This is a genomic window from Bacillus sp. ABR (genome assembly GCF_056172715.1).
Genome location: NZ_JAOYSL010000003.1, coordinates 460527 through 517008, shown reverse-complemented (window position 1 = coordinate 517008; position 56482 = coordinate 460527). Strand labels below are relative to the sequence as shown.

65 protein-coding genes (2 of these 65 only partly in view) are annotated in these 56482 nt (G+C 40.5%); 50 read left to right on the top strand and 15 right to left on the bottom strand.

Annotation, left to right across the window (positions count from 1 at the left end; all coding sequences use genetic code 11):
* The 13 genes from OIT90_RS12710 to OIT90_RS12650 form a co-directional block, all read left to right on the top strand.
* Positions 1-1014, top strand: the 3' portion of a protein-coding gene (locus OIT90_RS12710) for an EAL domain-containing protein (protein WP_024426863.1). The gene continues 207 nt to the left of window position 1, outside the view; the window shows 1014 of its 1221 coding nt (coding positions 208-1221); its start codon lies beyond the left edge, outside the window; it ends in the stop codon at positions 1012-1014.
* A gap of 423 nt (positions 1015-1437) precedes the next feature.
* On the top strand, positions 1438-2334 hold the full coding sequence (locus OIT90_RS12705; RefSeq protein WP_474892599.1) for a manganese catalase family protein: 897 nt from the start codon (positions 1438-1440) through the stop codon (positions 2332-2334).
* 184 nt (positions 2335-2518) lie between these two features.
* On the top strand, positions 2519-2761 hold the full coding sequence (locus OIT90_RS12700; RefSeq protein ID WP_003212254.1) for a YkuJ family protein: 243 nt from the start codon (positions 2519-2521) through the stop codon (positions 2759-2761).
* 146 nt (positions 2762-2907) lie between these two features.
* Positions 2908-3423: a ribonuclease H-like YkuK family protein gene (locus OIT90_RS12695; protein ID WP_039178147.1), complete on the top strand. Its 516-nt coding sequence runs from the start codon at positions 2908-2910 to the stop codon at positions 3421-3423.
* 149 nt (positions 3424-3572) lie between these two features.
* Entirely contained in the window at positions 3573-3764 is a 192-nt protein-coding gene (gene abbA / locus OIT90_RS12690) for an antirepressor AbbA (protein WP_003210802.1), read from the top strand.
* A 146-nt stretch (positions 3765-3910) separates the two neighbouring features.
* On the top strand, positions 3911-4354 hold the full coding sequence (cbpB, locus tag OIT90_RS12685; protein WP_039178150.1) for a cyclic-di-AMP-binding protein CbpB: 444 nt from the start codon (positions 3911-3913) through the stop codon (positions 4352-4354).
* 96 nt (positions 4355-4450) lie between these two features.
* A complete protein-coding gene (locus OIT90_RS12680) occupies positions 4451-5332 on the top strand; it encodes a LysR family transcriptional regulator (RefSeq protein ID WP_024424721.1) in 882 nt (293 codons plus the stop codon).
* A 123-nt stretch (positions 5333-5455) separates the two neighbouring features.
* Positions 5456-5932: a flavodoxin gene (locus tag OIT90_RS12675; protein ID WP_144490624.1), complete on the top strand. Its 477-nt coding sequence runs from the start codon at positions 5456-5458 to the stop codon at positions 5930-5932.
* The gene (locus OIT90_RS12670; protein WP_034281596.1) at positions 5922-6815 is read left to right on the top strand and encodes a WD40/YVTN/BNR-like repeat-containing protein; all 894 of its coding nucleotides are present in this window, start codon (positions 5922-5924) and stop codon (positions 6813-6815) included. Before OIT90_RS12675 ends, OIT90_RS12670 begins: the two co-directional genes overlap by 11 nt.
* A gap of 16 nt (positions 6816-6831) precedes the next feature.
* A complete protein-coding gene (locus OIT90_RS12665) occupies positions 6832-7290 on the top strand; it encodes a flavodoxin (RefSeq protein WP_039178158.1) in 459 nt (152 codons plus the stop codon).
* 109 nt (positions 7291-7399) lie between these two features.
* Positions 7400-8110, top strand: coding sequence for a 2,3,4,5-tetrahydropyridine-2,6-dicarboxylate N-acetyltransferase (gene dapD, locus OIT90_RS12660; protein WP_039178160.1), 711 nt, complete (start codon positions 7400-7402; stop codon positions 8108-8110).
* Between the two features lie 33 nt (positions 8111-8143).
* Positions 8144-9322, top strand: coding sequence for an N-acetyldiaminopimelate deacetylase (locus OIT90_RS12655; RefSeq protein ID WP_144490623.1), 1179 nt, complete (start codon positions 8144-8146; stop codon positions 9320-9322).
* A gap of 50 nt (positions 9323-9372) precedes the next feature.
* Entirely contained in the window at positions 9373-9615 is a 243-nt protein-coding gene (locus OIT90_RS12650) for a YkuS family protein (RefSeq protein WP_024424725.1), read from the top strand.
* Between the two features lie 22 nt (positions 9616-9637).
* Here OIT90_RS12650 and OIT90_RS12645 read toward each other — a convergent pair whose 3' ends face one another.
* A complete protein-coding gene (locus tag OIT90_RS12645; protein ID WP_024424726.1) occupies positions 9638-10447 on the bottom strand; it encodes a mechanosensitive ion channel family protein in 810 nt (269 codons plus the stop codon).
* Between the two features lie 271 nt (positions 10448-10718).
* Here OIT90_RS12645 and ahpA point away from each other — a divergent pair, with 271 nt between their 5' ends.
* From ahpA to rok, 3 genes are all read left to right on the top strand, one after another.
* Positions 10719-11261: a biofilm-specific peroxidase AhpA gene (gene ahpA, locus OIT90_RS12640; RefSeq protein WP_003211758.1), complete on the top strand. Its 543-nt coding sequence runs from the start codon at positions 10719-10721 to the stop codon at positions 11259-11261.
* 82 nt (positions 11262-11343) lie between these two features.
* Positions 11344-11802, top strand: coding sequence for a TlpA family protein disulfide reductase (locus tag OIT90_RS12635; protein WP_024424727.1), 459 nt, complete (start codon positions 11344-11346; stop codon positions 11800-11802).
* 470 nt (positions 11803-12272) lie between these two features.
* Complete coding sequence (gene rok / locus OIT90_RS12630) at positions 12273-12845, top strand: transcriptional regulator Rok (protein ID WP_024426871.1); 573 nt, start codon at positions 12273-12275, stop codon at positions 12843-12845.
* 47 nt (positions 12846-12892) lie between these two features.
* Here rok and OIT90_RS12625 read toward each other — a convergent pair whose 3' ends face one another.
* A complete protein-coding gene (locus OIT90_RS12625; protein ID WP_144490622.1) occupies positions 12893-13810 on the bottom strand; it encodes a coiled-coil domain-containing protein in 918 nt (305 codons plus the stop codon).
* Between the two features lie 84 nt (positions 13811-13894).
* On the opposite strand from OIT90_RS12625, the gene OIT90_RS12620 reads away from it, so the two are divergent.
* From OIT90_RS12620 to moaD, 6 genes are read left to right on the top strand one after another with little or no spacing between them, the layout of a single operon-like run.
* Entirely contained in the window at positions 13895-14476 is a 582-nt protein-coding gene (locus tag OIT90_RS12620) for a molybdenum cofactor guanylyltransferase (RefSeq protein ID WP_144491169.1), read from the top strand.
* A 31-nt stretch (positions 14477-14507) separates the two neighbouring features.
* Entirely contained in the window at positions 14508-15524 is a 1017-nt protein-coding gene (locus OIT90_RS12615) for a thiazole biosynthesis adenylyltransferase ThiF (RefSeq protein WP_144490620.1), read from the top strand.
* 9 nt (positions 15525-15533) lie between these two features.
* A complete protein-coding gene (locus OIT90_RS12610) occupies positions 15534-16811 on the top strand; it encodes a molybdopterin molybdotransferase MoeA (RefSeq protein WP_186315133.1) in 1278 nt (425 codons plus the stop codon).
* Complete coding sequence (mobB, locus tag OIT90_RS12605) at positions 16793-17317, top strand: molybdopterin-guanine dinucleotide biosynthesis protein B (RefSeq protein WP_144490618.1); 525 nt, start codon at positions 16793-16795, stop codon at positions 17315-17317. The genes OIT90_RS12610 and mobB overlap by 19 nt, the downstream gene beginning before the upstream one ends.
* Positions 17314-17805, top strand: a complete 492-nt coding sequence (locus OIT90_RS12600; protein WP_058837772.1) for a molybdenum cofactor biosynthesis protein MoaE — start codon at positions 17314-17316, stop codon at positions 17803-17805. Before mobB ends, OIT90_RS12600 begins: the two co-directional genes overlap by 4 nt.
* Positions 17798-18031: a molybdopterin converting factor subunit 1 gene (gene moaD / locus OIT90_RS12595; protein WP_039178180.1), complete on the top strand. Its 234-nt coding sequence runs from the start codon at positions 17798-17800 to the stop codon at positions 18029-18031. The genes OIT90_RS12600 and moaD overlap by 8 nt, the downstream gene beginning before the upstream one ends.
* 47 nt (positions 18032-18078) lie before the next feature.
* Here the strand turns inward: moaD and OIT90_RS12590 are convergent, their stop codons facing one another.
* Positions 18079-18456, bottom strand: a complete 378-nt coding sequence (locus OIT90_RS12590; RefSeq protein ID WP_034281609.1) for a Rok-like winged helix domain-containing protein — start codon at positions 18454-18456, stop codon at positions 18079-18081.
* Positions 18457-18973: 517 nt separating this feature from the next.
* On the opposite strand from OIT90_RS12590, the gene yknW reads away from it, so the two are divergent.
* The 8 genes from yknW to lepB all read left to right on the top strand — a co-directional run bounded on the left by yknW (position 18974) and on the right by lepB (position 27257).
* Complete coding sequence (gene yknW / locus OIT90_RS12585; RefSeq protein WP_064498393.1) at positions 18974-19600, top strand: YknW family membrane protein; 627 nt, start codon at positions 18974-18976, stop codon at positions 19598-19600.
* Between the two features lie 9 nt (positions 19601-19609).
* Positions 19610-20707 (top strand): efflux RND transporter periplasmic adaptor subunit, encoded by a 1098-nt coding sequence (locus tag OIT90_RS12580; protein ID WP_058837770.1) that lies wholly within the window; start codon positions 19610-19612, stop codon positions 20705-20707.
* The gene (locus tag OIT90_RS12575; protein ID WP_058837769.1) at positions 20704-21405 is read left to right on the top strand and encodes an ABC transporter ATP-binding protein; all 702 of its coding nucleotides are present in this window, start codon (positions 20704-20706) and stop codon (positions 21403-21405) included. The genes OIT90_RS12580 and OIT90_RS12575 overlap by 4 nt, the downstream gene beginning before the upstream one ends.
* Complete coding sequence (locus OIT90_RS12570) at positions 21392-22585, top strand: ABC transporter permease (RefSeq protein ID WP_058837768.1); 1194 nt, start codon at positions 21392-21394, stop codon at positions 22583-22585. The genes OIT90_RS12575 and OIT90_RS12570 overlap by 14 nt, the downstream gene beginning before the upstream one ends.
* 318 nt (positions 22586-22903) lie before the next feature.
* Positions 22904-23659, top strand: a complete 756-nt coding sequence (locus OIT90_RS12565) for a DeoR/GlpR family DNA-binding transcription regulator (RefSeq protein ID WP_039178192.1) — start codon at positions 22904-22906, stop codon at positions 23657-23659.
* Positions 23656-24567: a 1-phosphofructokinase gene (gene pfkB, locus OIT90_RS12560; RefSeq protein WP_059376998.1), complete on the top strand. Its 912-nt coding sequence runs from the start codon at positions 23656-23658 to the stop codon at positions 24565-24567. Before OIT90_RS12565 ends, pfkB begins: the two co-directional genes overlap by 4 nt.
* Positions 24568-24580: 13 nt before the next feature.
* Positions 24581-26473, top strand: coding sequence for a PTS fructose transporter subunit IIABC (locus tag OIT90_RS12555; protein WP_058837767.1), 1893 nt, complete (start codon positions 24581-24583; stop codon positions 26471-26473).
* 211 nt (positions 26474-26684) lie between these two features.
* A complete protein-coding gene (gene lepB, locus OIT90_RS12550) occupies positions 26685-27257 on the top strand; it encodes a signal peptidase I (protein WP_029706712.1) in 573 nt (190 codons plus the stop codon).
* 63 nt (positions 27258-27320) lie between these two features.
* Here lepB and OIT90_RS12545 read toward each other — a convergent pair whose 3' ends face one another.
* Positions 27321-27596 (bottom strand): hypothetical protein, encoded by a 276-nt coding sequence (locus OIT90_RS12545; protein WP_039178200.1) that lies wholly within the window; start codon positions 27594-27596, stop codon positions 27321-27323.
* A gap of 143 nt (positions 27597-27739) precedes the next feature.
* Here OIT90_RS12545 and OIT90_RS12540 point away from each other — a divergent pair, with 143 nt between their 5' ends.
* A complete protein-coding gene (locus OIT90_RS12540) occupies positions 27740-29359 on the top strand; it encodes an ABC-F family ATP-binding cassette domain-containing protein (protein WP_041084974.1) in 1620 nt (539 codons plus the stop codon).
* A gap of 34 nt (positions 29360-29393) precedes the next feature.
* Here the strand turns inward: OIT90_RS12540 and OIT90_RS12535 are convergent, their stop codons facing one another.
* The 3 genes from OIT90_RS12535 to mreBH form a co-directional block, all read right to left on the bottom strand.
* Complete coding sequence (locus OIT90_RS12535; RefSeq protein ID WP_058837765.1) at positions 29394-30626, bottom strand: aminopeptidase; 1233 nt, start codon at positions 30624-30626, stop codon at positions 29394-29396.
* Positions 30627-30733: 107 nt separating this feature from the next.
* Positions 30734-30865, bottom strand: coding sequence for a protein YkpC (locus tag OIT90_RS12530; RefSeq protein ID WP_003210922.1), 132 nt, complete (start codon positions 30863-30865; stop codon positions 30734-30736).
* A gap of 74 nt (positions 30866-30939) precedes the next feature.
* Positions 30940-31947 (bottom strand): rod-share determining protein MreBH, encoded by a 1008-nt coding sequence (gene mreBH, locus OIT90_RS12525; RefSeq protein WP_024424745.1) that lies wholly within the window; start codon positions 31945-31947, stop codon positions 30940-30942.
* Positions 31948-32223: 276 nt separating this feature from the next.
* On the opposite strand from mreBH, the gene OIT90_RS12520 reads away from it, so the two are divergent.
* The 5 genes from OIT90_RS12520 (at position 32224) to ade (ending at position 37499) form a co-directional block, all read left to right on the top strand.
* The gene (locus OIT90_RS12520; protein ID WP_017359400.1) at positions 32224-32502 is read left to right on the top strand and encodes an AbrB/MazE/SpoVT family DNA-binding domain-containing protein; all 279 of its coding nucleotides are present in this window, start codon (positions 32224-32226) and stop codon (positions 32500-32502) included.
* A 146-nt stretch (positions 32503-32648) separates the two neighbouring features.
* A complete protein-coding gene (locus OIT90_RS12515; protein WP_106025219.1) occupies positions 32649-33959 on the top strand; it encodes an ATP-binding protein in 1311 nt (436 codons plus the stop codon).
* Positions 33960-33963: 4 nt separating this feature from the next.
* Positions 33964-34800: a gamma-glutamylcyclotransferase family protein gene (locus tag OIT90_RS12510; protein ID WP_330545041.1), complete on the top strand. Its 837-nt coding sequence runs from the start codon at positions 33964-33966 to the stop codon at positions 34798-34800.
* Between the two features lie 37 nt (positions 34801-34837).
* Entirely contained in the window at positions 34838-35506 is a 669-nt protein-coding gene (locus OIT90_RS12505; protein ID WP_008345123.1) for a potassium channel family protein, read from the top strand.
* A gap of 262 nt (positions 35507-35768) precedes the next feature.
* Complete coding sequence (ade, locus tag OIT90_RS12500) at positions 35769-37499, top strand: adenine deaminase (RefSeq protein WP_474892598.1); 1731 nt, start codon at positions 35769-35771, stop codon at positions 37497-37499.
* A 92-nt stretch (positions 37500-37591) separates the two neighbouring features.
* On the opposite strand, the gene rnjA is transcribed toward ade, so the two are convergent.
* Together rnjA and OIT90_RS12490 are read right to left on the bottom strand one after the other, a co-directional pair.
* Positions 37592-39259 (bottom strand): ribonuclease J1, encoded by a 1668-nt coding sequence (gene rnjA, locus OIT90_RS12495; protein ID WP_012009818.1) that lies wholly within the window; start codon positions 39257-39259, stop codon positions 37592-37594.
* A 5-nt stretch (positions 39260-39264) separates the two neighbouring features.
* Complete coding sequence (locus tag OIT90_RS12490) at positions 39265-39474, bottom strand: DNA-dependent RNA polymerase subunit epsilon (protein WP_008345114.1); 210 nt, start codon at positions 39472-39474, stop codon at positions 39265-39267.
* Positions 39475-39872: 398 nt separating this feature from the next.
* Between OIT90_RS12490 and OIT90_RS12485 the strand changes: the two genes are divergently transcribed.
* The gene (locus OIT90_RS12485) at positions 39873-40652 is read left to right on the top strand and encodes a Cof-type HAD-IIB family hydrolase (RefSeq protein WP_059377010.1); all 780 of its coding nucleotides are present in this window, start codon (positions 39873-39875) and stop codon (positions 40650-40652) included.
* A 38-nt stretch (positions 40653-40690) separates the two neighbouring features.
* Here OIT90_RS12485 and def read toward each other — a convergent pair whose 3' ends face one another.
* Both def and OIT90_RS12475 read right to left on the bottom strand, forming a co-directional pair.
* Positions 40691-41248, bottom strand: a complete 558-nt coding sequence (gene def, locus OIT90_RS12480) for a peptide deformylase (protein WP_024424751.1) — start codon at positions 41246-41248, stop codon at positions 40691-40693.
* A gap of 111 nt (positions 41249-41359) precedes the next feature.
* A complete protein-coding gene (locus OIT90_RS12475) occupies positions 41360-41539 on the bottom strand; it encodes a YjcZ family sporulation protein (protein ID WP_026050085.1) in 180 nt (59 codons plus the stop codon).
* A gap of 233 nt (positions 41540-41772) precedes the next feature.
* Here OIT90_RS12475 and OIT90_RS12470 point away from each other — a divergent pair, with 233 nt between their 5' ends.
* From OIT90_RS12470 to lpdA, 5 genes are all read left to right on the top strand, one after another.
* A complete protein-coding gene (locus OIT90_RS12470; protein ID WP_059377015.1) occupies positions 41773-42441 on the top strand; it encodes a YkyA family protein in 669 nt (222 codons plus the stop codon).
* Positions 42442-42850: 409 nt separating this feature from the next.
* Positions 42851-43966 (top strand): pyruvate dehydrogenase (acetyl-transferring) E1 component subunit alpha, encoded by a 1116-nt coding sequence (gene pdhA, locus OIT90_RS12465; RefSeq protein ID WP_039178223.1) that lies wholly within the window; start codon positions 42851-42853, stop codon positions 43964-43966.
* Positions 43967-43969: 3 nt separating this feature from the next.
* Positions 43970-44947 carry a pyruvate dehydrogenase complex E1 component subunit beta gene (gene pdhB, locus OIT90_RS12460; RefSeq protein ID WP_039178226.1) on the top strand — a complete coding sequence of 326 codons (978 nt, stop codon included), beginning with the start codon at positions 43970-43972 and terminating at the stop codon, positions 44945-44947.
* Between the two features lie 107 nt (positions 44948-45054).
* Complete coding sequence (locus OIT90_RS12455; RefSeq protein ID WP_039178229.1) at positions 45055-46395, top strand: dihydrolipoamide acetyltransferase family protein; 1341 nt, start codon at positions 45055-45057, stop codon at positions 46393-46395.
* Between the two features lie 4 nt (positions 46396-46399).
* Positions 46400-47812 carry a dihydrolipoyl dehydrogenase gene (lpdA, locus tag OIT90_RS12450; RefSeq protein WP_039178233.1) on the top strand — a complete coding sequence of 471 codons (1413 nt, stop codon included), beginning with the start codon at positions 46400-46402 and terminating at the stop codon, positions 47810-47812.
* A gap of 124 nt (positions 47813-47936) precedes the next feature.
* Here the strand turns inward: lpdA and OIT90_RS12445 are convergent, their stop codons facing one another.
* On the bottom strand, positions 47937-48317 hold the full coding sequence (locus tag OIT90_RS12445) for a hypothetical protein (protein ID WP_224929246.1): 381 nt from the start codon (positions 48315-48317) through the stop codon (positions 47937-47939).
* Positions 48318-48633: 316 nt separating this feature from the next.
* Between OIT90_RS12445 and OIT90_RS12440 the strand changes: the two genes are divergently transcribed.
* A complete protein-coding gene (locus OIT90_RS12440; protein ID WP_003212464.1) occupies positions 48634-48753 on the top strand; it encodes a GapA-binding peptide SR1P in 120 nt (39 codons plus the stop codon).
* 44 nt (positions 48754-48797) lie between these two features.
* Here OIT90_RS12440 and OIT90_RS12435 read toward each other — a convergent pair whose 3' ends face one another.
* Positions 48798-50270, bottom strand: a complete 1473-nt coding sequence (locus OIT90_RS12435) for an aminotransferase class I/II-fold pyridoxal phosphate-dependent enzyme (RefSeq protein WP_440602228.1) — start codon at positions 50268-50270, stop codon at positions 48798-48800.
* Positions 50271-50460: 190 nt separating this feature from the next.
* Here OIT90_RS12435 and OIT90_RS12430 point away from each other — a divergent pair, with 190 nt between their 5' ends.
* The gene (locus OIT90_RS12430; protein WP_474892597.1) at positions 50461-50730 is read left to right on the top strand and encodes a UPF0223 family protein; all 270 of its coding nucleotides are present in this window, start codon (positions 50461-50463) and stop codon (positions 50728-50730) included.
* Positions 50731-50757: 27 nt separating this feature from the next.
* Here OIT90_RS12430 and OIT90_RS12425 read toward each other — a convergent pair whose 3' ends face one another.
* Positions 50758-51393: a DUF1054 domain-containing protein gene (locus tag OIT90_RS12425; RefSeq protein ID WP_024426894.1), complete on the bottom strand. Its 636-nt coding sequence runs from the start codon at positions 51391-51393 to the stop codon at positions 50758-50760.
* Between the two features lie 287 nt (positions 51394-51680).
* Here OIT90_RS12425 and OIT90_RS12420 point away from each other — a divergent pair, with 287 nt between their 5' ends.
* The 6 genes from OIT90_RS12420 (at position 51681) to OIT90_RS12395 (ending at position 55910) form a co-directional block, all read left to right on the top strand.
* Positions 51681-51869, top strand: a complete 189-nt coding sequence (locus tag OIT90_RS12420; protein WP_039178243.1) for a hypothetical protein — start codon at positions 51681-51683, stop codon at positions 51867-51869.
* A gap of 133 nt (positions 51870-52002) precedes the next feature.
* Entirely contained in the window at positions 52003-52809 is an 807-nt protein-coding gene (locus tag OIT90_RS12415; RefSeq protein ID WP_064498402.1) for an inositol monophosphatase family protein, read from the top strand.
* Positions 52810-52920: 111 nt separating this feature from the next.
* Complete coding sequence (locus tag OIT90_RS12410; protein WP_474892596.1) at positions 52921-54846, top strand: hypothetical protein; 1926 nt, start codon at positions 52921-52923, stop codon at positions 54844-54846.
* The gene (locus tag OIT90_RS12405; protein WP_058837754.1) at positions 54836-55099 is read left to right on the top strand and encodes a hypothetical protein; all 264 of its coding nucleotides are present in this window, start codon (positions 54836-54838) and stop codon (positions 55097-55099) included. The genes OIT90_RS12410 and OIT90_RS12405 overlap by 11 nt, the downstream gene beginning before the upstream one ends.
* Positions 55099-55617, top strand: coding sequence for a sigma-70 family RNA polymerase sigma factor (locus tag OIT90_RS12400; RefSeq protein ID WP_039183084.1), 519 nt, complete (start codon positions 55099-55101; stop codon positions 55615-55617). Before OIT90_RS12405 ends, OIT90_RS12400 begins: the two co-directional genes overlap by 1 nt.
* On the top strand, positions 55614-55910 hold the full coding sequence (locus OIT90_RS12395) for an anti-sigma factor family protein (protein WP_144490611.1): 297 nt from the start codon (positions 55614-55616) through the stop codon (positions 55908-55910). The genes OIT90_RS12400 and OIT90_RS12395 overlap by 4 nt, the downstream gene beginning before the upstream one ends.
* A gap of 41 nt (positions 55911-55951) precedes the next feature.
* Here OIT90_RS12395 and OIT90_RS12390 read toward each other — a convergent pair whose 3' ends face one another.
* Positions 55952-56482 carry the 3' portion of a hypothetical protein gene (locus OIT90_RS12390; RefSeq protein WP_059377024.1) on the bottom strand. The gene runs 105 nt beyond the window's last position, so the window shows 531 of its 636 coding nt (coding positions 106-636); its start codon lies off the right edge, out of view; its stop codon occupies positions 55952-55954.

Below are 56482 nucleotides of genomic sequence, written 5' to 3'. Positions count from 1 at the left end.
ACTCAAGCACTTGATCTCTTCACAACAGCAGATGACGATTTGCTCATTTTTATTAATCATGATGCCAATATCCTCATGCTGGATCACGGGGAAAGCTTTTTAGAACTCTTAAAGGAATATGAAGCAAGGGGCATTCAGCTTAACCGGTTTGTTATTGAGTTTGCAGAGCATACGTTTAGCGGCGACATTGAACAGCTATACCATACGTTAACGTATTATCGTACATATGGGATTAAAATCGCCGTCTCAAATATAGGAAAAGAAAGCAGTAATCTGGACCGGATTGCCTTGCTTTCACCTGATTTATTAAAAATAGATTTACAGGCATTAAAGGCATCGGCTCCATCTCCTTCCTATGAATATGTCTTGTACAGCATTTCATTGCTTGCAAGAAAAATAGGAGCTGCTTTAATTTATGAGGACATTGAAGCAAATTTCCAGCTTCAGTATGCTTGGAGAAATGGCGGGAGATATTTTCAAGGGTTCTATCTTCATGAGCCTGCAGGAGAATTAATCGATCGAAGCCACCGAAAAGATCAGCTTAGAGAAGAATTCCAGCAATTTATTGCCCATGAGAAAAAGAAGCTGCAAGCTGTCTACGAACATTCTGAAACATTTTATAAACGAATTCATCAAGCTGTTACGACTTTAAAGAAATCGTGCAGCACAAATGATGAGCTCATTCAAAAACTGGCACTTGAACTAACAGATTGCAGCTTTCGGATTTATATGTGTAATGAAGAAGGCTTTCAAATCACTGGAAATGTGTTCAAAAAAGAAGAAGAATGGTTGTTTCAGCCGGAGTATATAGAAAAAAACTGGAGCTGGCGTCCTTATTTCCTAGCAAATATTCTTCAAATGAGAATTAGCGGAAAAGGATTTTTCAGCGATATTTATAGTGATTTAGAAACAGGTGAGAGGATACGTACGTTTTCTTATCCTTTAGAGGGAGATATGTATTTGTTTATAGACCTTCCATATGCCTATTTATATGAGCAAGATGGATTAATTTGAAGACGCGGCGTGAAGACTAATCCTCGCATTCTTTGTCAGTCCTGCGTGGCAGTGCTCACGAATGTATAATTCGCTCCGGTACTCGTCCTTCCTAGACTTCAAAGGTTTTCTATCACACTGAAATGTAAACAAAAGGAATTTCAGCTTTTTGTCATCAATCTGAGCAGCCTCGTAGGCTGCTTTTTTTGATAGAAAAAAGAAAATAAAAAATGGTTGACAATGAAACTGATAATCATTATCATTTAGTTATAGAGAGAAGCTACTCTCTGTTCCCCAACCCCTCTATCAGATCAAGATCCAAAAAACTTGGCGCTACCCCCGCCAAGTTTTTTTTGTGCTTCAATCTTTCCCTTCATGCATAGGACAGCCCAAACCCTCCATACATCTTAAGTGATGATAGTTAGACAGTAGGAGGGAAACATCATGATCAAACGTGACACGCGGCTGCTCATTGATTTGCCAAGACCAGATCACCCAGATGCAAATGGTGCCGCTGCTGTGCAAGAATTACTCGGCGGAAAATTCGGTGAAATGTCCACATTAAATAATTACATGTTTCAATCCTTTAACTTTAGAGGGAAACGAAAACTCAAACCGTTTTATGACCTCGTATCCAGTATTACAGCTGAAGAATTCGGTCATGTTGAGCTTGTGACCACAGCCATCAATCTCATGATTACAGGAACTACCCATGGAGGAGATCCAGATACGACGCCGATGAAGGCAGCTGTCGATAAACGAAATACACAGCATTTTATTCAAACAGCCCAAACAGGCTATCCGTTTGATTCAATGGCAAAACCTTGGACAGGAGAGAATGTGTTCTCAAGCGGCAACCTGATTCTTGACCTCCTTCATAATTTCTTCCTTGAATGCGGAGCACGTACGCACAAAATGCGTGTATATGAAATGACGGACCACCCTACAGCAAGAGAGATGATCGGTTATTTACTTGTCAGGGGCGGCGTGCATATTGTGGCATATGCAAAGGCACTAGAAGTCGCTACAGGAGTAGATGTAGGGAAGATGCTGCCAATCCCAAATCTTGATAACAAATACTTTGATTCAGCGAGAAAATTTGAAGATCAGAATGTTCATACAAAGCTGTATACATTTAGTGATACGGACTACAAGGATATCAATAAAATTTGGAAAGGCAGCCACCCGATTGATGGAAAGCCGCTCACAGTCATTGAAGGCACCCCGCAAGGTGCACCTGTGCCAGATTATAGAGAATTACCGGAAGAGTTTGCTCCAGGCATATCAAAAGAGGATTTTGATGAAATTGCGAAACGACTGATAAGATCTGCTGGTTTATAAAAATCATGGTGCATGAGATTAGAAAAAAGACTCAAACTAAAAAAACAGATTCTTTTTCTTTTTTTGAATTCAAGAGGAAAAATATCATCTGAGAACACTTTATGGTATGATGCTTTGTAGGACTTGTGTATAATCAATACGGGTTCATCTTGAGTTGTTTTTTTGAAAGGAGTCTTTTTTTAGAATGTCACAATTAATGGGTATCATTACAAGGCTGCAAAGTCTTCAAGAGACAGCAGAAGCTGCAAACGAGCCGGCACAGCGTTATTTCGAAGTGAACGGTGAGAAAATCTGTAGTGTTAAGTATTTCGAAAAGAATCAAACGTTTGAATTGACTGTTTTTCAACAAGGGGATAAGCCAAACACTTTCCCATTTGACAACATTGATATGATTTCGATTGAGATTTTTGAGCTTCTACAATCCTAAGCTGAATCGTATGAAATGTTTTTTCTGAGGATTCCTTCGTTTATTGCGGCAGCATACATGGATCATCATAGATGATATGTACAAATGGAAGATGATCAATCAGCGCATTTTTCGGATAAGAGACCATTAAAAAGGAGTTCCTTTCTGTGAGTGATTCTTTTTTCTACAATCTTTCTGAAGATCGTTTAGCGTTTTCTGATGTCGTCATGAGAATGAAAGACTTTATTCGAAAAGACCCTAGATCCGCCTATGTGTTATCAATTGGTACGGATTCTCAGGTCAATCAAAATGTCACAACATTTATGACTGCAATTCATCTCCACCGGATTGGCAAAGGAGCTTGGGGCTGCCTCACACAACAAGTGATTGAAAGACCCGTGCAAAGTCTTAGAGAAAAAATTTCATTAGAGACAGCGTTTAGCCAAAAGGTATGTGCAGACATCCTTGAGGGGCCTTTAACAGAACTGATGGATTTGCTTCTTCCGTTTGCTGAGGAAGGGGCAGACCTTCGTTTTGAAGCCCATCTGGATATTGGCAAAAAAGGAAGTACGAAAGAGCTGATCCAGGAAATGACCGGAATGATCACAGCTATGGGAATTGAAGCAAAAATAAAACCCGACTCATATGCAGCATTTTGCTATGCCAATCGATACACAAAATAAATTCCGTCATTTTTCTCCAAACCTTGTCGAAACGTGCGGTTGACGATTCGATTCTAGTTCCTTATTCTAGCTGTATAGAGAGGAAGCAGACATTCAAAAGCCTGCTAATCAATATAAAAGCATATATGAAACAGGGGGCCTGATGTTGAATGAGCGTCATCGAAAATCGTTTTAATGAAGAAGAGAAAAAGCTATTATTAAACGTATTGCTGAATCAGGAATATGCTGTCGAATTACTAAGCAGTGAGATCAATGATATAGAATGTGGAACAAAAAATGTCGACGACAATACGTATAAGCAATTGATCACATTGTATGACAGAGTAAGGTTTGAGAATTAATATTGGTTTAACATTCTATTAGATACTCGGGGGCTGAGTATCTTTTTTATGCAGAAAAAATCTTTCGACAAAATTCGTTTTAGTTTATGCTTAATCGTAATGGGGAATGTATGATTGATGATTGAGAGAAAAGGGGTCGAAGAAACATGATAGAGATAGAGCCGACTCAATTGCTTGAGTCCACAGTAGCCGAGCATATGATTGATGCAGATAAAGTCGCACATGTTCAAATTGGCAATAACCTTGAGCATGCCCTATTGGTCCTAACCAAAACAGGATATACAGCCATTCCGGTATTAGACGCTTCTTATCATTTACACGGGTTAATTGGAACGAATATGATTATGGATAAAATCTTCGGTTTAGAACGAATCGAATTTGAGAAGCTCGACCAGTTGAAGGTCGAAGAGGTTATGCTGAAAGATATTCCGAGACTCAAAACGACAGATCCTGTAATAAAAGGCGTTCACGCTGTGACGAATAATGGATTTGTTTGTGTAGTAAATGAGGAGCAAGTCTTTGAAGGCATTTTTACTCGACGAGTTGTATTAAAGCGCTTAAATGAGGTCATTCATTCCGCGAAAAAATGAGCTGCAGCCCAGCTTATTTTTTTTGCCTTCATAAGTTAAAATTTATATAATGAGCATATGGAATAAGAAAAACTTATAGAGAGAAAGGGGACGCCCATGCAGCTTCAGGAGTTACATATGCTTGTTGTGCTAAGTGAAGAATTGAATATGAGGAAGGCTTCGGAACGGCTCTTTGTCTCTCAGCCTGCATTATCTCAAAGATTGCAGACGATCGAAAAGGAATGGGGAACGAAAATCTTTTTTCGTTCACAAAAGGGGCTGACCGTGACTTCAGCAGGTGAACAGATTATCCAATTTGCAAAAGAAGTAACGGTTGAACAGGATCGAGTGAGAGAACGAATTGATGAACTTGAGGGTGACATTCACGGTACACTCAAGCTTGCGGTGGCGTCGATTATTGGACAGCACTGGCTGCCAAAGGTGTTAAAACGGTATGTCGAAAAATATCCAAATGCCAAGGTGTCACTCGTTACCGGCTGGAGCAGTGAAATGCTCAAAAGCTTGTATGAAGACCATGTGCACATAGGAATCATTCGCGGAAACCCTGATTGGAAGGGGACAAAGGAATACTTGATGACAGATCATTTATACTTAGTCGATTCCGTGATCAAGGACGTAGATGAATTAATCAAGACTGAGCGGCCATTTATCCAATTTAAAAGCGACAGCACGTATTATCAGGAAATCCAGCACTGGTGGCATCAAAAATTTAAAGTATCTCCAAAGCAGACGATTTTAGTAGACCAAATTGAAACATGTAAACAAATGGCCTACCACGGCATCGGTTACGCCATTTTGCCTTCTGTTACTCTATATGACCACGAAAAAAGTGTTTATAAAACACCGCTTGTTGATGTGAACGGAGAGCAAATCGGCCGTGACACATGGCTGCTAGGCTATGAAGCGTCTTTTCAGTTAAAACAGGTACAAGCATTTGTTGGTGTGGTTAAAGAAATGCTTGAAAATGATGCCGTGTAAGTACCTTCTTGGAATAGGGAGGTACTTTTTTTTATGAAATCATTTGACAATGAAAATCATTATCATTTAAAGTGTACATATAATAATTGAAAATGATTATCATTTAGATGAGGTGACCGATAGATGAAAGCACTAATTGCATTTGCGAGTATGTCTGGAAATACGGAAGATATGGCAGCGATCTTAAAGCAAACACTTGAAGGAAAAGGCATAGATACAGAGATGATGGAATTTGATGATATGAACGCAGAGGACCTATCCTCATACGATTACGTATTCATTGGTTCTTATACTTGGGGTGATGGAGATTTGCCATATGAAGCAGAGGATTTTTATGAGGAGGTCTCTACTCTTGAACTTAGTCACATAAAAGCAGCTGTCTTTGGATCGGGTGATTACAGCTATCCAAAGTTTTGCGAGGCTGTCCATACATTCCATGACATGCTGAAATCAACGGGTGCATCTGTTTTTCCTGAAACATTAAAAATGGAGCTTGCACCGGATACAGATGAAGATGTGGCGTGCTGTCAGGAATTTGCTGTGAGCTTTTTAACGTGGGCCGCTTTGTCTGAGAAACGAGTTGAAAATCATGTTTCATAAAGGAGCAACAGCCGTTGCAGCATCTAAAAGTGGTGGATACTTTGTTGCTGTAAAACGTGAAGGTATTTTTCACTATAGTGTGGAGAGCGGATGGCAGCAACTGTTTAAACTCAAGCATAAAATTCATGCGATCAGCTATATTGGCCCTTATTTATTCGGTGTTGGTGAAAATGGCACAGTGATTAGATCAGGAGATGAAGGCAATACATGGGCGTTATCTTCATTTCCAACAAACGCAGTCGTCTGGTCTATTACAGGACGTAAAGATGGGTTTGTATGTGCGCATGGAAAACATAGTATCTATGTGTCAAATGATTTCGGAATTTCCTGGGAAATTATGAAGCCATTTGCTCATGTGAATCATCCGCCGGTCATTCGTTCTTTATGTGCTGCAGGTGACCACCTTTATATTGGAACACAGATTCATGAGGTTCACGGAGGAATATGGGTGTATGACTTGCAGAGTGAACAGATTTTTCTTTTAAACAGAGAGGAGCACCGAATGACAGCTTCTATGCTGCTCTGTCATGAACATCTTCTTGTTTGTGCATTAGGTTCAAAAAAAGGCAAAAAAGGATCTGTTCAAATTTTAGATTTACATACAAATATTCTGCATGATATTCAATCACAGGCCTTTGCTAGAGAAGAATCATTTTTGGATGTATCAGAGGATAACGGCATTGTGTATGTGACCACTTCACAAGACGAACACGGATTTTCTAAAGTGTATCAGCTTGATATTGAGCAAAAAGAGCTCAAATGGTTTGATACGATCAAAGGGCACGGTTTTCGTGTAGCCAATCAAAACGAAAACTTTTTCTGTGCGGGTTTATATGAAAGTAAGTTTGTCAGGCCGTATGAGGAGCCAGCGTTGATTCATTGATAAGGAGGAAGAAAAAGTGACAGAAAAGGTTTTATTGGTGTATGCCACGATGTCTGGAAATACAGAAGCGATGGCAGATTTAATTGAAAAAGGTATAACGGAAGCAGGAGCCAGCGTGGACCGGCATGAAGCGATGGATATTGATGCCGAGCTGCTTAATGATTACTCGCACATTATGTTAGGTGCGTATACATGGGGAGATGGCGATCTTCCGGATGATTTTATTGATTTATATGAAGAAATGGAAGAGCTTGATTTAACGGGAAAAGCATTTGCAGTATTCGGTTCTGGCGATACATCTTACGAACATTTTTGCGGAGCTGTTGACCTAATCGAAGAAAAAGTGAAGGAGCTTGGCGGTGACATTGTCCTCCCATCAGTTAAAATTGAGCTGAATCCAGAAGGAGAGGAAGAAGACGAATTAATTTCTTTTGGTAAACAATTTGTTCAGCTTCACCAGCAAGAAGCGGGATAATCGGTCCCGCTTGTTTTATTTTCCATTGAGGAGATGACTCTTTCACTTGTCATTAAAACACTCCTTTGGTACAGTAATGAAGTATAAATTAAGAGGAGGACATACATACATGAAACAAATGGACGCTAATGAAATTATTTCATTTATTCAAAATAGTACAAAATCAACACCTGTCAAAGTCTATATTAAAGGTGACTTAGAAGGTATTGAGTTTGGTGAACATGCAAAAACATTCATCACAGGAAACACTGGAGTTGTTTTCGGTGAGTGGAGTGAAATTCAAGAAGTGTTAGCATCAAACAAAGACAAAATTGAAGATGTTGTCGTGGAAAATGACCGCCGCAACTCTGCAATTCCGATGTTAGATTTGAAAAACATTAAAGCCCGTATTGAACCAGGGGCAATCATCCGTGACCAAGTTGAAATCGGTGATAATGCAGTCATTATGATGGGTGCTTCTATTAATATCGGTTCTGTGATCGGCGAAGGTACGATGATTGACATGAACGTGGTGCTTGGCGGCCGTGCGACAGTAGGTAAGAACTGTCATATCGGTGCTGGATCTGTTCTTGCAGGTGTTATTGAGCCGCCGTCTGCTAAACCAGTTGTGGTAGAAGATGACGTTGTCATCGGTGCGAACGCTGTTGTTCTAGAAGGCGTGACAATTGGTAAAGGTGCAGTAGTAGCTGCTGGTGCGATCGTTGTGAACGATGTAGAGCCTTACACAGTTGTAGCAGGTACACCTGCTAAGAAAATCAAAGACATCGATGAAAAAACAAAAGGTAAGACTGAAATCAAACAAGAACTGCGTCAGCTTTAATCATATAATTCGCAGCTGAAGACAAAGACGTGGATGAGATATCCACGTCTTATTCGTATAGAAGAAAGGAAGCGAGTTCACTTGTTAAATCGTGAGCAATTAATATCCATTCGAAGAGATTTACACCAAATCCCTGAGCTTGGTTTCCAAGAATTTAAAACACAAGCGTATCTTATTCAGCATTTGGACACCTATTCAAAAGATCGAGTTGAGATTGAAACGTGGCGAACTGGGCTTTTTGTAAAAGTGAAAGGGACAAATCCAACGCGCGTATTTGCTTATCGTGCAGATATGGACGGCCTGTCTATACCCGAGGAAACAGGGTATCCATTTGAATCTGTGCATGAAGGGAAGATGCATGCATGTGGACATGACCTTCATATGACCATTGCACTTGGTATCATCGATCATTTCGTTCATGAACCGATCAAAGAAGACGTATTATTTATCTTCCAGCCGGCAGAAGAAGGTCCAGGCGGTGCCGAACCAATGCTTGCAAGTGATGTTCTCAAAAAATGGACGCCAGACTTTATTACAGCGCTGCATATCGCACCTGAATATCCTGTTGGAACAATTGCTACAAAGCCGGGTTTGTTATTTGCCAATACGAGTGAGCTTGTGATTGAGCTTGAAGGAAAAGGCGGACACGCTGCATATCCTCATTTAGCAAATGATATGGTTGTTGCTGCAAGTGCTCTTGTAGGTCAGCTGCAATCGGTGATTTCGCGTAATGTTGATCCCCTTGATAGTGCGGTCATTACAGTGGGCACGATTACCGGCGGAACGGCTCAAAATATTATTGCGCAGCATGCAAAGCTTGACGGTACCATTCGCACACTTTCGCCAGAGTCTATGGACAAGGTAAGAAAGCGAATTGAAGCATTGGCAAAAGGAATTGAAATTGGCTACGAATGCAAAGCAACTGTTCGTTATCCTTCGTCTTATTACGAAGTGGACAATTCAAAGGATTTGACAGAGGAATTTATGTCATATGTAGCCGAAGAAGGGCTTGCGAATGTGATTGAATGCAGGGAAGCCATGACAGGAGAAGATTTTGGCTACATGCTGAAAAAATATCCCGGCTTCATGTTTTGGTTAGGGGTCGATTCAGAATACGGCCTGCATCATGCAAAGCTCCAGCCGGATGAAAACGCGATTGAAACAGCTGTGAATGTCATGACGGCTTATTTTAAAAAGCAAGCTGGTGAATGAATAATCGAGCTGCCTCCTGTACACCTTATGAACAGGAGGTGTTCTTGATTATGACAAGAATTGGTGTAGAACAATCTTTATCCGATGTAGAAGAACTATTGAAGCAAAAAGGGTATGATGTCGTACGTATTCAAAATGAACAGCAAATGGATCAGTGTGACTGTTATGTCGTCACAGGATTAGATTCAAATGTTCTTGGCATTTCAGACACAACAACAAAGGCATCTGTTATTACAGCATCAGGTATGACGGCTGATGAAATTTGCCAAGAAGTAGAACAGCGTGTTCAATAAAACAAGAAAAAGAACCGGTAGATTATGATCCCGGTTCTTTTTGCTCTTTTTCTATATCGAGTACTTCTTTCATTTTTTTGCGCAAGATTCGTTCTACCCGCCATTGCTCCATTGTTTCGGTTTTCGCTATGATGCGCAGCACAAGAGAGGAAGAACCGAACGCCTCCACGCCGACAACTTGAGGACCTTCGATAATTTGAGGAGTTTCCTCCCGCACCTCATCACAGGCAGCTTGAAGGGCTGTGATCATCTGATCCACATTTTCATCCGGAGACAGCTCAATATCAACGAGTGCCTGCATCGTCCCTCTTGAATGATTGCTCACATTCAGTATGCTGCGATTAGGAATAAAATGAAGGGTGCCGTCAAAGCTTCGAAGCTGTGTGGTTCTTAGTCCAATTTGTTCAACAATCCCATCAAAGCCGGCGACCGTTATATATTCTCCTACATCAAATTGTTTTTCCAATAGTATAAAGAATCCGGTCACAATATCACTCACTAACCCTTGAGCGCCAAAACCGATCGCAAGTCCTACAACGCCTGCACCTGCCAGCAAAGCAGTCGGGTTATAATGAAATAAGTCGAGGATCATCACAACTAGAATAAAAATCAATAAGTAGGCGAAAATATTTAACGTCAGACTTTGAAGCGTCTGTGCTCTTGATAAAGAGACTTCATGCTTTTCAGCGAATGTGGAATAGGCTCGCTTAATCATCTTGTTTCCTATGGCTCTGATGATAAAGTAAATGGCAAAAATGGCGACTAGTTTTAGCAAAATCATACTGCTATTGAGGATAATGGAAACCCAATCTACTTGTTGAAATGCTCTCATGATCTTCAAAACCTTTCTATGTATGCTCTAAAAGAGAAGCTAATCATTTGTTCCCTTATGCAAGTCATGTTAAACTTTTGATAGGTGAAGCAGGAATTGTGACAAATCGTTAATTAAATTTATTATTAATTAATATTGACTAAAAATCGCATAAGTATTATAATTGTAATTGTGAAGTTATTAACTAAATGAGAATTTTAAGTTTTGATTCTCATTTTATATACAGCTAAGAAGACTGTATAAAGATATTATTTTTTGGAGGGATTTACATATGGCAGAGCGTTTTGTAGGAAAACAAGCTCCACGTTTTGAAATGGAAGCAGTACTTGCTAACAAGGAATTTGGTAAAGTAAGTTTAGAGGAAAACATGAAGAATGACAAATGGACAGTTCTTTTCTTCTATCCAATGGATTTCACATTTGTTTGCCCAACTGAAATTACAGCAATGAGCGATCGTTATGACGAGTTCGAAGATTTAGATGCAGAAATCATCGGTGTATCTACTGATACAATCCACACGCATCTTGCTTGGATCAATACAGACCGTAAAGACAATGGTCTAGGTGAATTAAAATACCCGTTAGCTGCTGATACTAACCACACAGTGTCTAGAGAATACGGCGTTTTAATTGAAGAAGAAGGAATTGCTCTTCGCGGTTTATTCATCATTAACCCAGAAGGCGAACTTCAATACCAAACAGTATTCCACAACAATATCGGTCGTGATGTAGATGAGACATTACGTGTTCTTCAAGCATTACAAACTGGTGGACTTTGCCCAGCGAACTGGAAACCTGGTCAAAAAACACTTTAATTGATAACTGAAGAAACAGGAGGGTCTAACTGATGTTAGACCTTTTTGTTTCGACACATACAATGGATGGAGGCGCTTCATAATGAAATTACGTCAACCAATGCCAGAACTAACTGGTGCAAAAGAGTGGTTAAATGGAGAAGTAACAAAAGAAGATTTGATTGGTGACAAACCAACATTGATTCATTTCTGGTCAGTCAGCTGTCATCTTTGTAAAGAGGCAATGCCTCAAGTCAATCAATTCCGTGATGAGTACAAGGATCAACTAAACGTTGTAGCAGTTCATATGCCTCGTTCAGAAGATGACCTAGATCTAGAAAAAATCAAAGAAGTTGCGAAAGAGCATGAAATTACGCAGCCAATCTTTGTGGACAGTGATCATCACCTAACAGAAGCCTTTGAAAACGAATATGTACCTGCATATTATGTATTTGATAAAACAGGTGCTTTGCGTCACTTCCAAGCCGGCGGAAGCGGAATGAAAATGCTTGAAAAACGTGTCAATCGAGTGCTTTCTGAGTCTGAAAAGGCTGCAGAATAGGCTTTCCCCCATAAATGGGGGTTTTTTCATGGGCAAAAACAGGCGGCGTATTGCACTGGACGAGTTTATTATTCCTAAGAAAAGAGAAAATGAGGGAGTTTATTAAAAAATATCCCTGAAACAAAAAGGTATAACGACCTATTTACATTTTTGTTTTGAAATGAAATTGTAAAGATTTTAACTTTTTACTATTCAGAACGTTTTTGCACAAAAGAAATTTCAGTTAGGTAAATAACTATGTAAATCAAGTAGTATAAGCGTTTATTCAATTTTTTTACAATATTTTAAGGTTTGTCAAAAGCCTATAGTGGCAATGAAATGAGTGCCGATTTTTCCTCCTTGGCAAAATTTTAGTTGAAAATACCTATCTGTTAGCAAACTGTAAAATGATAAAAAAATAGTTGATAAAATTAGTTTTCTAATCTAATATTTACTATAGAATATTTTTTATATGATGAGGGGGAAATCCATTGTTTAATGAGAGGGAAGCGTTACGTTTACGATTGGAACAATTAAACGAGGCAGAAGTAAAGGTCATCCGTGAATATCAAATTGAGCGCGATGCGATTTATGCAAAATTAAGAGAATTAGACCGTCAAGGAACAGGTCTAGTGTCAGATACAAAAAAAGAAGTACGTACAGAAAGAAAGACAGATTCACTGCCTGTATTAGCTGAGCTTGCTGCGCAAGAAATGAGAAGCTACCAGCAGCCGGCACAACCACAATCATCATCTTTAGGAACAGGACAGCTAAACGGTGCACCTGTAGGTATTCCTGAAGGATCGACAAGACGCAGAAGAGGCACAGCTCGTCCTGGCTCAAAGGCAGCGAAGCTTCGTGAAGCTGCGATTAAAACGTTAAAACGTCATAATGCAGCGATTAAAAGCTCAGAGCTTCAAAAAGAGATCGAAAAAGAGAGCGGTCTTGAAATCCCAAATATGACAACGTTTATGCAAAGCTTAATTAAAATGTATCCTGAAGTGAAGAAGCCTTATCGCGGACAGTATATTTTAGAAGGCGACATTCAAACAGAAGACGAATAAATAAAAAAACTGCTGGGCGTCAAGCCAGCAGTTTTTTATTTCGAGAATTACTTCTTTTGATCAACTGTATAGACAATTTTGCGTTCCTTAGGCAGGTGATCACGCTGTTTTTTAAAGCCGTCGATTTTGACTGTCATGACTTCTCCATTACGCTGCACAGCATCGACTTGTTCCTGAAGTGTTTGAACTTGTTCGTTGAGTTTCTTCAAAATCGGTTCGATTTCTTCTGTCGTTTGCAGGATGCGGTCTCGTGAGAATGGCTGTGAATTTGTTTGTGCTGACTGGTCAATATCAGCAAAATGAGATGCGATCCATTCCTCGCTTTCTGCTAACTGTTTTTGATAGCTCGTGAGCGTTTCATGAAAAATCGCTTCTTTTGCTTTTTCAATTTGCAGTAATTTCTCCTGCGTTTCATAAAAACGCTCTTGAAGGTGTCTGACGCCTTCCTGTAATACATGGAGCTCTGCGTTTTTATCGCCCAAATTTTGCTGCAGCTTCTCAATCACTGCGGATAAAGTATTTCCTTTTTTCTCCTCTTTTGCAAGTCGTTTATCTTGATCCTCTATCCGTTCATTTAATTGTTGCGAGATTTCCTTATATTTGACAACTTTCAAATGCAGCCTGTGTTTTTCTTCGGTTTCTTTTCTTCTATGATAGGTTTCCTTTTGCAGCATTTCATGGAGAAGGACCATTTTATGTAACAATTCTGTTTTGCTGTAGGAGAGATCCTGTATTTTTGAGGCAGCATCATGTTGGTCATTGGTTATTTCATCCAGTTGTTGTTTTAATTGCGTGTAATCCTTTTTCATCTCATGATATTCTTGAGTTAGCTTCTTATTTTTAGAATACGTATATGAGGACTGTAAATCAGAGATCATTTGTTGATATTTGGCAGTTTCAGCTTTTAAGTATAAATTTTCTTGAGATAGATCATGGAATAGGGGAGAAGCATGGCGCCTGTTCATCGATAGACCCTCCTTATTCATGTTACCAATAAAGTATGCGAAAGGAGTGCGATTAGAACAACCATATCAAAGGAGGATGAGAGGATGCACGTAGTGAATGTGATTTTAGCTGGAGGAGCTTCCAGACGTTTTGGAGAGCCAAAGGCAAGTCATATGTTTCAAGGGAAACCATTATATGAACATGTGAAAGAGCAGCTTTTAGACAGGCAGACTGTCATCATCAGTCATCCATCGCTTCTTCCTTTTTTCAAAGCAAGAGGTGAACAAAGTGTTTGGTTAGATGATGAAGAGGTGCGCGGATGCGGACCGCTTGCCGGCATATATACAGCGATGCAAAAGCAAGAAGCAGAATGGTATTTAGTGACGGCGTGTGACATGCCTTTCATACGGAAGAAAACGGCGGAAGTATTATCGTCCTATTGCAGCGAGCACGCAGATGCCATCATCCCGCTTGTTCAGGGCAGATTACAGCCTTTATTTGCACTTTATCACCGCCGCTCTCTGCCGTTTATTCGCGCGTGTTTAAAAGAGAATCAATTAGCCATTAAAGATTTGCTTCAAAAGCTTCAGGTGCGCATCGTTTCAGAGGAAGAACTGAACGTGACATCAAATGAATTTCGTAATATCAATAAAAGAAGCGATTTACCTGAAAACGGTATGATATGATACATAAAAAAACGGTGAGGAGAGAACAGCATTGAATGACCGATATTCAAGACAAATCTTGTTCCCTCCGGTTGGGGAAAAAGGGCAGCATGCGCTGGCTGAAAGTCATGTGCTGATCGTTGGAGCCGGTGCACTTGGTACCGCTTCTGCGGAAGGGCTTGTCCGGTCTGGCATCGGTACGCTTACGATTGTCGATCGTGATTATGTGGAATTTTCAAATTTACAGCGGCAGCAGCTCTACACGGAACATGATGCAAAGGCACATGTACCAAAAGCAGCTGCGGCACAAAAACGTCTCGAGCAGATCAATCATGAAGTGACCATACACGCTCTGATTGAAGATGCAGGGGCGGAGCTGTTAAGGCCGTTATTCCAGAGAGCAGATATCGTCATTGATGCAACAGATAATTTTGAGACAAGAATGGTGATGAATGACTTATCACTAGAAACGAAGACGCCGTGGATATATGGCGCTTGTGTGAGCAGTCAGGGGATGTATATGACCATATTGCCGGATAAAACGCCATGTTTATCATGTGTGTTCACGGCAATGCCTGTTGGCGGCTTGACGTGTGATACAGCGGGGATTATTTCACCTGCTGTTCAAATGGTTTCTGCTTATCAGCAAACAGAGGCACTAAAATATTTAACAGGGCATGAAGATCAAATCGAGCGGAAATTTGTCACGTTTGATCTTTGGCAGTCCACATCATTTAAAATGGATTTATCTCTAACTAAAGAGAAGAACTGTCCAACTTGCGGCATCGCAAGAACCTATCCTTATTTACATGATCAGCGTAAAAAATCGACGGTCCTTTGCGGACGTGACACCGTTCAAATTGTTTCAAAGGATTTAGCAGAACTCTCATTTCAGCATATGAAAGAGCGGCTCTCATCTATTTGTGAGGTGGAAGTAAACGACTTCTTAATCCATGTACGCTACGAAAATTACCGGATGGTCTGTTTCAAAGGAGGACGTGCATTAATCCATGGAACAAATGATGAAAAAGAAGCCAATTCATTACTAGCAAGACTGCTAGGGATATAGGAGTGAAGTGTGATGGAAAGACGGCAGCCAATACCAGTAGAAGAGGCCATAAAGAAAGTTCACCAATACGAAAAACATGGAGAAATAGAATGGGTCCCTTTAAAGGATAGCCTTGGAAGGTTTATTGCAGAAGATATTTTGGCAGACCATGATGTTCCGGCATTTGATCGTTCTCCGTATGATGGATTTGCGCTTCGGGCAGAAGATACAAAAGAAGCGTCAAGTGCGCATCCAGTTGAATTCGAGGTCATTGATCATATTGGTGCAGGAATGGTCTCAGCAAAAACCATCGGTTCCTTTCAGGCCATCCGTATTATGACAGGGGCAAAAATTCCAAATGGAGCAAATGGCGTCATCATGATCGAGCTGACGAAGACTTTCGAAAAAGACGGCAAATCATTCATGTCACTGAAAAGACCGCTGAAAAAGGGAGACAATATTTCTCGTCAAGGAGAAGAGGTTCTCAAAGGAAACGTGATGGTCAAAAAAGGAACAGCTGTCACTTCTGGCGTCACGGCTCTTTTGGCGACATTTGGATATGCGGTAGTGCCAGTTGTCAAAAAACCGGTGATTGGCATTATCTCAACGGGCACAGAGCTTCTTCAAGTAAGTGATGCCATGGTAGACGGCAAGATTAGAAATAGTAATCTGAGTATGGTCTATGCGCAGATACTTGAGGCCGGAGCTGAGCCGCTAGATTTAGGCGGTGTCTCCGATGATTTTGACAAAAGTTATCATGCAGTAAAAGCAGCCATGAGCAAGGTAGACATTCTGATCACAACAGGCGGCGTGTCAGTGGGTGATTTTGACTTTCTGCCTGCCATTTATGAAAAGCTGGGAGCCAAGGTACTGTTTAATAAAGTAGCCATGAGACCTGGAAGTGTGACGACTGTGGCGGCAATGCCGAATGGTCAATTGCTGTTTGGGCTGTCTGGAAACCCTGCTGCCTGTTTTGTGGGCTTTGAATTATTTGTGAAACCGATCATTTATAAATGGTATATGAAAGAAAATCCGTTTCCCGCTTTTGCTGAGGCGAAACTCACACATGATTTTCCAAAAGCCAATCCGTTTACTCGTTTTGTCAGGGCGGCTCTTCAATTCACTGGGAGTCAGATCAGTGTGACTCCGACAGGTCTTGATAAATCAAGTGCAGTGACCTCTATTGCAGAGGCTGACTGTTTCATCATGCTGCCTGGGGGAACAAGAGGTTTTCAAGCAGGTGATCAAGTTGATGTTCTGCTGTTTCAGCACAAAGGCGGTGGGTCTCCATGCTGGATGACAAATTAAGCATATTACAGGTGGTCGGTTTTCAAAATAGTGGCAAGACCACATTAATCGAAAAGCTCTGTCAGCTGGCCGAACGTGAAGGACTGAAGCTAGGCTGCTTTAAACACCATGGACATGGGGGGACACCAGATCGCCTTGTCAAAGAAAAAGATACTGATCGATATATTCAGGCAGGTGCCTATGCCGCAGGTGTGGAAGGAGAAGGTGAATTTCACTTTTCGATGCAGGACTTCACGTTAGAACAGCTGCTCAACATGTGTCAGCATCTTCCGTTAGACGCTGTTCTCGTAGAGGGATACAAACAGGCGCCTTATCGCAAAATCGTTTGTGTAAAGAATGAAGAGGAGCTTATTGACCTTTCCACTCTTTCCAATATACAAGCAGCTATTTATTTTTCTCAAGAAGATCAATTAACCGAAAATTACCCGTTTCCTGTGTTTTCAGCTTTTGATAAGCGCGGGATGACATTTGCTTTTCACTTATTGAAGGGAGGCGGCACGTTTTGAGCGAACTTTTTAAAATAACAAAAACCCCGATTGAGGTAAACGAATTGATTCAGCATGTGACAAGACGAAAGGCAGGGGCGATTACGACGTTTATCGGGACGGTCAGAGAATGGACAAACGGCAAGAAAACATTGCGTTTAACCTACGAAGCATACATACCAATGGCGGAAAGCATGCTAAGGCAGATTGGACAAGAAATCAAGAATCGATGGCCTGACACTGAAGCAGCGATTGTGCACCGGATTGGAACACTTGAGATAACGGATATTGCTGTTGCGATCGCCGTTTCGTCTCCTCATAGGAAGGCTGCCTACGAAGCAAATGAATATGCCATTGAACGCATCAAGGAAATCGTTCCCATTTGGAAAAAAGAATATTGGGAAGACGGAGAGGCCTGGATAGGTGATCAGCTTGAAACGGTTTCATATCCAGAAGGTAAACCTAGCAATCTTCAACTTGCAGAGAAAGAAGGTGATCAGCATGATTAATGTATTATTGTTCGCCGGCCTTGCTGAGAAGGCCGGTAAACAACAAATCATCATTCAAAAAGATCAAACAACGGTTGATGAGATTAAAATAGAATTACAGGAGGTATATGGTGTTGATGCTGCACAAAACGTAATGGTTGCAGTCAACGAAATATATACGAGGGAAAATGCTGAAGTGCGTAGCGGGGACACTGTTGCACTCATTCCTCCTGTAAGTGGTGGATAATAGATATTAGAGGATTTGGTTATGGCCACCCGGCTGTAACCAATTTTTTATGTGTGAAAAGTTTGTAGAGGTACTTGGGTGTGATCTTCGTAAATAAAACATCCCCTTCTTGCTTTAGAAATGTGAGGATCGAGCTGCTGAATGAGATCATACAATTCGCTGATTCGTCTCACATTGAAATCTGTTTGGGCTTGAAGCTGTTCTTTTAATTCTTTTGTGCTCACAATGCTTCCCTTTTTCTCTTTGATAATATCTACACATCTTGCAGCGTAGTATATTTTGTCATTAGAAGGTCTGCTTTCTTTCATATCAAGTAATTTGAGCTCATGATAAATCGATTCTCTTTCCTTTCGAAAGTATTGCCATGCTTCTTGTTCCTTTTCATACAGTAAAATCAATTGCATTTTCAATTTTTCTCTTAACATTCACTTGACTCCATTTCCACTATCATTTAACCTACCTCTATTTTACATTATATGAAAAAATAACTTTTGATCAAGTAAAATCCCTTTATTTTTAATTTTTTAATATGAAAGTATTGATACTAAAGACTTATTTGTTCTGTAAAAGAAACCAATCATAGTCCTATAAAGCCGGGATTTGTCGAAATTACTAGGATTATTTTAACAAAAAATTGTTGTGTCTATCTAAGACCATGCGAATCCAAAAGAAAAGGATATTTATTCCGAAAGACATATTGTTTACTTAATAAAATGTTTTTAGGTCAGTAAAAGCATGATTCTTGGTATGAATATGGTCGGATCATGAGGTCATTTGAAGGATTTCTTTCGTGAAAATAGAATAATAGATAAAATTTTTTCTCAACGAAAATAAGAAAATCAAATGTTCGATCACTTATTGGCAATCTTTTGATAAAATAGAAAGAAAAAGAGCGTTATTGTGCGTTTGCATACTTGCTTGACAGAGAGAGGATGACATTTGATGAAAGAAAACATGGAAAAACCTACGATCATTGGAGTGAGTACAAGACCATCAGCGCACCTGAAAAGAGTATGGGAAAATCCAGTTGTTTGGTGGCCTTTATCTTGTGTGCTTATTTTAACAGTCGTTGTGACTTATTTGTCTGAGCTCGTAAATAAGGGAATGTGGGCAGATTTAAGTTTGCCGATACCTGTTGTTTATGTGGTGACACTCATTGGTCTCGTATTTGGGATTGTCATCAATGCGGCTATATATAAGCTCATCGTATTTTTAGCGAAAGGTGATGCATCATTTCGGCAGCTTTTTTCAGCGGTCCTGTTCATTACACCCGTTACGATCATTGGGACAATTATTTCTCATTTGGCAGTCATCCTTTTTCATGTTCCAAAAGACATCACGGTTACCTCGTTAAACGCGCTCATTCGAATTTCTGGTCCATGGCAGGCGGTGTTAGCCAATATCGATCTATTTGTGATCTGGAATCTTGTTTTAACTGGCTTTTTATTCATCCAAGTTGGGCGTATATCACCGAGAATTTCTTGGGTGATTATAGGCGTTTTTTATATCTTATCGTTAATTTTTCAATATGTAGGAACAGCAATTAACATATCAGTAAGCTGGGGGTAGAAGGTTTTTATGAGAAAGAAAATCATCATTGGATCTATTTTAATTATTGTGATTGGACTATTTATTGGATTTAATATTGCGAAAAACCAAGCAAAGCCTGCTTCTACAGCAGCGATTAAAACAGTCAAACTCACGCCAAAAGAAATCACCTCTACCGTGATGACACCGGGGACACTTTCATTCTTTGAAGAGCAGTTCATCTATGAAGAAGAGGAAAAGGGGAAATTGAAGGAAATTGCTGTGAAAGAAGGGGAAAAGGTAAAGGCTGGAACGCCGCTTCTTACATATGAAAATAAGGAACTGGAGCTTGAAGAGCAGCAGCAAGCACTAGCCGTTGAATCAAGTACATTAAACCTGGAACAATTGCAAAATCGGCTGAGTGAATTAGAGGAGAAAAAAGCAGGCGCTAATATCAAAAGCGAGCGAGATCAGCTTCAATTAGAACTGAAAGCGGCTGAATTAGAACAAAAGCAAGCAGAGATCAGCCAAGAAAAAGTAAAGGCTCAAATAGAAGATTTAACCGTACATAGTAAAATTGATGGAACAGTGATTTCCATTGAGCAAGAGGCAGGGGCAGGGGGGGCGGAAGAAAGGCAGCCGATCATCCATATTGGTCATGATAAAAAAATGATCGTGCGGGGTTTGATCTCAGAGTATGATGCCATAAAAATCAAAAAGAAACAAAAAGTGAAGGTAACGTCTGATGTCATTCGCGGGAAGAGCTGGCAAGGAGTCGTGAAAAAAGTAGGCACTGTTCCTGTCCAGACAGCAGTCGAAACAACTTCGAGCGACCAAACGGTTCAATATCCTGTTGAGGTAGAAATAAAGGGAAAGAAACCTGAGGCGAAGCCTGGTTTTAAAATGATCATGGAAATTCAAACAGATAAGCGCCAAGCGCAAACAATTCCTGAAACAGCGGTAAAAAAAGAGACTGATGGACAATACGTTTATGTTGTTGAAAAAAATGAATTGAAAAAAGTAAAAGTGGTCATAGGGGAAACGTCAGGTCATGATCTTGAAGTAACAAAAGGTGTCAAGGCAGAGGATCAAATCATTGCTCATCCAACAGATGACATGTATGACGGAATGGAAGTGAATGCTGAATGATTCAGCTTTCCAACGTGACAAAAAGCTATGAGGTCGCACACGAAACATTTGATGTATTAAGTGATATGAATCTTGTCATTGAAAAAGGCGAGTATATGTCCATTATGGGCCCGTCCGGCTCTGGAAAATCAACATTAATGAATATTATTGGCTGTTTAGACCGCCCAACGACAGGACAATATCATTTTCAAGGTACAGAGCTGTCAGCAGCAAAGGACCAGGAGCTTGCGGTCATTCGAAATCAATCCATTGGATTTGTTTTTCAGCAATTTCATCTGCTGCCAAGGTTAAATGCGAGGCGCAATGTGGAACTGCCGATGATTTACGCTGGGATCAGTCAAAAGGAAAGAAAAGAACGTGCGGAATTGGCACTGGAAAAGGTTGGTTTGGCAGATCGAATGAAACATATGCCAAGTGAGTTGTCAGGAGGACAAAAGCAAAGGGTGGCAATTGCACGTGCGATTGTCAATAAGCCTCAGCTGATTTTAGCAGATGAACCGACTGGTGCTCTCGACTCAAAAACAAGCATCTCAATTATGGAACAGTTTACACAGCTGAATGAGGAAGGGACAACGATTGTGCTTGTCACCCATGAAGAAGAAATAGCTGCGTATACAAATCGGACTGTCGTTGTGAGAGATGGACGGCTTGTTGAAGATAGATGGATACAAGGGGACGCTATGAATGAAACTCTTTGAAAATATCAAAATAGCGCTGAATTCGGTTTTAGCTCATAAATTACGTTCTATTTTAACGATGCTTGGGATTATTATTGGTGTTGGATCAGTCATTGCAGTCGTGGCGATCGGTCAAGGCGGTGAGCAAATGTTAAAAGGATCGATTTCAGGTCCAAACAATACCATTGATATGACATATACGCCTTCTGACGAAGAATTAAATGCAAATCCAAATGCCTTATTCGAAGCATCATTTACTGAGGAAGACATAAAAAGCATTAGGACAATCAACGGGGTGGAGCAGGTCGCCTCCTCGACTGCACAAGGAATGCAGCTGAGGTTTCAAGATACGACAGTTGATGCGACAGTTAACGGTATAAATGAAGGGTATACAAATGTACATTCATTACAAATCGCAGAAGGACAGGATTTAAGAGATATTGATTTTAGAAGCGGCAGAAGAGCTGCTCTTATCTCAGATGGCTTACAAAAAGAACTATTCAACGGACAAAAGGCATTAGGCGAACTGATTTGGATGAACGGACAGCCAGTTGAAGTCATCGGTGTGTTAGCAAAACAGAAAGGGATGTTTTCATTTGATATGAATGAAATCTATGTCCCATTTGCGATGCTCACCTCCACACTTGGTATGAGTGAATATGATAAGTTGTCTATTCAAGTCGCACATGCTGATCAAATGAAGGAAGTAGGAAAGAGCGCGGCTGCCATATTAAATGAAAATCATCATACAGAAGATGCTTACGAAATGATCAATATGGAAGAAATCGCAGAAGGGATTGGTCAAATAACATCCGTTATGACAACGATCATTGGCTCAATAGCCGGGATCTCTTTACTTGTTGGCGGAATCGGTGTGATGAATATTATGCTCGTTTCTGTGACAGAGAGGACAAGAGAAATCGGTATTCGAAAGGCGATGGGAGCAACAAGGGCTCAAATCCTCGTCCAGTTTTTAATTGAGTCTGTCGTTTTAACACTCATCGGCGGGTTGATGGGGATTGCACTTGGTTTAGGCGGAGCTTCGTTAGTATCACTATTTGCCGGCTGGCCGTCTCTTGTATCTTGGCAAGTAGTATGTGGAGGCGTACTGTTTAGTATGCTCATTGGTATTGTTTTTGGGTTAATTCCTGCGAATAAAGCAGCGAGACTAGACCCTATTGAATCGCTCAGGTATGAATAAATCGAAGAGGAAAGAAGCATACAAACAGTTTACATTCGCCTTCATTACCCATCAAAAGCTTTTATGCAAATCGCATAAAAGCTTTTTTTAGTTCCATTGAATGAAATAAAAAATGATAGAAATGCTAATATCATGACTTTCATCTTATTGTCACATATTTTTCAGTTTACAAATGGTACATATAAAGGTAAGATGACCATGGTGAAAGATTTTGATAGTTATTGAATGTATTTGATTGTTTTGTATTGATAATGTTGAAAAAAGCGATTACAATAAAGGTGCGCGCAAAATGAATACGTTTTCAAAAGGGGTGTTCGCATGTTAACACCGGAAAGACATCAACTCATAATCGACAGCTTGGAAGAAAATGATGTCATTAAAATACAGGACTTAACGATGATGACGGATGCGTCTGAATCTACAATTAGAAGAGATTTATCAGCCCTTGAAGAAAAAGGCTTTCTTAAAAGGGTTCATGGAGGAGCAGCCAAGATTTCGAGTATTCGCCTTGAACCAGATGTATTTGAGAAATCTGCCAAAAACCTTCAAGAAAAGTCATTGGTAGCAGAGGCGGCGGCATCTCTTTTAAAACAGGGCGACTGTATTTATTTAGATGCTGGTACAACCACACAGCAAATGATTGAATATATCGATCCAGATCAAGATATTGTCGTGGTGACAAACGGTGTGATGCACATTGAAGCCCTCATGAGAAAAGGTATTACCTTTTACTTGATAGGCGGATCAGTGAAACATCGAACAGGAGCCATGGTTGGAGCCGCAGCTTTGACAGCGATGGAGAATTATCGTTTTGACAAAAGCTTTGTTGGGACAAATGGCATTCATCCCGAGGCGGGTTTTACAACACCTGATCCAGAGGAAGCACTCATGAAAAAAAGAGCCATGAAACAGGCGAAAAAAACCTATATCTTATCAGATGCCTCAAAGTTTGGCGAAATATCGTTTTCAACCTTTGCTAGTTTACAGGAAGCCACCATTATCACAAACGACGCAAAAGAAGATTCATTCGATAATTACCATGAAAAAACGGTTATAAAGGTAGTGAAAACATGATTTATACAGTTACTTTAAACCCATCAGTTGATTACATCGTACACGTGGAGGATTTTGCAGTCGGCGGTTTAAATCGTTCAACCTATGATCAAAAATATCCAGGTGGTAAAGGAATCAATGTCTCAAGGCTATTAAAACGTCACGGTGTTGAATCGAAAGCACTTGGATTCATTGGTGGATTTACAGGCAAATATATTCAAAATTTTTTACAGAACGAACAATTACAAACAGCCTTTCACGAGGTGTCAGAAGATACAAGGATCAATGTAAAACTAAAAACAGGTGAAGAGACAGAAATCAACGGACTCGGCCCATCTATTACTGAAGCGCAATTTGAGTCGTTTCTATCTCAATTTTCTTCATTGACTGAAGGAGATGTCGTTGTTTTAGCTGGCAGCATTCCTTCATCATTACCTCATAACACATATGAGCGTATTGCTGAAGTTTGCCAGGAGCAAGGTGTAAGAGTTGTTCTTGATATTTCTGGCGAAGCGTTAAAAAAAGCAGCAGACATGAAACCGTTCTTAATGAAGCCAAATCATCATGAACTGGGTGAAATGTTTGAGACGAGTATTTCATCAGCAGCAGAAGCCATTCCTTATGGGAAAAAGCTGTTAGAACAAGGTGCTGAGCATGTCATCGTCTCCATGGCTGGTGATGGCGCCCTCTTATTCAGTAAAGAAGGAATCTATCAGTCCAATGTTCCAAAAGGAACGCTCGTTAATTCAGTTGGAGCAGGGGATTCAGTCGTTGCAGGGTTTTTAGCCGGCGTTTCAAAAGGCCTTTCAATTGAAGAGTCATTTAAGCTTGGTGTCACTTCAGGAAGCGCTACAGCCTTTTCTGAGGAGCTTGGCACAAAAGAGCTTGTCGACACACTATTACCACAAGTAAAAGTCACACGCATTTAAAGGAGGAGTCATCATGAAAATTACAGAACTACTCACGAAGCATACCATTAAGCTTCAATTAGACAGCCAGCAGAAAGAAGCAGTCATTGAAGAGCTTGTCACTGTTTTAGATACAGCAGGCAAGTTAAATGATAAAGAGGGCTATAAAGAAGCTGTGATTAATCGTGAAAAACAGAGCTCTACTGGTATTGGTGAAGGAATTGCCATCCCGCACGCTAAAACAGCAAGTGTAAAAGAGCCTGCCATTGCATTTGGCCGCTCCACTGCTGGTGTAGATTATGAATCACTGGACGCTCAGCCGAGTCATCTTGTCTTTATGATTGCCGCAACTGAAGGCGCAAACAACACGCACTTAGAGGCACTTTCTCGTTTATCTACACTTCTTATGCGTGAAGAAATTCGAAAGCAGCTTCTTGAAGCGGCGACTGAAGATGAAATCATTGAGATCATCAATACACATGATCAAGATGATGAAGAAGAAGAGGAAGTTCAAGAAGAGCCGGCTGCAGAAGGAAAACCTGCTAAAATTTTAGCGGTAACAGCTTGCCCGACCGGCATTGCACATACATTTATGGCAGCAGATGCTTTGAAAGAAAAAGCAAAAGAAATGGGCGTTGACATTAAAGTTGAAACAAACGGCTCTGGCGGTATTAAACATGCCCTTACAGCAAAAGAAATTGAAGAAGCACCAGCCATCATTGTGGCAGCGGACAAGCAAGTTGAAATGGAACGCTTTAAAGGCAAACATGTCATTGAAGTCCCTGTAACAGCTGGTATTCGCCGTCCGCAGGAATTAATTGAAAAAGCCATCAATCAAGATGCGCCGATTTATAAAGGTTCAGGCGGCAGTTCTTCTAAAGACGAAACTGAATCATCTGGCAAAGGAAGAAGCGGATTTTACAAGCACTTAATGAGTGGTGTAAGTAACATGCTTCCATTTGTTGTCGGAGGCGGTATATTAGTTGCGATTTCATTCTTCTGGGGAATTAATTCAGCAGATCCTAAGGACCCTTCATTTAATTCATTTGCAGCTGTCTTAAAAGGAATTGGCGGCGATAATGCGCTTGCCTTAATCGTTGCGGTATTAGCTGGATTTATTGCCATGAGTATTGCAGATCGTCCAGGTTTTGCGCCAGGTATGGTCGGTGGATTTATGGCGTCAGCAGCAGGTGCAGGGTTCTTAGGTGGACTGATTGCTGGTTTCCTAGCAGGTTACATTGTTGTACTGCTCAAAAAAGTATTCACATTCGTACCGCAGACACTCGACGGGATTAAACCGGTTCTGCTGTATCCATTGTTCGGTATTTTCTTTACAGGCATTATCATGCATTATATTGTCAACACACCAGTGAAAATGGTGATGGACGGATTAACACATTGGCTTGAATCATTAGGTACTGGAAACCTTGTTTTAATGGGTATTATTTTAGCTGGTATGATGGCAATTGATATGGGTGGCCCAATTAACAAAGCGGCTTACACATTTGGTCTTGCAATGATTGCTGCTGGCAACTATGCACCGCATGCTGCAATTATGGCAGGCGGAATGGTTCCACCACTAGGTATTGCACTTGCAACAACGATCTTTAGAAATAAGTTCTCAAAACGTGACCGTGAGGCAGGGATTACATGCTACTTCATGGGAGCAGCCTTCATCACTGAAGGGGCGATCCCATTTGCGGCGGCAGATCCTCTTCGTGTGATTCCTTCAGCTGTTATTGGTGCAGCAGTTGCTGGTGGATTAACGGAATTCTTTAGAGTGACGCTTCCTGCACCGCATGGCGGACTATTTGTTTTCTGGGTAACAAATCATCCAGTTCTTTACATCATCAGCATCTTAATCGGTGCCGTTGTGACAGCGATTTTACTGGGTATTTTGAAAAAACCGGTTCAACAAGAAGCGTAATGCAGAAGAGAAGCATCGTGAAAAACGGTGCTTCTTTTTGTTTAATCATCAGTGAATTAGGAAAAAATATCTAATTAGATGGTTGTCTTGTGAATTTTTAAATGACATATGATAAAGTAAAGTTATTCAATTCACGTTTCAAGTCTTTTAGCAGAAAGTCTTAGGAGGAAGCAGTATTTTGAACGAAGAAAACAAACAAAACGAAAATGACATTCAATCTGATGCGAAGCAAGCCAAAACAGAGAAGAAAAGTTCACTGTTTGAATGGATCAAAGCCATTTTAATTGCACTTGCGCTCGTCTTGCTCATCCGTACATTTATATTTGAACCGTATGTGGTGGAAGGAGAGTCAATGGAACCGACACTTCATGACGGGGAAAAGCTGTTTGTCAACAAAACCATTAACTATCTCGGTGGTGTGAAACGCGGTGACATCGTGATTATTAATGGAAAAGATGGACAGAAGATTCATTATGTCAAACGATTGATCGGCCTTCCAGGTGATACGATTGAAATGAAGGATGATACGCTTTACATTAATGGTAAAAAAGTAGATGAGCCTTATTTAAAAGAGAACAAGGCGCATGCGAAAGAGTATGAAGTGCATTTAACTGGAGATTTTGGTCCAGTGAAAGTACCGAAAAACGATTACTTTGTGATGGGGGACAATAGACTCAATTCCATGGACAGCAGAAATGGACTTGGCCTCATTGAAAAGGATCGGGTTGTCGGGACATCAGAATTTGTTTTCTTCCCGTTTGGCGACATTCGACAGACAAAATAAAAGCACCTTCTCAGAGGCAAGAGAAAGGTGCTTGAACGAGCGACCCTTACAGAAGGGTCGTTTTTAATTTGGCGTGAGCACTGTAACAATGATCACAATGGCTAGTACCGAAGCGAATACAGATCCGGTAATGGCTAATACGGATCGAAACAATCCGATTTTTTTGTTTTCTTTTCCCCGCTTTTGTAAAAAGCGTTTGGAAAAGATGTGGACCAGTGTGTAAATGAGGACAAGCCCAATATAAAGGCCAAAGTCCTTCGCATTAAAGCCTGTTGCAGATAAATAAATGCCCATAAAGAAAATCAATAAACAGTATTCCATCAGTGTGAGTAATCTCAAATCGCCCGAACTCCTTCAATCAATCATTCCCGTTTATTATACCATAATGGACAAAAAGCCTTCGTTCTTAGCGAGAGACGTTTCTATCAAACGTTATTCATGTTATACTTCATAATGATGAATGAGTGATGGAGGATTAATAAATGATTGCAGTAAATAATGTTAGTTTGCGCTTTGCTGATCGTAAACTATTTGAAGAAGTAAATATTAAATTCACTCCTGGCAACTGCTACGGATTAATTGGTGCCAATGGAGCTGGTAAATCAACGTTCCTAAAGATTCTTTCTGGAGAAATTGAGGCTCAAACGGGTGATGTTCATATGAGCCCTGGTGAGCGTTTAGCGATTTTAAAACAGAACCACTTTGAATACGAAGAGTTTGAAGTGCTAAAAGTCGTCATCATGGGTCACAAACGTCTATATGACGTGATGCAGGAGAAAGATGCGATCTATATGAAACCTGATTTCTCAGATGAAGACGGGATTCGTGCAGCCGAGCTTGAAGGTGAGTTTGCTGAATTAAACGGATGGGAAGCTGAAAGTGAAGCAGCGATCCTATTAAAGGGTCTTGGCATTCCAGAAAGCCTTCAATCGAAGAAAATGTCTGAGCTTGGCGGTTCTGAAAAGGTAAAAGTACTTTTAGCTCAAGCTTTATTCGGCAAGCCTGACGTTCTTCTTCTCGATGAGCCGACGAACCACTTGGACTTACAAGCAATCCAGTGGCTCGAAGAGTTCCTCATTAACTTTGAAAATACCGTCATCGTCGTTTCGCATGATCGTCATTTCTTAAACAAAGTATGTACACATATTGCGGACCTTGATTTCGGAAAAATCCAAGTATACGTCGGTAACTATGATTTTTGGTATGAGTCCAGTCAGTTAGCGCTGAAACTAAGCCAAGAAGCAAATAAGAAAAAAGAAGAACAAATTAAGCAGCTTCAAGAATTCGTTGCCCGGTTTAGTGCGAACGCTTCTAAATCGAAGCAAGCGACATCAAGAAAGAAATTGCTTGATAAAATCTCTTTAGATGACATTAAGCCGTCTTCACGTAAATATCCGTATGTTCATTTTGCGCCAGAGCGCGAAATCGGAAATGATGTCCTTCAAGTAGAAGGTCTATCAAAAACAATTGACGGTGTGAAAGTACTTGATAATGTCAGCTTTATTATGAACCGTGAAGATAAAATTGCGTTCTTAAGCCGTAATGAGCTTGCTGTGTCCACGTTATTTAAAATCCTTGCTGGTGAAATGGAGCCAGACAGCGGATCATTTAAATGGGGTGTCACAACGTCACAAGCCTTTTTCCCGAAAGACAATAGTGAATATTTTGAAGGAAACGATGTTGATCTCGTTGATTGGCTTCGTCAATATTCTCCGAATGATCAAAGTGAGAGCTTCCTGCGTGGTTTCTTAGGACGTATGCTTTTCTCTGGGGAAGAAGTGAAGAAAAAAGCAAGTGTCTTATCAGGAGGAGAAAAGGTTCGTTGTATGTTATCAAAAATGATGCTGTCTGGAGCGAATATTTTGCTGCTGGATGAGCCAACGAACCACTTAGACCTAGAATCCATTACAGCGCTGAATAACGGCCTCATGAGCTTTAAAGGAGCAATGCTCTTCTCATCTCATGACCATCAGTTTGTTGAAACAGTCGCAAACCGAATTATCGAAGTGACGCCAAATGGCATCGTCGATAAACAAACAACATATGATGAGTTCTTATCAGATCAAGACATCCAAAAAAGACTTGAAGAGCTTTACGCATAACAAAGAAAAGACATCCTATGGATGTCTTTTTTGATTAAATCGCCCAATTTCCATTTCGGAAGATCGGTTCGCGTTTCCCGTCTTTTGTAATCCCGTCAATATTCATTTCCTTTGAACCAATCATGAAATCAACGTGTGTAATACTGCTGTTCACACCCGCTGCATCCAATTCTTCTCGTTTCATTTCTTTTCCGCCTTCGATATTAAACGCATATCCGCTGCCGATCGCAAGGTGATTTGATGCATTTTCATCGTAAAGTGTATTGTAATAAAGAATATTGGAGTTAGAAATTGGTGAATCATCTGGTACGAGGGCAACCTCACCTAGATAATGAGAGCCTTCATCTGTTTCAACGAGAGATTTTAAAATATCTTCGCCTTCTTTTGCTTTCACATCCACAATCCGGCCATTTTCAAAGGTTAATGAAAATTCATCAATGATGTTTCCGGCATAGCTGAGCGGCTTAGTGCTTGAGACGGTCCCATTTACACCGTCTTTTTTCGGTACGGTAAAGACTTCTTCTGTCGGCATGTTGGCCATGAACGAGACGCCGCGTTCACTTACGCTGCCAGCACCTACCCAAATATGCTGCACTGGAAGCTCAATCGTTAGGTCTGTGCCCGGTGCTTCATAATGAAGCTTATGGTAGTGACGTTCATTGAGTATTTTGACCTTTTCATTTAATGACGCATCATGCTTTTTCCAAGCCTCAACAGGATCTGCTTGATCAGCGCGTGCGACTTTAAAGATTTGATCCCACAATAAAGTGACAGCTTCTTCATCTGTATGATCAGGGAAAATCTTTTTCGCCCATTCTTTTGATGCAGCACCTACGACCGTCCAAGCGACTTTGTCAGATTGAACGTATTGACGATATGTATGTAGTGCTGAACCAGCAGCTTTTTGCTGTGCAGCGATTTTTTTCGAATCAATGCCTCGCAGAAGGTCAGGGCTTTCTGACAGGATGGTAATAAAAGCACCGCCGCGTTTTGCGATGGTTTCCATCATCTGTGCTTCCCATTCTGGGAATTGCTCAAAGACATCCTGTGGCGCATGTTCAAATTTTAAACGGGTGAGAACACCATCACTCCAGCGGATATGTACGTTTTTCGCCCCGCGCTCATACGCGTGTTTCGCGACAAGACGAACAAGGTGTGCAGATTCAGTAAATGCGGATACAACCACTTCCTGCCCCTTTTGTACATTCACACCGACTTCAACGATGGTCTTGGCATATTGATCAAGTTGTTTTTCAAATGAACTCATAAAAAACCCTCCTTTAGTCATGTTCATCATATCAGATTTATGACCGAAAAGGAAAATGGGGAGCACGCTTAAAGCCAAAATAAAAAAGCCGCTTTCGTGCGGCTTTTTTAGCGGTTCAGTTGTTTCACAGGCTGTGCATTAGAAGGCGGCATATGTGAAAACGACAGGCTCATTCCTCCTAAAATAATACCCGTTAAAATGACTGTGACAACGACCCGTTTACCTAAATCAAGCAACATGTTCTTCCTCCTTCACGTTTATCCATTTCTCACGATATGATCGAAATGACGAAAAAAGAAGTAGAACATGAAGATTATTTTAATGTTTTTTGCAATTTGTCGATGACTTCTAATGAACGACCTGTTCCAATGGCAACAGACTCAAGTGGATTAGCTGCAATATGAACTGGAACAACAATCTCTTGAGAGAGCCATTCTTGAATTCCATTTAACAGAGCGCCTCCGCCAGTTAAAATGACGCCGCGGTCTACAATATCTCCGCTTAGCTCTGGAGGGCTGTCCTCTAATGTGGCACGAATCGCTTCTAAAATATGAAGAAGTGATTCTCGCATAGCGCCTTGAATTTCATGAGAGACAAGTGTGATGGTTTTTGGCAGACCTGTCACAAGGTCGCGCCCGCGCACTTCTAATGATTCAGGCTCATGCTCAATAAGACCATACCCAATTTCCATTTTCACCTGCTCGGCAGTCCGTTCGCCGATTAATAGGTTATATTTCTTTCTGACAAACGTAATGATATCTTCATCCAGCTGATCGCCGCCAATTCGGATCGAATGACAAGAGACAACACCGCCAAATGAAATAATCGCAACTTCTGTTGTTCCGCCGCCAATATCGACTACGACGTTCGCAACAGGCTCGTCTACCGGAAGATCAGCACCGATTGCAGCTGCAACAGGTTCTTCAATTAAATGCACATGTTTTGCTCCGCAGTTTTTCACAGCATCGCTGATGGCGCGGCGCTCAACAGCGGTTGAACCAGAAGGTGTACATACAACGACAGTTGGCTTTCTAAAGGTAAACCCGATATTTTTTCCTGCTTTTTTCATGATTTGTTTAAGTAAATCTGTTGTCATATCATAATCAGCGATAACACCGTCTTTCATCGGACGGATCGCAACAATTTTCCCAGGTGTTTTCCCGATCATTTCTTTTGCTTCTGATCCGACGGCAAGTACAGTCTTTGTTTCTGTATCGACTGCCACGACGGACGGTTCATTTAAAATAATTCCCTTATTTTTACTATAAACCAATATGTTAGCTGTTCCTAAATCAATTCCAATTTCGGCATTTTGAAACATGTTTTCACCCAATCTCTATTTTTGCTGTTTTAAACAATTTTACATTTAAAAGTTCAGAGGGTTGATGTCATTTGTGGGGGTTTGTGATCACCTTGAAATGAATCTGTAAAATTCAAGTATCATTTTGACAATCACAATAAATTTTCCCTTTGTTTTTTCTTTTATGAAAAAAATTTTTATAGAGGAGAAACCTTTTAAGAATCTCTTACGTCTACGATATATCAATTGGTGAAAAACAGATTGATCTTGAGCTAATGAAAGAAAGAGGGAACGAAATTGAAATCTATCGGAGTCGTAAGAAAAGTAGATGAACTAGGGCGTATTGTGATGCCAATCGAATTGAGAAGAGCACTTGATATCGCTATTAAAGACAGTATGGAATTTTTTATAGATGGAGATAAAATCGTCTTGAAAAAATATCAACCAGAGGGCGTTTGTCTCATGACTGGTGAGATTACATCAGAGAACCATGAATACGGAAATGGTCAAATTACATTAAGCGCTGAAGGCGCAGAACTGCTGTTAAAAGAGCTGCAAGAAGCTCTTCAGCAGTAATCGAAATAGCCTGATCTCTTCCTTTGTGCTGAGAACAGGCTATTTTTCTTTTAAAAAAAGTTCCTTAAAAATGCCCCATCTCCCTCAAAAAATAAGTGGAAAATGGTACAATTGACAAAGAATCTCAGGGCGGCAGGTGGAATCATTTGAACAAAACATATCAAGTGCGGATCGTGTTATCTGTTCTTGCATTTATCTTAATCATAAGCTGGGATTTCTTTTATTATCTAGGCGGCTATCAAATTAATTGGCCGCTCGATTTAGCCTTTACAGTCGTTGTGTTAGCAGGGATCTGGGTTGTCTCAGGGTATGTAGACCGCTTGAATTTATTTGTGTCAGATCTAAATAAGAGAGAAAAAGAAGCACACGAACTGACAGAGCGGCTGAATCGAATTACAGATAACTTGCAGGAAATCGTCTTTGAAACAGATGAAAAAGGGAAAATCATTTTCTTAAATCAAGCATGGAAACAAATGACCGGCTATGACATAGATGAATGTCTAGGTACGATGTACAATCAGTACTTTGATCAAGAAGAAAGAGTTATTCAGCATTTGTCATCTGTCATCAAAGAGCATAAAGATTCAGGACGGATCGAGCTCCAGCTTCTTCATAAAGAGGGGAAGAAAGTATGGGGAGACGTACATTATAAGCTCTACTTTGATGAAGAGCATCAGTTTACTGGAGGAATTGGAACAGTTGCAGATATTACAAAACAAAAGCTGGCAAAGCTTGAGCTTGAAAGGTCAAATCAACAATTGCAAATGCAGGCGCAAAAGCTGGCCGTTGCAGGACAAATCGCCGCTGGAATCGCCCATGAAGTCAGAAATCCGCTGACCTCAGTAAACGGCTTTTTGCAGCTGATGAAAACTCAATATCCTGAAAGAACCGATTATTTTGACATTATCTTTTCCGAAATTAAACGGATTGATTTTGTTTTAAGTGAACTGCTTGTGCTGGCAAAGCCGCAGTCGGTCCATTTTCAAGAAGTTCAGCTTCATGGACTGTTAGAGCAGGTCATTACATTGCTAAAAACCAATGCAGTCCTTTCGAATATTGATCTCAAACAGCCATTTAAAAAGCAGGATGCCGGCGCTATTTTAGCAGACGCTAATCAAATGAAGCAGCTGTTCATTAATTTAATCAAAAATGCCATTGAGGCAATGCCTGAAGGCGGCAGCATATACATATCAACAGAAAAAGTGATGAACGAATGGAAAATTACCATTCAAGATGAAGGAAAAGGGATGTCTGAAGAGGATATTCAGAAAATATATGATCCTTTCTTCTCCACGAAAACAGAAGGGACGGGACTTGGCCTCACCATCTGTGCAACGATTTTAAAAGATCATCACGGTAGGATGGATGTGGTCAGTGAGCTGGGAAAAGGTACAACTTTTCATATCTATTTACCTGTGTGTCAAAAAAGCAGACAGCAGCAAGGCGAGAGGACGTGATTTCATGAAGGCGAAAGCTTTATTTGTATATGGGACGCTTCTGCAGCATGAAGAACACCACGAGACATATATGAAAGAAAGCAGACTATTAGCTAAATCAGCTTGGATCAGCGGCAAAATCTATGATACAGGTCAAGGATACCCTGCGTGCGTTCCAGAAGAAAAAAGCACAGTATATGGAGAATTGTACGAGGTAACCGCAAGCACGCTGAATAAGATAGATTTACTTGAGGAAGGGTATGACAAGCAGGTGGTCGATGTCATGACAGACCGGGGGCTGGTGGCGGCTATTACATACACTTTACCAAAACAGAAGGCATCAGCGCTGAAGGAAATCGAGAGTGGCTGCTGGAAGGAATATAGACTATGGCAGCAGAGGCCGGCATCCTTCTATTATTTTGCCTATGGCTCTTGTATGGATGATGCAAGATTTAAACTGGCAGAAGTCGATCATTATTTTAAACAAATCATCGGCGGTGGTGCTCTGAACGGCTTTACAACTAGATTTACATTGGTGAGGCCTGATGGGTCAAGAGCCGATATGGTAGAAGACGGCGGAGAAACAGAGGGCGTTTTATATGAGGTTCCTTTTGATGCCATTCGATATTTGTACAAACGAGAAGGCGTATATGAGGGCACATATCGTCCAGCTTTTGTGGATGTTAAAATAGGTGACCAAATATATGAGGACTGTTTAACCTTTCTTGTTCTTCAAAAGAGCGAAGAAATTGCTCCACCAGGTCATTACCGCAGTGAAATTGAAAAAGGAGCAGACCTTTACTTAAGTGAAGCGTTCCGTAAAAAAATTCGCTCGCATATGGATTCATTAATCAAACCGTAGTAAAATGCATGGTAAGTGAGATAAAAGGAGTCTGAACATGAAAAAGGAATATGCAGTCATTGGTCTTGGACGCTTTGGCGGAAGTATTTGCAAAGCGCTGAGCGAAGAAGGACTTGAAGTCATGGCCATGGATATGAATGAAGATCGAGTGAACGAATACGCGAAAATTGCTTCACATGCGGTCATTGGCGATTCGACAGACGAATCGGTTTTAAAAAATCTCGGTATTCGTAATTTTGATCATGTCATCGTTGCGATAGGTGAAAACATTCAGGCCAGTATTTTAACGACGATTATGCTGAAAGAGCTTGGCGTCAAAATGGTCACAGTAAAGGCGCAAAACGACTATCACGAAAAGGTACTAAATAAAATTGGGGCTGATCGCATCGTTCATCCAGAGCGAGACATGGGCAGACGAATTGCACATAAAATCATCTCCAACAACGTATTAGATTATCTGGAGCTGTCAGATGAGTACAGCCTCATTGAAATTGTTGCCAACAGCAGGCTTGCAGGGCATTCTCTTTTAGATCTCGATATTAGAGCGAGATATGGCATTAATATTGTGGCGATAAAGCGTGGGAAAGAAGTGATTGTTTCACCACTCGCAGATGAAATGATTCAAAAAGAAGATATTCTCATTGTCATCGGGGCAGTAGCCGATATTGGACGCTTTGAAAAACGAGAAATGCAGAACGATTATTAAACACTCCGGAGCGGGGTGTTTTTTATATTGTTGTGTACACACAGGACGGACAGTGAGGAGAGAAGAAGACACTAAAAAAGGGCTGTTTTGTTCTGCATAAACAGCAAAAGTCAATCATCATATTTTTCGTGCAATTATCACTATTCAGAAATAAAAATCAGCCTTTTTATCTGGATGATTTTCTCTAAATGTCATTGACTGAGCAAACAGATTCGTTTACGATAAGAAACATTATATTGTTTACTTGGAGGAGGCAGTGTCGTTGGATAAGGAGCTTTTCAGACATCAAATTGAAGTAGCTGCAAAGAGAAAAAGAGCAGCCCTAGTGATTAAACATGCGAAGGTTATGGACGTGTTTAACCAGGAATGGATAGACGCTGATGTCGCTGTTGAAAATGGACAAATAGTAGGGATTGGAGAGTACGAGGGAGAACAGGAGCTGGATGCAGCAGGTCAAATGCTTGTACCCGGTTTTATTGATGGCCACGTTCATATCGAGTCCTCTATGGTGACCCCTGCTGAATTCTCCAAAGCTGTCGTCCCTCACGGCGTGACAACTGTCGTAACAGACCCGCATGAAATTGCCAATGTGTCAGGGATCTCAGGCATCCGTTTTATGCTGGAAGAAGCGAGAAAAGCTGCCTTAAATATTTATTTCATGCTGCCATCCTGCGTACCGGCAGTCAGTTTTGAACGATCAGGTGCTGTTTTAAAAGCGAAAGATTTAAAGCCTTTGTATCAAGAGAAAGAGGTTCTTGGTCTTGCTGAGGTGATGGATTACGTCGGTGTAGAGCAGGCAGAAGAAGATATGCTTCAAAAACTGCTTGATGCACAAAACGAACATAAACTGATTGATGGCCATCTAGCAGGCTTAACAGACCGATTAATAAACGTTTACCGCACAGCAAGTGTCCAAACAGATCATGAGGTAACAACAGCCAGCGAAGCCCTTGAACGTGTAAAACGAGGTATGTATGTCATGCTAAGAGAAGGCTCTGTTGCCAAAAACGTGAAAAACGTTTTACCAGCTGTGAATGAAAAGAATGCGAGACGTTTTTTCTTTTGTACCGATGATAAACATTTAGATGATTTAATGTCAGAGGGAAGTATTGACGAACAAGTACGTATGTCTATAAAAGAAGGGTTAGACCCATTTTTAGCGTATCAAATGGGAAGTTTAAACGCAGCAGAGTGTTTTGGCCTCAAAACAAAGGGAGCCATTGCGCCAGGCTTTGATGCTGATTTTATGCTCGTCTCTGATCTTCATCAAGTCGACATCACCAGCGTATTTATTGCAGGAGAATTGGTGGCGCAGCATGGAGAGTACAAGCCAAGTGTCGAAAAAATTGTACCGAGTCCAGCATTATTACAATCTGTTCATACTATAGACGTTCAAGAGCAAGATCTGGCACTACCTATCACAGCTCATCAAAAAATGAATGTGATCCGCATTATTCCGAATCAGCTAGAAACAAAATTAGAACAAGTCTCTCCTTCAGAAACGAACGGACAATTCACTAGTGATACAGAAAGAGATGTATTAAAAATGGTGCTTGTCGAACGCCATCAAGGCTTATCTGAAATGGGGATAGGGGTTGTCAGCGGCTTTGGATTAGAAAAGGGCGCAATTGCAACAACGGTTGCGCATGATTCCCACAATTTAATTGCGGTTGGCACAAATGATGCTGATATCTTAAAAGCCATTGATGTGTTAAAAGAAGCAGGCGGCGGTTTGACTGTTGTCAAAAATGGCGAGTCTCTTCATACGCTGCCATTACCGATATCTGGTTTACTTTCAGATCAGCCGGCACATCTTGTAAATGAAAGCCTTCATGCGCTCCATGAAGCGTTAAAAGAAACAGGCTTTAATTTAGACTTTAATCCATTTTTGACGCTGTCCTTCTTGGCACTCCCAGTCATTCCTGATGTGAAAATGACGACAAAGGGTTTGTTTGATGTCAGAAGCTTTCAGCACCTCCCAATTCAATCATAAAAAAGAGAAACCGCATATGTATATATGCGGTTTTTTCAATGAATGGTGAAAAAAAGAGACACAGCCAAGCGGCTTGTGTCTCTTTTTTGTGATTACACTTCCATAATAATCGGTAAGATCATTGGACGGCGTCTTGTTTTTTCATAAAGGAAAGGTGCAAGAGTGTCAGTAATTTCGTTCTTGATTTCAGACCACTGAGTTGTCTTACGTTCCATTACTTTTTCAAGATGCTTTGAAATTAAATCCTGTGCATCGTTGATAAGGTCTCCAGATTCTCTCATGTAGACAAAACCTCTTGAGATCAAATCAGGTCCAGCAGAGATTTTGAATTCTTTCATGTCCATGCTGACGACTACAATGACAAGACCCTCTTCAGAAAGAATGCGGCGGTCTCTTAAAACGATGTTTCCGATATCGCCAATACCGCTTCCATCGATATACACGTTGCCTGATGGAATTTTGCCAGCGACACTTGCTTCGTCACCTTTCAGTGCAAGAACTTCACCGTTATCCATGATAAAGCAGTTTTCCTCAGGGATGCCGCAGTCATTCGCAAGCTTGATATGCGTTTTTTGCATGCGGTATTCACCGTGAATCGGCATAAAGAATTTTGGTTTAATTAAACGGAGCATCAGTTTTTGTTCTTCTTGTCCGCCGTGACCAGATGTATGAATATTATTAAGCGAGCCATGAATGACCTCAGCGCCTGCACGATAAAGCTGGTTAATGGTGCGGCTTACGCTAATATTGTTACCTGGGATTGGTGAAGATGAGAAGACAACAGTGTCTCCAGGGTTAATCGAAATCTGGCGGTGAGTACCGTTCGCAATACGAGAAAGAGCTGCCATCGGTTCACCCTGGCTACCAGTACAAAGAATGGTTACTTTGTTTGCTGGAAGGCGGTTGATTTCATTATGTTCGATAAACGTGTTTTTTGGACATTTAATATAGCCAAGATCTTGTCCAATATCAATAGCAGACTCCATACTGCGTCCAAATACAGCGACTTTTCTGCCGTTGGCAACAGCAGACTCAATCACTTGCTGAAGTCTGTGAATGTTTGAAGCAAACGTGGCAAAGATGATACGTCCGTCGACTTTTCTAAAGATGTCATCAATGCTTTCACCTACACGTCTTTCAGACATCGTAAATTCTGGGATTTCACTGTTTGTACTATCAGATAAAAGACAAAGTACGCCTTCTTTTCCGATCTCAGCCATTTTGGTTAAATTGGCAGGCTCGCCAACAGGAGTAAAGTCAAACTTGAAATCACCTGTATGTACGATGTTCCCAGGAGGTGTCTTGACGACAATTCCATAAGAATCTGGAATACTGTGTGTCGTTCTAAAGAAAGACACAGCTGTTTTTCTAAATTTAATGGTATCTTCTTCTTCAAAAATGTGAAGTTTTGTTTGTCTCAAGAGACCATGCTCTTCCAATTTATTACGAAGTAGGCCGATTGCGAGTTTGCCGCCGTAAACTGGAATATTCACTTGCTTGAGAAGGTAAGGGATACCGCCGATGTGATCTTCATGTCCGTGAGTGATGAAAAGACCTTTGATTTTATCTTCGTTTTTAACTAAGTACGTATAGTCAGGGATGACGTAGTCAATTCCAAGAAGCTCATCTTCAGGAAACTTAATACCAGCATCAATTAAAATGATTTCATCTTGAAATTGAACGCCATACGTGTTTTTACCGATCTCGCCTAAACCGCCGAGCGCAAAAACTGCCGCCTGATCGTTTTTTACAAATTTCATTCCTCTCATAGCTCCAATACTTTAAAATTTTCACTTTCTCGTTCATAGTCTAAAAAAGCACCGTCTACAGGCTGAATGAATTCAATGTTGTAGTTATGTTTTTTCAACTTATCGCGTACGTCTCTTTCAGAAACCGCTTCAACGTATAGTGAATCTGTGTGTTCTCTTACAGGTACCTCAGTAGTACTTGCCTGAAAAAATACCTTATATATCATCCAAATCTCTCCTTAAATACCGTATGTTACACTCGCTTATTCTATTATATTAAAAAAACGCGCATAAGAAAAGTCTCTGAGAAAAAAGGACCTTCGGCAAATGTGCGAAAGATCCCTTTAAGCAATCGATTTTTTACGAAGCATGTCCTTCCATTGTCTTCGAATTTTCTTGCGCAGACGACGAAGCATCACAGGCCGCCTCCTTTCGGTTTAAAGTAAGCTTAAACAGCGTATTCCGCTCTCTCTATATACTTGTATTATATGATGTTTCCAATGAATGTTACATGGATATATGTGGGAAAATAGGCGTTTTCAAAAGGATTTGGTTTCGAAAGCGGAAATCTTTCTGTATGATGAAAGGGAGTGTATATACATAACAAAGGACAGGAGGGCGAGATATGAATAAAAAAGTCATCTTCTTTGATATCGACGGTACTTTATATGACCATGATAAAAATATACCTGAGTCAACGAAGCGAGCGGTTCATTTATTAAAAGAAAAAGGTCATCATCTCTTTATTGCATCTGGGCGTTCTCCTTTTCTGATTCAGCCCATTTTAGAAGAATTAGGGCTTGACTCATTCATTGCTTATAACGGTCAGTATGTCATGTATGAGGGAGATGTTATTTACGGTAATCCGCTGAAGCAGGAGCTGATGGAGCGGATTTATGAGACAGCGGATCGTCATGATCATCCGCTTGTTTTTATGGGAGAAGAAACGATGAAGGCGTCTGTGCCGAACCATCCGTTTATCCATGAAGGAATCGGTACTTTAAAAACAGAGCATCCTGAGCACGATTTGTCTTTCTTTAAAGAAAACGACATTTTTCAAATGCTGTTATTTTGTAAGGCAGAAGAGGAAGAGCAATATAAGGCATTCTACAATGAGATTGACCTTGTCAGATGGCATGAGCTGTCAACAGATGTTCTGCCAAAAGGCGGATCAAAAGCTGAAGGCATCAAACGAGTCATCGAAAGACTTCCTTACGATCAAAAGGATACCATTGCCTTTGGAGACGGACTGAACGATAGAGAAATGATTTCGTTTGCTGGAACAGGCGTTGCGATGGGAAATGCTGTGAGTGAACTGAAAGCATTGGCTGATTTTGTGACAAAGCCAGTAGATGAGGACGGCATATTCCATGCAGTGACCCATCTTGGCCTTATTGAAGAATAAAAAAGAAGACCCTTAGATGTGGGGTCTTCTTTTTTATGTTATGATCTGCCAATCGCAACAGAGTTTTCTGGCTCAGCGAATGGCTGATCCTTTTGAATATGATCATAAAACATAATGCCATTTAAATGGTCAATTTCATGCTGAAAGACAATAGCAGGGAATCCTTTTAAACGGATATCAATGTCCTCTCCTTCAAGCGTTGTGGCCTTCACCCTGATTTTTTGATATCGAGGAACAAATCCAGGGATGGCTTCATCAACTGATAAACAGCCTTCACCAGTAGCTAAATAAGCTCTTTTGACTGAATGACTGACAATACGCGGGTTGAACAGAGCATAGCTGTATTCTTCTCCGTCTTCATCCTCACAGTGAACTGCGATCATCCGTTTACTAATATTGATCTGCGGAGCAGCTAATCCAACGCCGGGTCTTAGTCCGTATTTTTCAGCAATGTCAGCATCCTGACTGTTTTTGACGAATTCGATCATGTCAGCTAATTGCTGTTTTTCCTCCTCTGTCGGCGGGAGCTCGACCGCTTCAGCTGTTTGTCTTAAGACGGGATGTCCGTCCCTTACGATATCATCCATGGTAATCACAAAACTTCACTCCTATTTCCTTTGTATGTAAAGTATATAAAATGATACACAACATATGCAATGAAATAAAGAAGACCGGTCCTTTGAGACCGGTCAGAGGCTTAAACAGCCTTAGCAGCAGCCACCGCCGCCTAAGAATGCTGCGCCAACGATGATTAATAGGATGAAAAGCACAACGATTAAAGCGAATGTACGTCCGCCGCCGTATCCGCATCCGTATCCACCGCCATAACTTGGGTAACAACAGCCGCCGCCGTATCCATACCCGTAACCGCCGTATCCACCATACATACTTCCATGACTATAATTAGACATACTTTTGACCTCCTTTGGAAATACACTCGGCCTTTCATAAGTGAAGGCGAAGCGTGTAATATAAACTATGTATGAATGCACTATTTGTATAGTCATGAGCCTATTGCTTGAAAAAAATCTTCTCCGTCTCATCAGATTTATCTCTTTCCTTGTCACAAACGCCTATAAAAATTATAGTGGTATGTGGAGATGTAAAGGGGGACCTTGTGATGAGACAGATGAAAAGAAGCATGAAAGCAGGTGCTGCTTTAGCGGGGATATGTACCCTTTTGCTGACAGGATGCGGAGGTCAAAATCCATTCAATGACATGCAGGATGCGATGACGAAAATGAGTGAAAAAGAAGCTTCCTTCGAAAAAGAGCAAGGTACACTGCAAAGCTATGAGAAAAAAGAGCAGAAGCTGTATACAAAAATGATTCAAACAACAAAGGACCATACAAAAACAGTGTCAAGCCTTTCTGATCAGGCATTAGCATCGGCAGCGAAACGAGAAGAACATTTAAAAACAGAAAAAGACAGCATGGATGAATCGAAAAAAGAATTGAATACGGTAAAGGAATCTGCCGCACGATTGCAAGATGCCGAGTTAAAAGAGAAAGCAGATCAAACAGTCAAATCGATCGAGAAACGATATGCATCATATGATCAGCTATACAAGGAGTATCAAAAGGCGCTGAAACAAGATCAGCATTTGTATCAATCTTTAAAGAAAAAGGATCTAGGATATGAAGAGCTGAAGTCTAAGCTGAAGACCGTCAATCGTTCATATAGCAAAGTCAGAAAAGAAAGTAAGAAGTTCAATCGATATACAGATCAATTGAATGATCATAAAAAGGCTTTGTATAAAGCAGCAGAACAAGAGTCAAAAAAGAGCTGAAAAACAGCTCTTTTTTTATTTTTCGACAAAAACAAACATTTTCTATTGTAGTACAGTAGTACACTCTATACTAGTACAGATTAGGTTGTTTGTTAAACAGATTGATACAGTTCACCATAAAAAGTAAAGCGAATACATTTATTTAAATAAAGCCGTTAAATCAATTGACGGACTATTTTTCTTGTTGTAAACTATTCCTTGTTAACAGAAGTTGTATTAGTTTTTTGTGAACTATCGTTAATACAGTTAGAAGGACTCAAAAAAGAGTGGTCAACCTATGTTTCGACAACGATCTTAGTGGCTATTATATACAGGAGTCATATGAGTATTTTGGGTTATCCTATATCTGTATGTATAAATGGATTCACGACAAATGGACTGTTAAAAGAAAGGAAGAGGTGACTTTAGAATGGCTGCAAAAACAAAAAAAGCAATTGTTGATAGCAAAAAGCAATTTGATGCCATCAAAAAGCAGTTTGAAACGTTTCAAATTTTAAACGAAAAAGGCGAAGTCGTAAACGAAGCGGCAATGCCGGATCTTTCAGATGACCAATTAAAAGAATTAATGCGCCGTATGGTGTTTACACGTGTATTAGATCAACGTTCAATTTCATTGAACCGTCAAGGACGTCTTGGCTTCTATGCGCCAACAGCTGGACAAGAGGCTTCTCAGCTTGCAACTCACTTTGCACTTGAGAAAGAAGATTTCATTCTTCCAGGATATCGTGATGTACCACAATTAATCTGGCATGGTCTTCCGCTAACAAAAGCATTCTTGTTCTCTCGCGGACACTTTGTTGGTAACCAAATGCCTGATGATGTGAATGCACTTTCACCGCAAATCATTATCGGTGCACAAATCATTCAAGCTGCTGGTGTAGCTCTTGGTTTGAAAAAGCGCGGTAAAAAAGCTGTTGCAATCACTTACACTGGTGACGGTGGAGCTTCACAAGGTGATTTCTACGAAGGTATTAACTTTGCAGGGGCTTACAAAGCGCCAGCGATTTTTGTTGTCCAAAACAACAGATATGCGATCTCTACACCTGTTGAAAAGCAGTCTGCTGCACAAACAATTGCACAAAAAGCAGCTGCAGCTGGTATCGTAGGCGTACAAGTTGACGGTATGGATGCATTAGCTGTTTATGCAGCAACTGCTGAAGCTCGTGAGCGCGCTGTAAATGGTGAAGGTCCAACATTAATCGAAACTCTTACATTCCGTTACGGCCCACATACAATGGCTGGTGACGATCCAACAAGATATCGTACAAAAGAAGATGAAAACGAGTGGGAGCAAAAAGATCCATTGGTACGCTACCGCAAATTCTTGGAAAACAAAGGCCTATGGTCTGAAGAAGAAGAGAATAAAGTGATCGAAGATGCAAAAGAACAAATCAAACAAGCGATCAAAGAAGCTGACGAACAGCCTAAGCAAAAAGTCACTGACTTGATTGAAAACATGTACGATGTGAAACCATTCAACTTAGTTGAACAGCTTGAAATTTACAAACAGAAGGAGTCGAAGTAAGCCATGGCGCAAATGACAATGATTCAAGCGATCACTGATGCGTTACGCACAGAACTGAAAAATGACGAAAACGTTCTCGTTTTCGGAGAAGACGTTGGTAAAAACGGCGGCGTATTCCGTGCGACTGAAGGATTGCAAAAAGAGTTTGGTGAGGATCGTGTATTCGATACTCCACTTGCTGAATCTGGTATTGGCGGTCTTGCAATTGGCCTTGGACTACAAGAATTCCGCCCAGTAATGGAAATTCAATTCTTCGGATTCGTTTACGAAGTATTAGATTCTGTTTCTGGACAAATGGCTCGTATGCGTTACCGTTCTGGCGGACGCTGGCATTCTCCAGTGACAATCCGTTCTCCATTCGGTGGAGGAGTTCACACACCTGAGCTTCACGCTGACAGCTTAGAAGGTCTTATCGCACAACAGCCTGGTATCAAGGTTGTCATTCCTTCAACACCTTATGATGCAAAAGGACTTTTAATTTCTGCAATTCGTGACAACGATCCTGTAGTGTTCCTTGAGCATATGAAACTTTATCGTTCTTTCCGTCAGGAAGTTCCTGAAGAAGAGTACACAATTGAAATCGGTAAAGCTGACGTGAAACGTGAAGGTACTGACCTTTCAATCATCACTTACGGTGCAATGGTTCACGAATCACTAAAAGCTGCTGAAGAGCTAGAAAAAGAAGGCGTTTCTGCTGAAGTTATCGACCTTCGCACAGTAAGCCCGCTTGATATTGAAACAATCATCGCTTCTGTTGAAAAAACAGGCCGTGCGATCGTTGTTCAAGAAGCACAAAAACAAGCTGGTATTGCTGCAAACGTAGTAGCTGAAATCAATGACAGAGCGATCCTTAGCCTGGAAGCACCAGTACTTCGTGTAGCTGCACCTGATACTGTATTTGCTTTCTCTCAAGCTGAGAGCGTATGGCTTCCAAACCATAAAGATGTACTTGAAACAGCGAAAAAAGTTCTTGAATTTTAATTAAATGACAGAGGGGAAAAGAATTTATTTCTCTTCCCCTTTATCAATTACATGACCGTGTAAACATACACAACAAGGGTTCAACAAAATCTAGGAGGCGAAAAACAGTGGCATTTGAATTTAAACTTCCGGACATCGGAGAAGGTATCCACGAAGGTGAGATCGTTAAGTGGTTTGTTAAACCAAACGACGAAATCAATGAAGATGACGTTTTAGCAGAGGTACAAAATGATAAAGCAGTTGTAGAAATTCCTTCACCTGTTAAAGGAAAAGTATTAGAATTAAAAGTTGAAGAGGGAACAGTTGCAACTGTAGGACAAACAATCATTACGTTTGATGCACCTGGTTACGAAAATCTTCAATTTAAAGGCAGCGAAGAAGAAGGCGAAGCAAAAACTGAAGCTCAAGTACAAGGTACTGCTGAAGCTGGTAACGAGCCAGAGAAGAAAGAAGTAGCACAAGAAGAAGCGGCAGCAGCAACTGGTGCAGGCGCACAAGAGCAAGTAGATGCTGATCCAAACAAACGCGTGATCGCTATGCCATCTGTACGTAAATATGCTCGTGAAAAAGGCGTTGAAATTTACAAAGTTGCAGGTTCTGGTAAAAACGGACGTGTGTTAAAAGAAGATATCGACAGCTTCGTTAATGGTGGTTCTGCAGCTCCAGCAGCAGCACCTCAAGCAGCTGAAAGTGCGAAAGAAGAAGCAGCTCCTAAAGCGGCAGCAGCTCCAGTTCTTGAAGGAGAATTCCCAGAAACTCGCGAGAAAATGAGCGGAATCCGCAAAGCAATCGCGAAAGCAATGGTGAACTCTAAGCATACAGCTCCTCACGTAACATTAATGGATGAAGTTGATGTAACAAACCTTGTTGCACATCGTAAACAATTCAAACAAGTTGCAGCTGATCAAGGAATCAAGTTAACTTACTTGCCTTACGTTGTAAAAGCTCTAACTTCTGCTTTGAAAAAGTACCCAGTACTTAACACTTCTATCGATGATAAAACGGATGAAGTTGTTCAAAAGCATTACTACAACATCGGAATTGCAGCTGATACTGAAAAAGGCTTGCTCGTTCCAGTTGTGAAAAATGCAGATCGCAAAGCAATTTTCGAAGTGTCTAACGAAATCAACGAGCTTGCAACAAAAGCACGTGATGGTAAATTGGCTCCAGCTGAAATGAAAGGTGCATCTTGCACAATCACAAACATCGGTTCTGCTGGTGGACAATGGTTTACTCCAGTCATCAACCACCCAGAAGTAGCGATCCTTGGTATTGGCCGTATCGCTGAGAAAGCGGTTGTTCGTGATGGCGAAATCGTTGCAGCTCCAGTCTTAGCTCTTTCCCTAAGCTTTGACCACCGTATGATTGACGGAGCTACTGCGCAAAATGCCCTTAACCACATCAAGCGTTTATTGAATGATCCACAATTAATTTTAATGGAGGCGTAATGTCATGGTAGTAGGAGATTTCCCAATCGAAACAGATACTCTTGTCATCGGTGCAGGTCCTGGTGGATATGTAGCTGCTATTCGTGCTGCACAGCTTGGACAAAAAGTAACAATCGTTGAAAAAGGAACACTTGGCGGTGTATGTCTAAACGTTGGTTGTATTCCTTCAAAAGCATTAATCAATGCTGGCCATCGTTTCGAAAATGCTAAGCATTCTGAAGACATGGGTATCAAAGCTGAAAACGTAACAGTTGATTTCACAAAAGTTCAAGAGTGGAAAGCTTCTGTTGTAAACAAATTAACAGGTGGAGTTCAAGGTCTTCTTAAAGGAAATAAAGTAGACATCGTTAAAGGTGAAGCTTATTTCGTAGACAGCAACTCTGTACGTGTAATGGATGAAAATTCAGCACAGACTTACACTTTCAAAAATGCAATTCTTGCTACTGGATCTCGTCCAATCGAATTGCCTACTTTTAAATACACAGACCGCGTGATCAACTCAACTGGTGCTTTAGCGCTTAAAGAAGTACCTAAAAAGTTAGTTGTTATCGGTGGTGGATACATCGGTACTGAGCTTGGTACTGCTTATGCAAACTTTGGAACAGAAGTTGTGATCCTTGAAGGTGGAGACGAAATCCTTCCAGGTTTCGAAAAGCAAATGAGCTCATTGGTTAAACGTAACCTGAAGAAAAAAGGAAACGTTGAAATCCATACAAACGCTCTTGCAAAAGGCGTTGAAGAAAAATCTGATGGTGTCACTGTTACATTCGAAGTAAAAGGTGAAGAAAAAACAGTTGATGCTGATTACGTACTTGTGACTGTTGGTCGTCGTCCAAACACTGATGAGCTTGGTCTTGAGCAAGTTGGTGTTGAATTGACTGACCGCGGAGTTGTCAAAACAGACAAACAATGCCGTACAAGCGTATCTAACATCTATGCAATTGGTGACATCGTTGATGGACCACCACTTGCACACAAAGCTTCTTACGAAGGTAAAATTGCAGCTGAAGCAATCGCTGGAGAGCCAGCTGAAATTGATTACCTTGGTATTCCTGCTGTTGTATTCTCTGAGCCAGAACTTGCAACTGTTGGATACACTGAAGCAGAAGCAAAAGCAGAAGGAATCGAAATCGTTGCAGCGAAATTCCCATTCGCAGCGAACGGACGTGCACTTTCTCTTGATGCAACTGATGGCTTCATGAAAATGATCACTCGTAAAGAGGATGGTCTAGTTATCGGTGCTCAAATCGCAGGTGTTGGCGCTTCTGATATGATTTCAGAGCTTAGCCTTGCAATCGAAGCTGGAGTGACTGCTGAAGACATCGCTATGACAATTCATGCTCACCCAACATTAGGTGAAATTACAATGGAAACGGCTGAAGTAGCAATTGGAAGCCCAATCCACATCGTAAAATAATGAACCTATGAAACCCTCTCCTTGATGGAGAGGGTTTTTTTGCGCCCTGAACACCATATGAAAAACCCCTCATGAGGTGAGGGGTTTTTTCATATGGTTATATATAAGTGCAAGGAAAATATCATTAGTTTGTATTGACGCGGTCTAAAGCATGGCATAAGGGCGATAAGATCTCCTGTTTACTGCGAACATTTCCTTCAACCTTCACGATGACTTTTTCATCATTGACAAGTAAAATAGCCGGCAGTTCATCAACTTCATTTTTCCAGCCTTTACGATCTTCTTTCACAATCATTTTTGACATTTCCTTAGGGTATTCATTCTTTAAATCGAGGACTGCATCATAATAAGGGCTTTCTTTATCAAGGTTTTCTGCATCAGTAAAAAAGAGAATTCTCGGTTTTTGAATATGACTGACTTGGTCGGTCTGAGTCGGTATGATATACGCAAATGAGCATGAACTAAGTACAAAGAGCATGGGGAATATAATGAGAAGTGTCCTCATAAAATTCAATCTATTCACCTCAAAATCATTTGGGGTTGTCCCAACATTTTTAGGAGCTTGTTCCCTGTTAGTCACTCTAGTGTATCATGTCCCTTTTGACAATTTTCGATTGTTACTCAATTGTTACAGAATTGATATGAAGCAAAATACAATTGAAACGTTCCCTCAATATGATGAGAAAAAAGCACATATTTATAAAAAATGATTAAATGTGTCATACAATTAACCGTTGACAACTTAAATGTGACATCATATTATAGAGATATGAAATAGATCAAACGCTTTCAAACTATGAATGAAGAAAAGGGGAATGTACGTGGGTACAATTATTTGTCAAGATTGCAATGAAACCATTGATCAATTTGAAAATGAAAAAGTGACAACGCTATACGGAACGTGCGGTCACTGTCATTGCTGTGATGAAGCCTCTGAATAAATAAAAAAAGCATGCAGCTCCATTTGGGGCTGCATGTTTCTTTTTTATAAAATTGGTTTTTGTTCCTTAATCACACGGATCATTTCAAGCGTTGAATCTTCAGGTCCTTGGACAGGGAGGCCAATTTCAATATTTTTAAAGATATACGATATATTTTCTTCTGTGATAATTTCACCTGGTATAAAAATTGGAATACCTGGCGGATACACCATCACAAACTCTGCGGTGATGCGGCCGACTGCTTCCTTAAAAGGAACGACTTCTGTTGTGGCATAAAAGGCGTCACGCGGCGTCATAGCAAGCGATGGGATATCAGGCAGCAGTACCTCTGTTACCGCTTGTTTGCCGCCATCACGAGTAGAGACTGCGGCAATTTCCTGCATCGCCGTCACGAGCGTATCAATTGTCTCATCTGAATCGCCAGGGGTTACGATACATAAAATATTATAAAGGTCAGAGAGTTCTACTTCAATTCGATAGCTTTCTCTCAGCCATTTTTCGACATCATGTCCGTTTAACCCAAGGTCTTTAATGGAGATAATTAATTTCGTTGGGTCATAATCGTAAGTAGAAGCTGATCCAAGTATTTCCTTGCCAATGCAGCTAATACCGTCAATTTGATTCAAGCGGTCTCTCGCTGATTCAGCCAAACGAATGGCTTCATCAGCTAGTGCCTTTCCTTCAGTGGCTAATCGTTTTCGAGCGACATCCAGTGACGCTAAGAGCAAATAAGAAGTGGATGTTGTCGTCAGCATACTCAAAATCGATTGCACGCGGTCTTTTGAAACAAGCCCTTCCTTCATATTTAAAATAGAGCTTTGCGTAAGAGAGCCGCCGAGTTTATGGACACTTGTTGCTGCCATGTCGGCACCTGCCTGCATCGCAGAGAGGGGAAGCTCATCATGAAAATGAATATGCACACCGTGTGCTTCATCGACAAGGACAGGCACATCAAATGAATGGGCAATGTCTACGATTGATTTTAAGTCTGCTGAAATACCAAAATACGTTGGATTAATGACAAGTAAACCTTTCGCATCTGGATGCTCAGTGAGCGCCTTTTTGGCTGATTCAGGTGTAATACCGTGAGAGATGCCAAGCTCTTTGTCTATTTCTGGGTGAATAAAAACAGGAATGGCGCCAGAAAATACAATCGCGGACATAATTGATTTATGAACGTTACGAGGAACGATAATTTTATCTCCAGGTCCGCATACCGTCATCACCATTGTCATGATGGCGCCGCTTGTTCCTTGAATAGAGAAAAACGTATGATCAGCACCGAAGGCTTCAGCAGCAAGCTCCTGTGCTTCTTTTATCATCCCTCGAGGTGAATGTAAATCATCGAGAGGTTCTATATTAATGAGGTCAATGCTTAATGCATTGTCGCCAATGAATGCTCTAAATTCAGGATCCATTCCGGCTCCTTTTTTATGGCCTGGAATGTGAAATTGGACTGGATTGGTTGCTGCGTGTTTTTTTAGTCCAGTGTATAAGGGTGTATCATGTTGTGACAATTGCTTTCCCACCTTCATCGAAATACCTGCTATTATTGTGCCAATTACAGCAGATTTCATTGCATAAAACAAAAGAATTATATTATGAACTGATCGGAATGTAAAGCATAAAATCAATCGGTTTCTGATCAAACAGATGCTATAATAAAAGTTCAAATCAGAAATGAGTATTAAAGTGAGGGACAAGTAAATGGAATATCAATATCCAATGGATGTCGACTGGACGACAGAGGAAAAGATTGCGGTCATTTCATTTTTTCAGGCTGTTGAAAAAGCCTACGAAAAAGGAATTGCGAAGCAGGAGTTATTAGACGCTTATAAACGATTTAAAGAGGTTGTGCCATCAAAAGCAGAGGAAAAAACGCATTGTGCGGCGTTTGAAAAGGGAAGCGGGTATTCCCCTTATCATGCAGTAAAAACCGCAAGAGAGGCAGAAGTGACTGCTATTATACGCATGTAAAAAACGAGCCTAAAAGGGCTCGTTTTTTCATACAGATTCTTTCTGTGTAAAACGGTATAGATACGTCAATGTGCGGAAGGCATTTTCGATTTTCGAGAGGAATTCTTCATTATTCATTTGCACGACTTCTTCTCTCGGTAGCTGAATGCCGCAAAGAAGCTCGGCTTTCTTGACTGTTTGAACACGTTCAAACAGCGTTTTCAGCTGTTCGGAATCTAGTTCGCTGTGACGCATGACATCTGGTTTCATATGATCTTTAGACCAAACAAAATCTTGCGGTATTTTCTGCTGGATGGTGTCTAGCTCCTTTTCAAATAGCTGGCCGTACTCACCTTTTACTGGAGATTCATAAATGAGTGCAAACCAGACAAAGACATGTGTTTTCCAAAGCCCGATTTGAAAATGAGGGAGTTTTTTGTATCCGCGCTTACTGTTTGCAAAAGCAACCCACGTATCATTTGGCGGGTTAACAGATCTTCTAGCATGCTTTGCAACGTGTACAAACATTTCGTCTCCTGTAATAGAAGAAAGAAGTGGTGCAAAATGTTCGCCAAGTGCCTCAAGCTTTGGACGGACTCTTTCTTTTAATACAGTCATTCGTTCATCTAAACCATCAACTGTGAATGTTTCAAAATCTTCATCTCTAAAACGCATTTCACTCATGTTATGCCTCCTGTATCTTTTCGCTGATCATATTTTATCATAGCTTGGGTCAAGCTCAAAAAAAGATGCACCGTTAGATCAAAGTTTATGAAGGTCGTGGCGCAGCGTTTAAAATCATCAATTTTGTGGTACATAATAAATAGGTAAAGACACAATTTTCAGAATGTCGTTGCGGTTATGCGATCGCTTCATACGATATAAGCAAGAACCATTTCTCTTATCGATTGAATTTTTTATCAATGAAAACTGACAAGGAATGAATCATTCTCTGGAAGGGGCGTTGACCAATGAAGCAAATCGTGAAGCAGGGGTATAGGCAGGAGAAGAAGAATCGCATCGCTGTGTGGAGATTAGAGGTTGATTATGAGCTTTCTACGCTTCATGAAGCCATCGAGCATAAAGATGACATCCAAATCGAACGCAGCAAACGAAAGCTTGAGCGCCTAAGAAAAGAATGGGAGCAGCTTCAAGGGTAAAACAGCGTGAGGTAAAAACGAACCAATTCATCGGTTCGTTTTTGTATGAAGCTGCTTTTTTCTTGCTTTTACGTACATAATATCAGTATGCTATTACAAATAGGTCCTACATAGAAAAGAGGTTTACAATCTGATGACAAACTGGGTGGAAATTGACCGTCTTGCAAAGCTCTGGGTAAAAGAAGCAGGGAGCCGTATTAAAGCGTCCATGCAGGAAGGTCTATCAATTGAAACAAAATCAAATCCAAATGATCTTGTCACGAATATCGATAAAGAAACAGAGCGTTTTTTTATTGGAAAAATACAGTCGACATTTTCAGACCATCACATTTTAGGAGAAGAGGGACAAGGGGAAGAGGTGACCTCACTCGATGGGATTGTGTGGATTATTGATCCGATCGATGGCACAATGAACTTTGTCCATCAAAAACGCAACTTTGCCATTTCAATCGGGATATTTGAAAATGGTGTTGGGAAAATCGGTCTTATTTATGACGTTATTCATGACGAGCTCTACCATGCCATCAAAGGAGAAGGAGCTTATATGAACGATACCCTGCTCCCTCGATTAAAAGATGTGGAAATTGAAAAAGCCATTGTGGGGATTAATCCGACATGGGCGATCGAAAGCCCTTATTTTGACGCCAAACCATTTGCCCGTCTTGTGCGTGATGTGAGAGGGACACGAACGATTGGATCCGCTGCCCTTGAGCTTGCTTATATTGCAAGCGGCAGAAGTGACGCATATGTCACGTTAAGGCTTGCGCCATGGGATTATGCAGCGGGCTGCGTACTGCTTGATGAAGTAGGGGCTGTTTACTCAAATATTCACGGAGAACGTCTTACGTTCCTAGATAAAAACAGCATAGTCGCCGGAAATCGATCCATTTGTGAAAAAATCTTGCATGATTACATAAAAGGAAGCGGAAATAAAAAATAAACGGAATCACTTCATGAGAATGAAGTGATTTTTTGTTTTTCCTGAAACTTTTTGGTAAGGCGAATGTCTATACGAATGAGGCCTTAATTTTATGTAAAGGATTGTGTATCAATGTTTGATTTGTTTAGTGATTTATCGCTCCATTTTGAAAGGTATTTTATTTTAAATGAGTATAGTATCCGCATCATTCAATGGTGTGTACTTGGACTATTTGTTCTTTTCATGACACTTCCGCTATGGAAAGAAAAGAAGAGTGGTTATGTATTTTATGCTGGAATCGTATTAAGAGTTGTTCTGCTTGGCGGAATAACAGTTGAAATGATCCACCAAGTCCTAGCTAGACAGTATACGATCGAAACATTTGAAGTGCTGACAGATTTCATGCAATTTCTCATTTATGGGTATGTTTTGCTTGCATCACTGTACTATGTGATTACTCTTCCTTATTTAAAAAATAAAGGCATGTTTTTTGCTTTTGATTTATCTGTATTACTTCTGCCTTTATGTCAAACCGTGTTTATTGTGTTTGCTGAAAGCAAAAAGTTCTTTCTTAGCGGTGATATGGGGCTAGTATGGAGAGATCTGATCACCATTTTGGTTATGGCTGGCTTTGCCGCTTTAGTACTGCATCTTTTCTTTCGCTTGTTTTGGCACTGGAAGTGGAAGGGATTGCTGTTGTTCTATGGCCTAATTTTTGCAGCCCTGCTTTATATTTTTTATCCTTCTATTTCGAAGTATGAACTTCAATCTACATTTAAATCGATTGTCATTTTAGCGGCAGCAGCAGGAAGCTTTATGACGATTTATTTGTTATCTGCTTTACTGCGGGACAAAGTGAGATTAAGGCAGTGGGGCGCTGGTTGTATAGCTGTCTTATTTCTGCTATTACTCAATCCGATTATTAATATCCCTCATACCATGTTCCAATTCACCAAAACGGAATTGGTAGATACTTTCTCGGAAGAATATCGCCCTTTATCAGCAGCAAGTGCAAAAGCATTCGCTTCAAAGTTTGTACCGGAGAATCAATCGCTGTATTTAAATGCTAGTCATCAGCCTATCCCTTATCATTACGTGTTTGCAGATGATCAGTATGAAGTGAATATTTCTCCGTTTACAGGTGAATTAAGCGAATATTCTTATCGAGGTCGTGTAGAGGGAAAGGAACTGACCGATAAAGAATATAGGCAAAAGACCATTGAATTTTTCGAAAGAAGCGGAAGGTCAATAGATCTCAATCGCATTCAATTGACTGTACAAAAAGAGGATGGAGAGACGAACGTTCTTCTTCTGCCAAAAATGTCTCAGAATGAAGAGGACAGTTTAGCGTCTGCCACCTGGGAAAAAGGGACGCTTCGACAAGCGCAATACGTAAACGCCATCTTTCAATTAAAGGATATTGACGGAATCCATTTAACAGAAACGGAGATAAAAAACAGGATCAACAGTATTTATAAACATTTAAACCTCAAGCCGCCAGCTTATCAAATCACAGGCATTGATGAATTTTATTTTGATTGGCAGCATGAAGTGAGGGTCACAACAAAAGATCAATCGGAGTTTCTGTTTAATGGCTCATCAAATGAAGTCATCAGCTTCAAGCTGTCAAAAGCGTTTCTTCAACAGAAAAAAGGGAACGTCAGCGATGAAGATTTGTTAAAGATTATAGGGAAAACACCAAAAGACGTAAGGAAAGAAATAGGCACTAGTGAAAGTAAACAATATACATTTAAACGCTCCTCTCATGTCGTCAATCTGTTTAAAGGGGATGATGGAATTGAGTTGAGAGTGCAAGTTGCTTCTTCTATCCCGCACGCAGTATCTAATCAAGATCGTGAGGACGTCTATCAGCAAGTACTTAAAAGGTATAAACCATATACGATCTATAAAAAGCAAATAAAAACTGTGAGAATGATCGACAAAGAAGGGAACATCGACATTTCATGGCTTGTCATCATACAAACCTTCGGATCAAATGAGCATAAAATCTATGAAGTGAATGGACGAACAAAAGAGGTGCATCGTTTTGACAGATAAAGAAAAACAAGCCATCTTTCAAGACTTATACGAACTGTATCAAGAAGGGGATCTGGGAGACGAGGCAGCTAGCTGGATGAAGGCACATGAACAGCAATTTCAGCATGCGGTCACGGGTGAAAAGCAGCCCTCAGCGCCGATGGAAGGTCAGAAGGACTATGACGAGTTAAAACGCATGAAAGGGTTTATTTACTCGTTATACTTCTTTTTTATCGTTTTATCGATTTGGATGACTGTGTGGTTTTATTTTTGATGTCCAGACCAGCAGAGCAAATTGAAAAAATCTATCAAGAATATTTTCAGGAAATCACTAAATATTTATATCGCCGGACGGGAAATATGGAAACAGCCAAGGACCTTGCACAGGACGTATTTATGAAGGCACTGCATGGGTTGTCCTCCTTTAAGGGACATTCAAGTATGAAAACATGGCTTTATACCATTGCGTATCACACATTTGTGAATGATTATCGCCGAAAAGTAAAATGGACTTTTACGAACGTAGAGGAAATGGATTTCTTAGAGCAGCAGTCGTTCACGACACCAGAAGATCACATTGAAAAACAAGCTGATATAGAAAGGCTGTGGCATCATATTTATCAGCTAAAGGATTCCTACCGGGAGGTCCTCATTTTAAGAGATATTCAAGAATTGTCATATGAAGAAGTAGCTGAAATTTTGAATTGGACTTTATCTAAAGTCAAAACAACCCTTCATCGAGCCAGATTAGAGCTGAAGCGAATGCTACATTGTGAGGAGTTCAATAAATGAGCTGTTATTTGATTGAAGAATTGTTACCACTTTATATAGAGGGGGACACAAGTGCAGAAACAAATAAAATTGTTGCAGAGCACTTACAATCCTGCGAGAGATGCCAACATCTTTATCACGAAATGAAAGAGCCAATAACCCTTATACAAACTCCTGATCTCATGCCATATATAGATGAAAAGGAAGAAAGAAGAAAATTTGAAAAGCGCTACTATGGCAAGCTGTTATATCGAGCAAGTATCGCATTTGGTATAGGATACGCCATGATGATTATTCTTTATTGGCTGAAATAAAAAACCCCCATCTGGATAAACCAGATGGGGGTTTTTCTAGCTTAGCTTAATTTTTCTTTCGCAATTTGAATTGCATCATAAAACGTTTTTAATTGCTCTTGAGGAATTTTCTTAAGCATTTGGTTGAAAACAAGTAATTCAGTAGAGCTGAATCCAAGACCTTTTGCGATTTTTGAATCAATCACAACGTTTCCTTTTTTGTCTAGAACAAGCGCATCACCAGCAAGATCAGCAATTCTGATCACTGATTTGAAAAGCTTTTCGAATTTAGCCGCTTCTTCTTTTGTAAGACCAAGTTCAACAGCTTTTGCTGCATCAAAAACCAATTTCCCTTTTTCGTTTTTAGTGATGCTTTCACTGAAAACGATTGTAAGAACAGCTGCGCGATCTAAGAATTTCTCAGCAGTCGCCGCTTCTTCTTCAGTTAGTCCGAGCTCAACAGCTTTTTTCACATCAAATGTGTAGTTGTTGTCTTCCTCAACAAATGAATTGATGAGAATGTTGATGACACGCTCGTTTTTCTCCAATAATTCTTTAATGATTTGCTGCTGTTCAAAAGGAATGCCTTTGAA

Coding starts and splice junctions, on each gene's coding strand:
- OIT90_RS12395 (WP_144490611.1), top strand. CDS start 55,614: ATGAGCTGTTATTTGATTGAAGAATTGTTACCACTTTATATAGAGGGG.
- OIT90_RS12700 (WP_003212254.1), top strand. CDS start 2,519: ATGTCACAATTAATGGGTATCATTACAAGGCTGCAAAGTCTTCAAGAG.
- OIT90_RS12555 (WP_058837767.1), top strand. CDS start 24,581: ATGAAAATTACAGAACTACTCACGAAGCATACCATTAAGCTTCAATTA.
- OIT90_RS12570 (WP_058837768.1), top strand. CDS start 21,392: ATGAAACTCTTTGAAAATATCAAAATAGCGCTGAATTCGGTTTTAGCT.
- OIT90_RS12580 (WP_058837770.1), top strand. CDS start 19,610: ATGAGAAAGAAAATCATCATTGGATCTATTTTAATTATTGTGATTGGA.
- OIT90_RS12575 (WP_058837769.1), top strand. CDS start 20,704: ATGATTCAGCTTTCCAACGTGACAAAAAGCTATGAGGTCGCACACGAA.
- OIT90_RS12430 (WP_474892597.1), top strand. CDS start 50,461: ATGGAATATCAATATCCAATGGATGTCGACTGGACGACAGAGGAAAAG.
- OIT90_RS12445 (WP_224929246.1), bottom strand. CDS start 48,317: ATGAGGACACTTCTCATTATATTCCCCATGCTCTTTGTACTTAGTTCA.
- OIT90_RS12475 (WP_026050085.1), bottom strand. CDS start 41,539: ATGTATGGTGGATACGGCGGTTACGGGTATGGATACGGCGGCGGCTGT.
- OIT90_RS12505 (WP_008345123.1), top strand. CDS start 34,838: ATGAAAAAGGAATATGCAGTCATTGGTCTTGGACGCTTTGGCGGAAGT.
- OIT90_RS12670 (WP_034281596.1), top strand. CDS start 5,922: ATGTTTCATAAAGGAGCAACAGCCGTTGCAGCATCTAAAAGTGGTGGA.
- rnjA (WP_012009818.1), bottom strand. CDS start 39,259: ATGAAATTTGTAAAAAACGATCAGGCGGCAGTTTTTGCGCTCGGCGGT.
- OIT90_RS12655 (WP_144490623.1), top strand. CDS start 8,144: ATGAGATATCCACGTCTTATTCGTATAGAAGAAAGGAAGCGAGTTCAC.
- OIT90_RS12490 (WP_008345114.1), bottom strand. CDS start 39,474: ATGATATATAAGGTATTTTTTCAGGCAAGTACTACTGAGGTACCTGTA.
- OIT90_RS12420 (WP_039178243.1), top strand. CDS start 51,681: ATGAAGCAAATCGTGAAGCAGGGGTATAGGCAGGAGAAGAAGAATCGC.
- OIT90_RS12470 (WP_059377015.1), top strand. CDS start 41,773: ATGAGACAGATGAAAAGAAGCATGAAAGCAGGTGCTGCTTTAGCGGGG.
- OIT90_RS12540 (WP_041084974.1), top strand. CDS start 27,740: ATGATTGCAGTAAATAATGTTAGTTTGCGCTTTGCTGATCGTAAACTA.
- OIT90_RS12415 (WP_064498402.1), top strand. CDS start 52,003: ATGACAAACTGGGTGGAAATTGACCGTCTTGCAAAGCTCTGGGTAAAA.
- OIT90_RS12680 (WP_024424721.1), top strand. CDS start 4,451: ATGCAGCTTCAGGAGTTACATATGCTTGTTGTGCTAAGTGAAGAATTG.
- OIT90_RS12410 (WP_474892596.1), top strand. CDS start 52,921: ATGTTTGATTTGTTTAGTGATTTATCGCTCCATTTTGAAAGGTATTTT.
- OIT90_RS12705 (WP_474892599.1), top strand. CDS start 1,438: ATGATCAAACGTGACACGCGGCTGCTCATTGATTTGCCAAGACCAGAT.
- OIT90_RS12590 (WP_034281609.1), bottom strand. CDS start 18,456: ATGTTAAGAGAAAAATTGAAAATGCAATTGATTTTACTGTATGAAAAG.
- OIT90_RS12425 (WP_024426894.1), bottom strand. CDS start 51,393: ATGAGTGAAATGCGTTTTAGAGATGAAGATTTTGAAACATTCACAGTT.
- pdhB (WP_039178226.1), top strand. CDS start 43,970: ATGGCGCAAATGACAATGATTCAAGCGATCACTGATGCGTTACGCACA.
- mobB (WP_144490618.1), top strand. CDS start 16,793: ATGCTGGATGACAAATTAAGCATATTACAGGTGGTCGGTTTTCAAAAT.
- cbpB (WP_039178150.1), top strand. CDS start 3,911: ATGATAGAGATAGAGCCGACTCAATTGCTTGAGTCCACAGTAGCCGAG.
- abbA (WP_003210802.1), top strand. CDS start 3,573: ATGAGCGTCATCGAAAATCGTTTTAATGAAGAAGAGAAAAAGCTATTA.
- moaD (WP_039178180.1), top strand. CDS start 17,798: ATGATTAATGTATTATTGTTCGCCGGCCTTGCTGAGAAGGCCGGTAAA.
- lpdA (WP_039178233.1), top strand. CDS start 46,400: ATGGTAGTAGGAGATTTCCCAATCGAAACAGATACTCTTGTCATCGGT.
- OIT90_RS12510 (WP_330545041.1), top strand. CDS start 33,964: ATGAAGGCGAAAGCTTTATTTGTATATGGGACGCTTCTGCAGCATGAA.
- OIT90_RS12485 (WP_059377010.1), top strand. CDS start 39,873: ATGAATAAAAAAGTCATCTTCTTTGATATCGACGGTACTTTATATGAC.
- OIT90_RS12400 (WP_039183084.1), top strand. CDS start 55,099: ATGTCCAGACCAGCAGAGCAAATTGAAAAAATCTATCAAGAATATTTT.
- OIT90_RS12625 (WP_144490622.1), bottom strand. CDS start 13,810: ATGAACAGGCGCCATGCTTCTCCCCTATTCCATGATCTATCTCAAGAA.
- OIT90_RS12650 (WP_024424725.1), top strand. CDS start 9,373: ATGACAAGAATTGGTGTAGAACAATCTTTATCCGATGTAGAAGAACTA.
- OIT90_RS12565 (WP_039178192.1), top strand. CDS start 22,904: ATGTTAACACCGGAAAGACATCAACTCATAATCGACAGCTTGGAAGAA.
- OIT90_RS12620 (WP_144491169.1), top strand. CDS start 13,895: ATGCACGTAGTGAATGTGATTTTAGCTGGAGGAGCTTCCAGACGTTTT.
- yknW (WP_064498393.1), top strand. CDS start 18,974: ATGAAAGAAAACATGGAAAAACCTACGATCATTGGAGTGAGTACAAGA.
- OIT90_RS12635 (WP_024424727.1), top strand. CDS start 11,344: ATGAAATTACGTCAACCAATGCCAGAACTAACTGGTGCAAAAGAGTGG.
- ahpA (WP_003211758.1), top strand. CDS start 10,719: ATGGCAGAGCGTTTTGTAGGAAAACAAGCTCCACGTTTTGAAATGGAA.
- pfkB (WP_059376998.1), top strand. CDS start 23,656: ATGATTTATACAGTTACTTTAAACCCATCAGTTGATTACATCGTACAC.
- OIT90_RS12530 (WP_003210922.1), bottom strand. CDS start 30,865: ATGTTGCTTGATTTAGGTAAACGGGTCGTTGTCACAGTCATTTTAACG.
- dapD (WP_039178160.1), top strand. CDS start 7,400: ATGAAACAAATGGACGCTAATGAAATTATTTCATTTATTCAAAATAGT.
- OIT90_RS12535 (WP_058837765.1), bottom strand. CDS start 30,626: ATGAGTTCATTTGAAAAACAACTTGATCAATATGCCAAGACCATCGTT.
- mreBH (WP_024424745.1), bottom strand. CDS start 31,947: ATGTTTCAAAATGCCGAAATTGGAATTGATTTAGGAACAGCTAACATA.
- OIT90_RS12675 (WP_144490624.1), top strand. CDS start 5,456: ATGAAAGCACTAATTGCATTTGCGAGTATGTCTGGAAATACGGAAGAT.
- pdhA (WP_039178223.1), top strand. CDS start 42,851: ATGGCTGCAAAAACAAAAAAAGCAATTGTTGATAGCAAAAAGCAATTT.
- OIT90_RS12645 (WP_024424726.1), bottom strand. CDS start 10,447: ATGAGAGCATTTCAACAAGTAGATTGGGTTTCCATTATCCTCAATAGC.